This window comes from Desulforapulum autotrophicum HRM2 (assembly GCF_000020365.1).
In the GTDB taxonomy this organism is placed as follows: Bacteria; Desulfobacterota; Desulfobacteria; order Desulfobacterales; family Desulfobacteraceae; genus Desulforapulum; species Desulforapulum autotrophicum.
In genome coordinates this window covers 2,363,684-2,421,354 of record NC_012108.1, presented here as the reverse complement: position 1 = coordinate 2,421,354, position 57,671 = coordinate 2,363,684, and the positions used below count along the sequence as shown (strand labels likewise).

Genomic DNA, 57,671 nt, shown 5'->3' with positions numbered 1-57,671 from the left:
GGAACGTACTCTATTACGTGAAGATTTTAGTTTTGTGAAGCAACGCAGCAGGTGGGTGAGTTTTCGTTCAAACACAAACGAACTTTACTGGAAACCCTTACTGCCCGTTACCCAAACGGTCAAAGCCTGATACCTAAAAGTTAAGTATCATTATCATACATCAACAGAGGAATTTCCATGTGGTTACATGCTTCTTGTTTACTTGAATTCAACATCCCGGTTGACACTCCATTTTTACTCATGCTCCGCCCCAGGAGTGGTCGGCAACAGTGGATAGGTCGCGAGCAGTATGTAATGCTGCCTAGCGTAAGGGCGGTCGAGTTCACCGACCCGTTTGGTAACCTGTGCCAGCGTTTGGTGGCACCAGCCGGACCATTCTCAATTAAAACGTCAGTGGATGTCGAATGCGCTGATGCTTCAGATACGGCTCCAGGATCACCCTTTGTTGAAGTGCAGAATTTACCTGAGGAGACCCTACCCTTTCTGTTGCCAAGTCGGTTTTGCGAATCAGATCGTTTCACTCAGATGGTGGCAGCGCTTGTCAAGGGACGGTCATCAGGATACGACCAGTGTGCCGCAATCGTCGACTACATTTCCCAAACGTTACAATACACACCTGGGTCCGGCCAGCAGTGCAAAAGTGCTTGTGAAGTCAATGAGAGTTCACAGGTTGTCTGCAGAGATATGGCTCATTTAGGTATTGCATGTTGCCGGGCGCTTTCAATTCCCGCCCGTATGGTCGTAGGCTATCTTGAAACACTTGAACCCATGGATCTTCACGCTTGGTTTGAAGCCTTTGTGGGAGGGCGGTGGTATACTTTCGATCCAACACAAAAGAACCTTCAAGGTGGTCGTGTGGCGGTTGCCTATGGACGGGATGCAGCCGATGTAGCCATATATACGCAATTCGGCGAACCTGTAACTCTAACCCGCATGGATATAAGCGTCAAGCGGATGTCAGTGCCACTTTATTAATTAATCAACTTTCGGGATTGGCTGTTTACATGAATGGCCAGAGACGTACATCTATACACATTGTCCACTTAAATATTTAATGCAGGGAAAAATATGGCCGGCCAGGATTATTATGAAATTTTAGGGGTCTCAAAAAATACGGACACCGCGCAAATCAAAGCGGCATACAGGGATCTGGCGTTTAAGTTCCATCCTGACCGAAACCAAGGGGATCTTGATACTCAAGATAAAATGAAGGCCCTGAATGAAGCCTATGCCGTATTGTCCGATGCAAAAAAACGACAAGATTACGACGCGTTTCAGCAGCAGTATGGATCTACCGGAGCGTATACACATTTCCGGGAGACCTATTCGGAACAGGATATTTTCTCGGGAACCGATATTAACAAGGTGTTTGAAGAACTGGCCAAGTCTTTTGGGCTCAGAAATTTTGAAGAAATTTCCAAAGAATTCTACGGTAAAAACAACGCCTTTGAATTTAAAAACGCCAATGTCCATTTCAAAGGGTTTTTCTTTTCAGGGACAGTGAATCCGGGCAGGGCTTTTTCAAGAATGAAGACATCAGGACTCCTGGGCCAGGCCACCCGAACCCTGTTGAATAACATATCAGGGGGGCATATGGCTCAACACTGCAAAGATCTTCACGATACCATACGTATTGATCCTGATCTGGCAGAAAAAGGGGGTTCCCATGCATATTACCATAAACAGCGGACAAAGAAGCTGGTCGTAAAAATTCCGCCCGGTATCCGCCATGGGCAGCAAATCCGCCTCGGGGGTATGGGCGAGGAAGGCAGCACCGGGCCCGGAGACCTGTACCTGAAAGTTGAGGTAAAACAGTCCATACTAAACTATATCCGAAAGCACCTTCCATTTTAAAACGATATGACCCTGGCAAGGGATTCAGTGTTTGAAGGAAAACGTACCCATCTGCCGCCTTGCTGCATAAACCTGAAAATGGAGAAATCTTGTGAGAGAAACACATCGCTTTATTTTAAAAACCATCAACCTGGCAGGTGTTCTCATTCTCATTTTTGTATTGATACGACCTTGTTTTGCAAAAAGCACCGTGCAGGTTCCGGAACTTCTCCAACCCTGGGTCGAGTGGGTTCTGCATGACAAAGCAGAGCAATTGGAATGCATTCCGTACTATAACGACGCCGGCAGATATGAATGCGCCTGGCCTTCTGAACTATCGGTGACCCTGACGGATCAGGGCGGAACGTTCAAACAGTCCTGGCTGATACACCATGAAACCTGGGTACCGTTGCCGGGCAGCAGCACCCAGTGGCCAAAAGAAGTTATGGTGAATGGTGAGGCCGGTATCATCGTTGAGAAAAACACGATTCCCGGTGTCTTTCTTAAAACGGGGATGCATACGACAACCGGAGCGTTTTCCTGGCCCGGGCTGCCTGAAAACCTTCAGGTTCCCCAGGAATCAGCGCTGGTTTCCTTGACTGTTAACAATGAAAAGATCGCCTTCCCAAACCTTGATACCTCAGGCAGGCTCTGGCTGAAAAGTGTGCGGACCCAAGAAAAAGTTGAAGACCGTTTAAAAATCGAGAGTTTCAGGCTGATAACCGATTCAATTCCCTGTCAAGTGCTGCTTTATTTCACCCTGGATGTATCAGGATCTGCAAGGGAAATTACATTGGGACCTCTTTTCACACCGGAGAATTTCACCCCGCTTTCAATAAAAAGCCCCCTGCCGGCAAAGCTTGAACCGGATGGAAGACTCAAGATGCAGGTACGGCCCGGACAATATCATGTCCGCTTGAATCTGCGATATTCAGGGCCGTTGCAGTCACTTGTATTTAATCCCCGGAATGACGGATTATGGCCCGCACAGGAGATCTGGTCATTTAATGCTCAACCCGATTTAAGGCTTGTTGAAATCAATGGGGTGCCGTCAATTGATCCGGTCCGAACGTCCATGCCTTCGGACTGGTATGCCTATCCCGCATACAGAATATTACCCGGTGAATCCATGCAATTTACCCAAATCAAACGGGGGGACCCAGAACCGGCACCCGATCAGCTGACATTGAACCGAAGTCTCTGGCTGAAATTTGATGGCACAGGATATACGATTCAGGACACCATCAAAGGGCAGAAAAACACCAATTGGCGGCTGGAAATTGATCCGTCCATCGCCCTTGGAAGGGTTGATTTGGATGGTGTCGAACAATTGATTACCCAACAGAAAGGATCTGACAAGGCAGGCATTGAACTTCGCAACGGCCGGATAAATCTTGTGGCAGACAGTGTTTATCCGGGAAAAATTTCAAATCTTCCTGCCACAGGATGGGATCATGATTTTCAAGAGGTAAGGGGACGCCTTTTCCTTCCCCCGGGCTGGAAACTGCTGAATGCAACCGGCATTGATAATATTCCCCGCACCTGGATAAAAAAATGGACCCTATTGGATTTTTTTATTGTTTTAATTTTCACTATTGCACTTGCCCGGCTTTTTTCAAAACCCCTGGCCGGAATTGCCTTTTTAACCCTGGTCCTGATCTATCACGAACCCGGTGCTCCAGTCTATGTCTGGCTGGCGCTGTTAATCGGTCTGGCTTTGCTCAAATACCTGCCCGAAGGAAAATTTAGAAAAATAGTGAAATTTTACCAGGGAATGGCTGTTTTATCCCTTGTTGCCATTGCCATTCCCTACACTGTCCAGGCGCTGCGCATTGGGATGTATCCCCAGCTGGAAAACCCCCGGACATCAATGGTTGAATATGCGTCACAAAAACCATTGGCATCGCCCATGCGCACACAAATGGACAGTGTACAGGAAATGGCACCGCAAGAAATGTTTTCCAAGACTGAATCTGGAGCCAGAAAGGCCGTGGAGATGAAAGGCAAGTCAGCCACCGATTATGGTTCCCAGGTCATGCAGTATGATCCGAAATCCCTCACCCAGACAGGGCCGGGTATGCCCAGGTGGCTCCCTTTTGAAACCATTCATTTTAACTGGGCCGGACCAGTGACCCGTAATCAGGCCGTCTCGTTTACCCTCATCGGTCCACGCACAAATCTGGTTCTGAGCTTTGTGCGCGTCTTTCTGATACTGTTGCTCGCACTGGGCATGTTCGGGATCAGGTTTAAAAAAGGCTCTGGCATTCATTTTACCGGCATTAAGGCGTTAAAAATCTTCTCTTTTCTTGTGCTGTTTTGGCTGAGCCCGGCCCCTGTAAAAGCCGCTGAAATTCCCTCCCCGCAACTACTCGATGCCCTGCAGGCGAGGCTGCTTGAAAAAGACGAATGCTTTCCTTCCTGTTCGAACATTTCAGATGTTCATATTAATATCCTTGAAGATGAACTCACCATCAACGCCCGTATGGACTCAAAACTGTCAACCGTTATTCCCATCCCAGGGCACATAAAACATTGGTTGCCCCAAGGGGTAATGATCGACGGCATCCAGGCCAAAGGTCTTTTAAGAAAGGACAACGGGTTATGGATGATGGTTCCCCCGGGGAAACATATCGTGACCCTGGTGGGGCCAGTTCGAAAGCAGAATATCCTGCAGTTGCCCTTTCCCTTAAAACCCCATGCCGCTGTCATTACAGCGGAGGGGTGGTCTGTGGAAGGCGTGAACCCGGACGGTACGTTTGATGGCCAGCTGCAGTTCAAACGAATTGTGGAAAAGAACAACAAACACCAGGAAGTTTTGGAAACAGGGGTCCTTCCGCCTTTTGTCAAAGTAGAACGGACACTGCTTTTAGGCCTTGTCTGGAAAGTTCAAACCACACTCACCCGCCTGAGTCCCACCGGCACAGGAATCCTGCTTGACATTCCTTTGATACCAGGGGAATCAGTTACCACTGAAGGGGTCAGGGTAGCAAATGGCTTTGCCAGAATCAATTTGCATGCCGATCAGCAGTCAATCACCTGGGAATCTTTTTTAGAACCCGCGGATCAGATAATCCTGATACATCAACAAAACAGCACCTGGACTGAAATATGGAAAGTTGATGTGAGTCCGATCTTTCATCTCACCTATGACGGCATTCCTGTGATCCTGCATAAAACCGGAACCCGCTGGTATCCGACATGGCATCCATGGCCAGGGGAGACCGTCGGGCTGAATATTTCCCGTCCGGCCGGAATCAAAGGGCAGACATTGACTATTGAAAATAGCCATCTTGAATTGCGGCCCGGCCAGAAAACCACGGCTGCAAGCCTGAGGATGTCCATCAAAAGCAGCCAGGGAGGGCAGCATACCATCCGCCTGCCATCTTCTGCCACATTACAGGAAGTCAGAATCATGGGAAAACTTCAGCCAGTGCGCCAGGACGGCAGGAATGTTGCCCTTCCCATCACCCCGGGTCAACAGGATATTGCACTTAAATGGATTGAATCAAGGGGAATGATGACGCGATACACGAGCCCCCGTGTTGATCTTGGTGCCCCCAGTGTAAATTCAAGTATTGACATCCATATGCCCAGGGACCGATGGCCCTTGTTCGTCGGAGGAGACCCCCTGGTTGGACCGGCAGTGTTGTTCTGGTCGATTATCATCATTCTTGTGCTTGTGGCCGGGGGATTGTCCAGGACGGGTTGGGCACAACTGAAGTTTTATCACTGGCTTTTGCTGAGTATTGGTCTGTCCATGAGTCATCTGGCCGCTGGATTTATTGTCGTGGCCTGGCTCATTGCATTGGATCGCAAAAAGCGTTGTGAACACTTCACCGGGCACAGGTTTAATTTTATTCAGATCGGGATTATTACCCTGACACTGGCTGCAATAGGATCCATGGTCTATGCCATTTCCAACGGGCTGCTGGGGCATCCCGACATGAACATTGTCGGAAATGGCTCCAACAGTGGTTTGCTGCGATGGTACCAGGATATAAACCTTTCCACATTGCCCCAGGCATGGGTCTTGTCAATCCCCATGGTGTTTTACAGAATTTCAATGCTCATATGGTCCCTATGGTTCTCCTTCTGGCTCGTGGGAATTTTCAAATGGGGCTGGCAGCAATTTACCCGGCCAACCATCTGGTACCCTTTACCCCTTCGAATAGGAAAAAGAAGCAAAATCGATTCAACCCAGGAAAAAAGGGGATAATTTATATCTATCTATATTTCATCATGGTATATAATTTATTGCAAAATCAAGGTGTGCAAGGCGCACCATAAAATTACAAACCAATTCCAGTCAAGAAAATAACGGTAAGGCAAGGCCGGTCAAAATGAGAATTATAAAAATTTGTGGGATAGTACTGCTACTGTGTTTATGGTTGCCAGCTGTAGATGGCATCGCCAGCGAAGAAGATCTTGCCAGGGCCATGGCTGACCACCTTGAGTGCTATCCTGTGGAACTCCTCAGTTTCAAGGATCAAAAACCATCCATTGCCAGTGAGGATGTATGTCTTGCGACCATTTACCACGAACTGGGCGCTAAACCGTTATGGGTTTCGGTAGATGGACCAGGAATGCGTGCAGAAATTATAGCAAGATATCTAAAGTATGCAGACAAAGAGGGGCTGGATCCTGCTGATTATCAGGTGGAAAAGATAGAGGGTTTGTGGACGGATCCAAGCCTTGAATCCCTGGCAAAGCTTGATACGCTTCTGACCTATAACATGGTGAAGTATATCCACGATGTCAGCTATGGTCAGCTTAAATCCTACATGGTCAACCCGGAACTCTTTGCCGAAGCCGGAGAAAGGGGCTTTGACCCCCTGAAAATGGTTGAGACAATCCTTGCGACGGAAAATCTTGATGAATTTTTTCAATCGTTACCGCCCCAACACCATCAATACAGAGGTCTTAGAAAAGGCCTTCTTCATTATGGCCTGCTGAAGTACAGCGGGAAGTGGAAAGATCTATCCGGCACGGAGAGTATCAGACCGGGCGATGAAGATGAAAGAATAGTTGAAATCAGAAAAAGAATTGCCCTGCTGGAAAACGATAACAAGGAAATTTCAAAGAGTGCCGAACCTTCTGTCTATGACCATGAGCTCCTGAAAAAGGTGGTTCTCTTTCAGCAGACCCATGGCCTTGTCCAGGACGGCATTATTGGCAGAAATACCATTCAGGAGTTGAATAAGTCTCCAGAAGACCGGGTGGATCAGATAAAAATTAATATGGCAAGGTGGCGCTGGCAGGATCATGGGTTGGGGGATAAATATATTCTGGTTAATATTGCAAACTACAGTCTCTACGCCTGCAAGACAGGTGAGCTCAAATTCAGCATGCCTGTAATTGTCGGAAAATTTCAGCATCAGACCCCGGTTTTCAGTGACAAGATCAAATATCTTGAACTCAACCCATACTGGAATGTGCCATCCAGCATTGCCGTAAACGAAGACCTGCCGGGACTGAGAAAAAACCCCAGCTACCTTGTCGAAAAAAACATTCGACTTTTTTCCAACTGGCAGAAAGACGGAGTTGAGATTGATTCAACAGCCATCAACTGGAAACGGGTCACGCCCTCTGAGATGGCGAGGTTCAAGTTGCGCCAGGATCCAGGACCAACCAATGCTCTTGGCAGGGTAAAATTTGTCTTTCCCAACCACTACTCCGTCTACCTCCATGATTCCCCGGCAAAAAGATTGTTTTCAGAACAAAAACGATCATTCAGTCATGGATGCATCAGGGTTTCAGAACCGGAAAAACTGGCGGTATTTCTCCTTGATGAAGAGGGCAGTGAATGGAATATAGAACAGATTCATGATCTAATCAGTCAGGGCAAAAGAAAGGTGCTGAAGATTCGCCTGCCAGTCCCTGTGCACATCACATATCAAACAGCATGGGTTGACAAAGACGATGAAATTCTTTTTAATGGTGACGTTTATGGAAGGGATGAAAAGTTATATAAAGCATTAATTATAAAATAAGGAAACGTTTTTAATCTTGAAATCAATCTCAAGTTCTGGTGAAAACCACGGAAGAAAAATAAGCAGACGTTTTTTTTTACTGGCATCGGCCCAAATCGCGGCAGCTGTGTTAGTGCCTTCATCTGTTCTGGCCACACCTTCAGAACCCAAGACGTTAAGGTTCTATCACACCCATACCGGTGAAAGGATCTCGGTGGATTATTCACCCGAGACTTATAAGGGTTCAATGCGCAGGGAGCTTGAATACTTTCTCCGGGATTTTCGCACCGGGGAGGTTCACCGCATTGACCGGCGTCTTCTGGATGTTCTTACCACCATTCAGCACAACTGCGGCAGTCATTCATGCTACGAGATCATCTCCGGCTACAGGTCCGCCAAAACAAATGCGTTCCTGCGGAAAAAGAGCAGTGGCGTTGCAAAAAAAAGCTACCACATGCAGGGAAGAGCCATGGACATTCGACTGGCAGATCTCGATACAAAAGTTCTGCGCGACCTGGCCATCAAATTTAACAGGGGTGGCGTCGGCTTCTACCCTAAATCTGATTTTGTTCACATAGACACAGGCAGGAAAAGAAGGTGGTAGATGCCGACTCCGGCTGTTCAGGGCAGGCCGGATTCCCCGGTGAGAGAACCCGACTTCAGGCCTTAATCTTAGTTGTTCAATTCTTCGTCCCGTAGTACCCTTCGTAAGATCTTTCCCACATTGGACATGGGAATTTCATCCCTGAATTCAATCTGTCTGGGCCGTTTGTAACCGGCCATGTGTTCCCTGCAAAAGGCCATGATTTCCTCTTGGGTGGCAGTTTCACCTTCCTTGAGCTTGAGAAAGGCCTTGACCTGTTCCCCGCTTTTTTCGTGGGGGATACCAATGACGGCGACCAGCTCCACCTTGGGATGGGTAAAGAGGATGTCTTCCACATCCCTGGGATAGACGTTGAATCCACCTACCAGGATCATATCCTTTTTCCGGTCAGTGATGACCACATACCCGTCTTCGTCAATATGGCCGATATCTCCGGTGAGAAAATAGCGACACCCATCAATCTCAACAAAGCTGGTTTCATTGGCATCGGGCCGCTTCCAGTATCCCTTCATGACCTGGGGGCCGCAGCCGGCAAGTTCACCGTCTTCTCCCCGGGGCATTTCCTGGGTGGGGTCGTTGATATTCAAAATTTTCACATCGGTTTCAGGCAAGGGAAAGCCGATGGAACCAATTTTACGGGTCTCGGTGAATGTGGGATTGGCTGTCAGGGCCGGAGCGGTTTCTGTTAATCCGTATGCCTCAAAGATAATGGCGCCGGTCTTGTCTTCAAATTCCCGGCACACATCAGGGGGCAGCGGCGCACCGCCTGAAATACATCCCATGAACGACGACAGATCATATTTTTTCAAGTGGGGATGGTTGGCAAAGGCTACAAAAATGGTGGGGACAGCCGACATGAACGTTGTTTTATATTTTTGAACGGACTGGAGAACTTCGGTAAAGGGCGGGTTTCCGGCCCTGGGGTCAGGGATGCATACAATCCTGGCCCCCAGGGTGCAGGCCACCAGCATGGCACCGGTGAGCCCAAAACTGTGGTACCAGGGCAGCACGCCAAGGATGCAATGGGCGTCACCTTCCCGGAGTGTTTCAGGCTGTCCCCCGGGTTCCTGGACCAGCCGGCACCATTCAAGGGAGGCAAGGACATTGTAGGTGAAATTGGTATGAACCAGTTCGGCTCCCTTGGGCAGACCTGTGGTCCCACCGGTATAGAGCATGATGGCGGTATCGTTTTCAGGATCAATGGAAACCTCGGGGGGAACGGGCAAGGCATTGGCCACCACATCATCAAAGCGAAGATGGCCGGGTTCGATCCTGTCCGCCCCTGGGATTTTACCCAGAATCCCACCGATAAACCCCTTAAGTCTGGGCAGATAGGATTTAATATTGCAGACCACAACGGTTTCAACTCCCGTGCCTTTAACCGCAGTCACCGTGTTCTTATAAAATTCAGGATGATCCATGCAGAATACTATTTTGGATTCTGAATCGTTGAGCTGGTGGTTGAGTTCCGGGGCCGTGTAAGTGGGGTTGCAATTGACGGCGGTTGCACCGGCTTTGAGAATCCCAAATAAAATTTCAGGAAAATGGGGCAGGTTGGGAAGAAAGATCGCCACCTTATCCCCCTTTTTTATGCCTTGGTTGGCCAGAAAATTGGCAACCCGGTCGGCCGTGTCCTTGACCTGGGCATAGGTTTTGGTTGCCCCGGCAAAGAGGGTAAATACGTTGTCCGGATATTTCTGGGCGGATCGGTCCAGAAGGTGAAACAAAGGAAACTTATAATCTTTTACGGTGCGGGACACGCCTTGGGGCCAATAGGGGGTCTGCCAGTCCAGATGGGTCATTTTATCTCCTTTGCGCGTTATCGGGTTATACAACGCCTCTTTTTTGTGCCATGGTCATCATTTGCTCAAAACTGTTTTCCGGGGGAACCTGGTACAGGTCTGTGTCCTTTTGCTCAAGGGTGATGGCAGCCGTGGGGCAGGTGGTGACGCAGAGACCGCATCCGATACATCGATCCCTGTTAACCAGGGCATGCATATCTTGATCAAGTAAAATAGCATCCATCTGACATCTTTCCAGGCAGGTTTCACATCCTGTGCAAAGATCCGAATCAACCCTGGCAAAATGATTTGAAAAAACCATGTCTGCAGGTTTGGGATGGCCCTTGAGGGAGGTCAAAGGTCCGCAGCAGTCTCCGCAGCAATTGCACATGCCACTGGGATTCTTGGACGTGGCCGGCTGGGTGACCAGACCGGCGTCATGGGCCATGGCCAGGATTTCTCCGGCTTCCTTGATGTCAATCCTTCGTCCCATGTCATGGTCCAGATAGTACTGCCCCATGGATCCGAGCATGAAACAAACCTCAAGGGGCTTTCCGCAGGCCTTGTCAAGGAGAGTGGATGACTTCCGGCATGAACATTCAGAAATCACAATGGGATCTGCCTTTTCAAGAATTTTTATGGCATCGTCATAGGCTGCCACCCGGGTTCGGGATTCAAGGGACTTGTGCACGGGAATCACCCGCAGAAAACTGGACAGGGACGAGGACATGGCGTTCTTGAACTCTTCAACCATGTACTGGCGGACCATGGCGGCCAGCTCTTTGTCCATTTTGTTAATCTGGAATTCAAAGAGTCCGTGGACAAATGGGATGGCCCCGTACCGGATCGTATCTCCCCGTTTAAGGGAGAACAGCAGACCGCGGTCTGACATGTCAGCCAGGATACTGGCTGCCTTTTCTGGGGTTTCACCGATTCTTGGGGCAATGGCTTCGGGTGTTTCCAGTTTCGGGCTCAATGCCAGGAAGACCCCGGCATCTGCCACGGAAAACAGTTTTTCCAGGATTTTAATTTCAATGCCGGACGCGGTGGCCGGAAATCCCATGGAATAGTTATCCAGTCGTTGTTGCAATGTTCTGAAAACAGAGTCTGTCATTTTCATCCTCCTGTATAAAAAAAAATCATCATTCCAGGGCATGAACAGTTCCACCACGAATCATGCCCGTGATTTGTGTTCAGCCAGAGCCATACGTTCTTTTGCCATGCGAACACTCATCTCCATGGCATTATCCGGCACATCCGGAAACACGTCATTTTCCACCATGGAAATCGCATGCTCTGGGCAGCCCCCCACGCAAAGCCCGCATCCAATGCAACGGTCCCTGTCCACCTGGTGGACAAAGGTTTTCTTCTGGGCCGGGATATCCGTGGCAAGGATGGCATCGATCTGGCATTTTTTTGTGCATTTTTTACATCCGCTACAGGCGGTCCCATCAATGACCGCGTGAAAGGCTGCATGCACTTCTTGGGCGGGTTTGGGAAATTTTCCCAGGTTCTTGAACAACTGGCAGGATTCATTGTCACACATGCACATGTTGACAATTTCTTTTGAATTGGTACTGAAAGGCACCAGGCATGCGGCTTCGCACTCATCTATTTTTTCCATGAGCTGGTCCTGGGTCAGGGACCTGCCAATACCGTTTTCAACGTAGTATTGGGCCACAAGACCAAAAACCAGACAGGTTTCCATGGGCCGGGTCACGGGATTCTCCTTTTTTGTCTGTTCCACCCGGCAGATACAGGGAGCCACGGCATAGGGACCGTTGCCTGGACCTTTGACAAGATTCCGTATCATATCATAACTTTTTACGGTATCCTTGCCCGATACCGACGTTTCAACGGGCACCACCCGGAGCTGTTTGGTTTTACGTTTTTTCCAGTGGTGCTCAAAAAGCCCTTCGTAAATATCGTCTGCCAGTTCAGCCACTTCCCTGTCCACGGCATGGACATGCCATTCGTAGAGCCCCATGATAAAGTTGGGGTGCCGAAAAAATGCGCCCTTGGGGGTGGTGATCCTGAACAGGCTCCCCTGGGAGGCCATGGCATGGATTTCTTTAACCGCCTCAGCGTGTTCCATATCCAGGCGCTGGGCAATGGTTTCGGCTGTTTCCGGAACCAGACCTACGGCCATGGCAATCCGGGCCTGTAAAGGGGTATAAAATTTTTTGAGCATTTTGATTTCTGCCCCGGATGCCGTGGCCGGGTATCCCGCCGGCATACTGTCAATGTGTTCGCGTAGCCGGGTGTAAATCGTGTCATCCATATTTCTCTCCTCAGGTATTTTGTACGATCGTACAAAACTCCCATGGAACAAGATCTGTGTCAACTGAAATTTTGTACGATCGTACAAAAAAGTTGAACACATAAACACCCTGTGTTAGGTTGGACCATCCGAAACTGGAGAAAAAACAAGAAATGAAGAAAAAAGATTCAAACCAGACCCGGCAGGCCATTTTGAATGCTGCCATCCAGGTTTTTGCCCAGAAGTCATATACCGCCGCCTCAATCCGGATGATTGCAAACCAGGGGGGCGTGCCCCATGCCCTGATCCGGTATTATTTTTCCACCAAGGCCGACCTGTTTGATGCCGCTGCCCAAAGCATCTGTGCCGAACTTTGCCGGGCATCGGAACAAGCCATCCTTGAGGTGCGCACCATGAATCGGACCCAGGGTTTTTCCTGCTACGTCTGCCGTCTGATTGAATTCTCCCGAAAAAACCCATGGACCTTCAGAATCTTTCTACTGAATCTGTCCGCCGAAACCGTGGAAACCGTCCCTGGAAGAACCCGGTTCCTTGATACGGTTGAATCGGTGCGGAAACAATTGGTCCAATCCCTGAGATTCAAGGCCCCCCATGAAGATCTCTGCCGATTCTCGGACAGTTTTAATGCCCTGCTGTTTTATTATCTGGGAACCCCTGAAAGTGCGGCCTGGCTCCTGCAACTGGACCCGGACTCTGACACCTATTATCAATGGGTCCACCAGACCCTGGTGGGCATTTTTCTTCCTGCCCTGGAAGATTTATTCCAGGGGACCTGGAAAACGGAGAACACCTGTTATGATCTTGACCGGGACAAATAAGGAGTATTGAATTATGGCAGGCATTACAGAACTTGACACCTTGCTGAATTCCATGCGCCCCCGACTCATGGATGGTGAATTTGTTTTTTGTACGGTTCCTGGGGCTCTTTCCAACTATTTAGAATTGGAACCCCTGGCGACCGTTCAAGAGAGTGAAGGAGTGACATTGGTATTAAACAAGGACTCCGCGACAAAAGCAGGACTTGTGTTTGAAGGGGTTTACAGACAAATCACCTTGACTGTTCATTCCAGTTTAGACGCGGTCGGTTTAACAGCAGCAGTTTCATCCAGGTTAGCTTCAAGGGGCATCAGTGCCAATGTAATTGCAGCCTACTACCACGACCATATTTTTGTTCAAAAAGAAAAGGCCGATAGTGCCATGGCAGCTTTAGAAACCTTTGCCCAATAACCGGCACGGCCTGAGCAAGTTATGGCCCGGCCTCAACGAATTTTGAAACGCAGTCATTGACAATGCTTTGGCGAGAGTTTCATATAAAACCCACATGTCCTGCCGGACACAACGAAGCATGAAACTCGAGAATACAGGGAAAGCGATCGTACCACTGCGCCCCCCTTGGTTACCCTGAACGGAACGGTAAACGTCGGGGGTCTTTTTGCCCTTCCAGACTAAAGCGCAGGAACTGCGGGCTAAAGTCCTCAAACAGCCTGCGCTTCTTAACGCCTGAAAGGGCAAAAATCCGACCCCTTTGGTTTACAATGTTCCGGTCAGGGAAACCAAAGAGGGCTCTAAAGTCGAGACTTTCACAATGATGTTTCGACAAGAGTTTCATATAAACCCACATGTCCTGGCGGACACAACGAAGCATGAAACTCGATAGTAGTAGGCCGGTGGGAACGGGTGTTGCCCTGAACGGGTTAAATGGCAACGGTGGACACGAGGTCCAAGGAGTTGCCATTTCCCTCGGAGCAGGCCATGGACGGCCTGCGAGAATGAGTGAAGGGCAACACCCGTTTCCGCCGGCCGGTCGAAGCGAGTTTCATATAAAACCGGCACGGCCGGAGTAAGGTATGGCTCTCGGCCACAACGAACAATGAAACTCCATTGATTGCAATGCTTTGGTGGGTGTTTCATATAACCGGCACGGCCGGAGCGAGGTATGGCTCCGGCCTCAACGAATTTTGAAACACCTTCATTGACAATGCTTTGGCGAGTGTTTCATATAACCCACATGTCCTAGCGGACACAACGAAGCATGAAACACTTGCAAAAAATGAAAAATGGTCATAACTATCCAATTTTTTTTATCTTCCCAAACAAAAGCGAAAGGATAGTCATGACCAAGAGATCAAATAGCACATTAATCCAAATCGTTCACCCTATTTGTTGTGGTTTGGATGTTCATAAAGACAAAATTTCAGCTTGTTTAATCACTTTGAATAATGCAGGAGGTGAGCACCATGAGATTCGAGAGTTTTCAACATTCACTCACGATCTGCAAGAAATGAAAAAATGGCTGCTTGATAATAATTGCCCAATTATAGCAATGGAAAGTACCGGGGTATACTGGCATCCGGTTTATAATACCATTGAAGATAAAATTGAAGTCGTTTTGGTAAATGCCAGACATATTAAAAACGTTCCTGGCCGAAAAACTGATATATGTGACAGCAAGTGGCTTGCCGGACTGCTTCGACACGGTTTAGTAAGAGGTAGTTTCATCCCTCCGGGGAATGTCCGGGAATGGCGAGAATTAAGCCGATTGAGAAAAACATACACCGAATCCCTTGCCGATTATAAAAGACGTGTTCACAAGCTGTTCATTACTGCAAATATAAAAATTGATTCAATAGTTTCGGATTTGTTTGGTTTGACAGGCACGAACCTGATCAATTTATTATGCAATAATAGTGAACTAAGCTTGGAAAAGGTCCAGGAGTGCACCAAAGGCGGCCTTAAGAAAAAAACGCAGGAACTGCATAAAAGCCTTAATGGATATTTCAAAGATCACCATCGTTTTCAACTTGTTGAGATGATGGAAATTATCAATATTTTTAAAAAAATGATTGAACAAGTTAATACTCGATTGGAATCTCTTACACGTGAGCACAAAGATTTATTGGAGCGTTTAGACGAAATTCCAGGTGTTGATAAAAAATCGGCACAATCCATTATAGGAGAAGTCGGGGTTACGCTAAATGAATTCAAAACTATGTCAGCATTTGTTTCATGGGCAGGCCTGTGCCCCGGGAATAATGAAAGTGCAGGAAAACGGAAAAGTGGCAGAAATGCAGTTAGAAATCATCCATTCAAAACGATTTTAGTCCAGGTTGCATGGGCAGCAATCAAGAAAAAAGGCTCTTATTACAAGGCCAAATATTACAAACTGAAATCCAGGAGAGGTGCCAGAAAGGCCATTGTTGCTATAGCCCATAGAATTGCAAAAGCCATTTACAGCATCATTAAAAATGCAGACACGTATAAAGATCTTGGCGAAGAGTACCTGAGCAAGCCCAACAAGCAAAGAGTATTAAAAAATTTAGCAAAAAAGGCTGATGAATTAGGCATGAAACTTGTGCCTTGTGGAAATTAATCGAATTGACAGCACGCTTTTAACAGGTGTTGTTTAGAGAAGGACAGCAGACAAAGAAATTATTGATTCGGTAAACAAACGTCGGATGATCAAATGAAGCCTTAGAGCGCGAATATAACATGACGGGTCGGTTTTTTGCACAACAAACTGTTAGTCCTCCATCGGGGGAACTACGCATATAAAACTTATCTAAAATAAACCGACCACTACTGATGATTTAAAAACTTGTCTTCCGTGCCTGAATTATTAACCCGACAGGAAGAATTCTATCGATTTGATATTTTCAATCTGTAGCGTCAATCAAAGTGTTCTTGGGACAAGACCCAAAAACCAACAGGATACTATTCCCTTTTTCGAGGGGAGTGTTACATATAAAAAAAACCAGACAAAATAGCCAACCAATCCGTTGGAGCTGACATTCCGAACGGGGGAGGAATATATCCATGATAAAAATTGTCGAAGTCGGCCCAAGGGACGGGCTGCAGAACGAAACGGCATTAGTTCCGGCAGGTGCCAAGGTCGCCTTTGTGGATGCCCTTTCCGAAACCGGCGTCAGCGAAATCGAGGTCAGTGCCTTTGTCTCCCCAAGGATGATCCCCCAGCTCAGGGATGCAACTGCCGTCTTTCAAAGAATCCGCCGTAAAAAAGGAGTGATCTACTCGGCACTTGTACCCAACATAAAAGGATTTGAAAACGCCATTGCAGCGGACGTCGAAAAAATAGCTGTATTCACAGCGGCCAGCGAAACCTTTAACCAAAAAAATATCAATACCACAGTGGACGGTTCACTGGACCGATTCCGGCCCGTTGTCAAACAAGCCGGGAAACTGGGCCTGCCTGTCCGGGGGTATATCTCCACTGCGTTCTGGTGTGCATTTGAGGGCAAAATCGCCCCTGGCCCAGTTGTGGAACTGACCCAGCGGATGATGGATATGGGTATCGACGAAATATCTATTTCAGATACCATTGGCAAGGCAACCCCGGAAGATGTGGCCAGACTGCTGGATGCCCTGTTGCCCAAGGTACCTGCAGACCGACTTGCTGTCCACTTCCACGACACCTACGGCAGGGGAATCGCCAACGTTCTTAAATCAGTCTCCTACGGTATCGGGGTAGTCGATGCCAGCACCGGCGGGCTCGGCGGGTGCCCCTTTGCACCGGGTGCCACGGGCAATGTGTCCACAGAGGCGGTTGTGGCGGCTCTGACCCAGGCAGGCCAGACAGTGAACGTTGATATCAAGGGACTTGTCCGGGCCCTAAAATTCCTGGACCCATACCTGTTGGCCAAGCCCCCTGCCCTGCCGTCACCTGAATCCCTGGCCTGTTCAACCTGTGAATTTTTCGATGGTGAAAAATGCTGCGGCAGGGAACACAAAGGGATGGCATAAAGGCTTATGCAAGGATGCCGGACAGCAGAGGATAGCACCATTCCGCCCCCTTTGGTTTCCCTGACCGGAACGGTAAACGTCGGGGGGATTTTTGCCCTTCCAGACTAAAGCGCAGGAACTGCGGGCTAAAGTCCTCAAACAGCCTGCGCTTCTTAACGCCTGGAAGGGCAAAAATCCTAACCCCTTTGGTTTACAATGTTCCAGTCAGGGAAACCAAAGAGGGCTCTAAAGTCGAGACTTTCACAATGATGTTTCGACAAGAGTTTCTTATAAAAAAAAATGAAATCAGAGCTGTTTTAGTGTATACTGACTAAATTTTTATCAAACATTCAAGATACAAGGAATTAAAATGAAAGTTGATTTAGACAAGGTCAGTTATGTTCTGGGGCAAAGCGTGGGCGGCGATTTTAAGAGACAGGGTATTGAAATTAATCCTGAAATTTTTACGGATTCATTTATTGCAGCTTTTAACGGGAAAGAATCCAAAATGCCTGTTGGTGAAATGCAGCACATTATGCAGAATTTTCAAAGAGCAATGCAGGACAAAAAACAGGCAGAGCAGATGGAATCAGGGAAAAAAAATATTGAGGCAGGAAAGATTTTTCTTGAAGAAAACAGTAAAAAAGAGGACGTTAAAACAACTGAAAGCGGACTTCAATACAAAGTGATCACCCAAGGTAGCGGGAAAAAACCCGCGGTCTCAAATACCGTTGAAACCCACTATGAGGGCAAGACACTCGATGGTGTAATCTTTGACAGCTCATACAAACGTGGTCAGACAACAACCTTCCCGGTAAATGGCGTAATTAAAGGCTGGACAGAAGCGCTTCAGCTCATGGCTGAGGGTTCAAAATATGAGCTGTATATTCCATCTGAGCTTGCATATGGTGCAGCCGGCAGCGGGAGCACGATTGAACCCTATTCTACATTGATTTTCACGGTTGAACTCATTGCCGTAAAATAGCGATGCATTGATTGGGCTGTCGATCACATCCCCATATAAGCCTTTCTAACCTCGTGGGAATCCAGCAACTCCTGGGAAGTGCCCTGGAGCACAATTTTTCCAGTCTGGATCACATAGCCCCGGTGGGCGACCTCCAGGGCTTCTTGAACCATCTGTTCCACCAGGAGTACAGTGACGCCGGCCTCGTGGATGGTCTGGATGGTTTCCATCATCTTTTCAACCATGGAGGGCATCAGGCCCAGGGACATTTCATCCAGCATGAGCAGCACGGGCTTTGACATGAGCCCCCGGGCAATGGCCAGAACCTGCTGTTCTCCCCCGCTCATTGTCTCCGCCATCTGGTCGGCCCTTGACTTGAGGATGGGAAACAATTCAAACGCCTGATCCAGGCGGGCATTGATCTCTCCCCGGTCTTTGACGATGTAGGCCCCCAGCTCCAAATTTTCCCGGACAGAAAGTTTTGAAAAAAGGCGCCGGCCCTCGGGAACATAGGAGATGCCCCGCTGAACTGTTTCGTGGGCAGAAAGACCGGTAATATTTTCACCCCTGAATGACAGGGTACCCTGGGAAGGATGAATCAGGCCGGCAATGGTTTTCATTGTGGTGGTCTTCCCGGCACCGTTGGTGCCCACAATAGCGACCAGTTCTCCGGGAAACACTTTGATTGAAATGCCATGTATGACAGGCACCCCGTCATATCCGCAATGAATATTATTCACCTCAAGCAGGGGCTGGGCCATCTTGTCTCTCCTGTTGCAAGCGTTTACTGAATTTTGCACCGAAATAGGCCTTGATCACTTTTTCATCTTCGATAATTGTCCTGGGCGGGCCCTCGGCGATTTTTTCTCCACCATCCAGCACCACCACCTTGTCAGCAATGGGCATGATGGCCTCCATGATGTGCTCCACCACCAGAAGGGTGATCCCGCTTTCCCTTATTTTCAAAATCAGTTCAACCGCAGTCTTTATCTCGGTGACGGTGAGCCCTGCCATGGCCTCGTCCAGCATGAGGAGCCTTGGACGGGTGGCCAGGGTCCTAGCTATTTCAAGCCTTTTTTTCATGCCAATGGGCAATTCTCCAGCAGGGACATCCCTGTATGGGCCAAGATGGCAAAGGTCAATGCACTGGTTGGCTGCCTCCAGGGAACGAAGTGTGGATTTTTCCTTTAAAAAGGCCCCAATCAGAACATTTTCCAGAACTGACAACTCCTTGAGGGGCTGGACCACCTGAAAGGTCCTGACCGCGCCCAGCCGGGCGACCTTATAAGCCGGTGCACGGGTAATGTCCTGGCCGCCCAGGAAAATTTTCCCCGAGGTGGGGGGGTAATACCCTGAGATGCAGTTAAAAGTCGTTGTTTTCCCCGCTCCGTTGGGGCCTAGAAGTCCGACAATACTTCCTTCGTCCACATCAAAAGAGACATTGTTGTTGGCCACAAGAGAGCCGAATGTCATGGTGAGATTTTCAACACTGAGTAATGCCATGTCAACGCCTCCTTGTCCCTTCATTGCTGGCCGGTCTTTTTTTTGTCAAGTCCGACAGAATGCCCATGATTCCCCTGGGCTGTTTGATAATAACCAGAACAATGAGCAGCCCGAATATGATCAGATCCACACCCGAACCAAGACTTCCCAGATATGCCCTGGAATACTCCTGCAGGGGGATCAAAACCATGGCCCCCAGGAGGGGCCCGAAAAAAGTGCCAGTTCCCCCCAGGATGGTGATCAGGACAAATTTCATGGACATGTCCAGGGACATGACCATTGCCGGGTCAACCCTGTAATTGTACTGGACAAAAAAGGCCCCGCAAAGGCCTGCCAGAAAAGCCGAAATCCCCATGGCCAGAAGTTTGACCAGGGTTGAATTTACCCCCAGGGACTCGGCGGTTTTCTGACCTTCCCGGACCGCCTTTAGGTAATAGCCCAGGCGATTGCGTTCCAGCCACCGCACCGTACCAAATATGAAAATAAACAGGACCAGGGCCCCATAGTAGTAGGGAATCTTATTTTCAAACCAGATAAAATTCTTTATCCCTTCATCCACAAAGGGATAATCCAGCCCCAGGGCCCCACCCACCCAGTACCAGACCATGAAAAGCCGGTTGAAAATTTCCACCATGGCAAAGGTAGCAATGGCAAAATAATGGCCGGACAGGCGGAACACGGGCCAGCTGATGGCCACGGCGACCAGGGCCGCAGCCGCAGCCCCGACAAGTGCCCCGGGCCAGGGCGGAAGCCCATAGGTAACAACAGCCATGCCCGCCCCATAGGCCCCAATGCCAAAAAATACAGAATGACCAAAGGACACCTGACCACAGTATCCTCCGATAATGTTCCAGGACTGGGACATGCATGCAAAAAGCAGGATCAGGATAAACACATGCTGGGTAAAAGAGCTGTCAAAGACACCGGGTATGACCGGCAGCAGGGCAAATCCGATGATCAGAGCAAACCAGATCAGGTCCTTTTTTTCAAATCGTTTTGTTTTCATTGACATCACCATCCAAAAAAGCCCTTGGGGCGGATCATAACAACCACCAGGTAAAGGCCGAATACGGCAACATACTTAAACACCGGTGCAATATAAAATCCGCTCAACGCCTCCACCAACCCGATAAGAAGGGCGGCCAAAAGGGCTCCTGGAATGCTGCCGAACCCGCCCATGGCAACAATGACAAAAGCAATCAGACCAAACAAGGTTCCCACTTCCGGGTGGACTGCAAGATAGGAGGGCATGAGTCCACCTGCTATTCCCACACAGGCCCCGCCCATGCCAAACACCAGCAGATAAATTTTTTCCGTGTTGATTCCCATGAGTTCTGCAGCTTCCTTGTCCATTGCTGTGGCCTGTATGGTCCAACCCAGCCGGGTCCGATGGATGATCACATATACCATGGCCATGACCGCCAGGGAAAAAAGGGCAGTGATCAACTGGGGCATGGACACGATTACGTCTCCCATGTGAAGGACTTTGCCCCCCAGAACAGTGTCGGAAAGCAGGCGAAAATTTGGGGAAAACCGGTTCAGGCAAATATTTTTCAGCACCATTGCCAGTCCGAATGTGGCCAGCAAAGAAGATAAAGGCGGTTTACCCACGGTGTGTTTGATAATCAGCTGGTAGGTCAGGGCCGCCAGAAAAAAGACAAAGGCCCCGGAAGCCAGCCAGGAAAACAGGGGATCAATATGAAAGATAAAGCCAAGCCAGTAACTGACATACATGGCAATCATCAGAAATTCCCCATGGCCAAAGTTGATCACGTCCATGACGCCCCAGATGAGGCTCAACCCCACAGCCACCAGGGCGTAGAGCATGCCGTTCATCAGTCCGTCCAGAATGACTTGTAAGAATATGGTCATAGCTAAAATCCGGATAAATTGGGTTCAACACAGGATATCCCGGCACTTTGGCCATCAACACGATATGCAAAAAGGCCGGGACATCGTATCAGCCTAAGGTCTGTTCCAGGATGTCATGGGAACCACCGGCTTTGTATCGGCCAGGTCCAGGGGATATATCCGTTTGTAGGACCCGTTCTGAAGCTGGGTAATCAGGCTCTTGGCCATGATGTTCTGGCCACCGGGTGAAAACGCCACCTTTCCACCCAGGGACAGGGGCGATTCCCAGGTGTTGGCATAAAGGGTCTCTTTGACCTTTTCATAATCAAGGGTTCCGGCTTTTTCAATGGCCTGGGCCAGTATCAACATGGCCACGGCTTCCTGGATACTGTCACTGTCAAAGGGCACGCTTGGGTCGGTTTTCTGCATATAAATTTTTTCAACGGCTGCAACAGCTGGCATGAGTCCGGCAAATTCCGGGGAATACCCGGTACCGCCCATGAAGTAGTTGGCATCATCCCCCAGCTGTTTGGTGATCACGGGATCCTGGTATCCGGTACAATAGTTAAGGGCCACCTTGGGCAGCCAGTTCATCTGTTTCATGGTTTTTACCCACAGGGTATAATCCCCACCCAGGCAGGCCCCGAAAACCACGTCCGGATTCTTGGCCTTGAGGGTCTGAACCTCGGAATTCAGATTGGTGGCCCCGGGATTAAAGGGGATATCAACAACCACCTTAAATCCATTATCTTTGACCGCCTTTTTCCCCTCATCGGCGGCATGTTTTCCAAATTCCGAATTTTCGTAAATCAGACCGACTGTCACCAACCCTTTTTCGTGTTTTTCATTCAACCATTTCATGACCTCAACAAATTCAAGGGATTCTGTTTCATCAGTGGGGGCCATGCGGAAAAAATACTGGTATCCCCGCTTTGTCAGGGCGGCAGAACTGGAGCAGCCGCACATGAATATTTTTTTCTTGCGTTCTGCAACAAAGCTGGCCGGTTTAGTCACGGCACTGTTGTAGCTGCCGATGATGGCATATACCTTTTCCTGATTAAAAAGGCGTTCAGCCTCGGACTTACCCACATCGGGTTTACCCTGGTGATCTGCATGGACCACTTCAATGCGATACCCGTCCAGCAGGCCTTTTTGAGCAGCCAGGGGCACATCAATATCCGCATAAACATTGTTGATCACGTCCACTGCAGTGTCCACAGAGGCCTGGCACCGCTGCCCGGCCAGGGCACAGGACCCGGTAAGGGGAAACAGGGTTCCGATTTTAATAACCTTTTCTTCAGCAGAAGATGGCACTGCCATCAGTCCAAGGGTAAATATCAGTCCAACACCCAGAAAAACAATTCTTTTCAATACGATTTTCATAACATTTCCTCCTGAAATAATTAATCAAAGGTAAACCCCAGGCATTGCCGGGGAGACTCCCAAAGTTTGACATTCGCAGGAATTTAAGAACGTTTCCAAGACTGTGAACCACTCAAAGATCACAGAGAAGGAGACGATCAATGAATAACGATAAAAGAATTAAACCAAACGATCTATGATTACAAGTACCATTTTGTTTGAATTGCAAAATAATGGGAAAAAACAATTTACGGCCAGCTAAGAAAAGATCTCGATAGAACTAGGAGATTCGGAATGAACCTAAAAAAATTGATGGTCAAGAATAAATAAACTCAACTTTCGGGATTGGCTGTTTACATGGGGGTCTTGCATTATTGCACTTTTGTTCAGCTTAGAAGGGGGGACAATGTTTACATGGGGCCAGGGGTTGAATCTGCAGCACGCCCTTTTCTATTCTACAATTGTAAATTCGAGTTGGGCTATTTTCTCACCGTTTCCGGTCACCACTTCAACCCGCCATTTGCCGATTTGATCCTGTGAATTCAAGGTAATCGAACTCCATGTGCGCATGCGGGGAAACCGTATTTTAAGGGGGATCGAACAATACTTGCGCCCATTAGCATAGTAGACATGGGTCAAAGTAAACGGCGGGTTGTCGGACAGCACGGTCATCCAGACCATGGAGTTAGACTCTTTTTTGAGGGAAAATATAGTTTTAGCAGCGACATATTGTCTTTTGCTGACACTGCTGCAGGACACAATTTCTGAGATTTGAATATCCAGACGGGCAGAACCTTGTTCGATCGGCGTTGATGGCATTGGTACAGATGTTTCTGCTGAACGATTCGGCTTTATTAAAGGAGGGGCAACAGAATTTAAATGCCCTGCAATCGATTTGGGCTCCATCTTTCGGACAGCTGGCTGTTTGCCCGTTTGATCAGCTTCTCTGGTGGGAGGGGTTTTCTCTTGTTCAACAAGGGTTGCAGGTGGCTCAGACAGAATGGGCACAGGAGGGGCTGGCTGTTTTCTAAAAACCATGGAGCCCGCAACAATCACCCCTGCACAAACAAGCAGCAACCAAAACTTCCATGCCTGCCTGACTGGTTTTCTTACAGGCTCATTTTCCTTACTTTTAACAATGGATCTGAACTTTTCGATGAGGTGCAGATCCCTCTCTTCAATTTTATCTCTGTTATTCAAGACTTTCCCGGAGACATTATCCTGGTTCCAAAAAGGGGGAAGGGGGTCAGGGCCATGGAAATATTAAAATACGCCAATAGCTCACCTGACCCCAAAACTACAGGACCGATTAATTCCTTCCCGGCATAATTATACTGGATTTTTCTTTTTTCTGCTGGGCCTCCATGCGTTTAAAATTCTCAATCACCTTCTGGGTTTCAAGTTCCATGGCTTTGGGAAACTGATCCATTGCCTGTTCCAGGGTGGTTGCTTCTAATTTTGCCTGCATGGGGATGGGACCCTGGGGGGTACCCAGCTGGGTCGTACCGATAAAGAGCCTTTCACGGCTGGGGTCATCTTCTCCATCAACCGTCACTGGAATCAATTGACGAATACTGGCAATTTTAAGGTCTGTAACTGATATTTCCCGATAAAGATTCTTTTTGTCAACCTCAAAATTCAGTTTGGGTGCTCCGCCATTATCCACCATGGGTTTATCTCCATTTTTTTTTATCGTTAAAGAGATCCTGACCGTTTATCAGGATTTAGTCTCTTTATTAGCGTTTTCAAAGCAGAAGTTCAAGGGAAGAGTATAATTTTGCCCATTATCTCTGACCTGCCAGGGAATAAGGTTTGATTCCCCGGCGCTGTCGCGGTAAAGTGGGGGACAGTTTAGTGACTGACAGCCCCCCCCGTGTTTGGACGGCTCGAAGAGGAGTTATGCTCACAAAATTACCCATATGCAAGGCGCCATGATGTCCAGATCTGATCTATACAAGATAACCAAGTTTGACCCGTTTGAGAACCAGTTGTGCCGGCAGATCCGAAATGAATTATCCGCAAGCCTTATGGACTCAATTCACCGCCAGGATATCAGCATCCTGAAAGCTGTTGCACAGCGGTTTTCACCGGATCATGTTGAGCCTGTCCTGGCCCAGTACATCGATAATCGTATCACGCGGTACCGGGAAGTGATCGCTCAGATCCGGCCCACAACCATTCCCACGCATGACACCTATGCCATCAGCCTGCTGTTATGGGATCAGGAGTTATTTTTTGAGGTCCACGAATGGATTGAATCAAAATGGCTTGAATCCAGGGGGGCGGAAAAACAATTGTTGCAGGCATTGATCCGGGCCGCCGGGGTATATGTACATCTTGAAGCAGGCAACCCGAAAAGAGCAGAGAGGATGGCCATCAAGGCATTGCCCCCTTTGATTCAACACAAGTCCCTTGTTCCGGGTTATTTCAATGTTGACCGGTTGATCGCAAGCCTGGAACCACTGAATTCTGTCCCTCCGAAACTGGGGTCGGGGTCAGACCTGCTGGGGGCAAAATACCCTCCCTGGAACAACTCAGGGGCTCAGATGTAAATAATTCCACAAATATGGTGCAGGATTTCAGCTCGTATTCAAGGCGTATCAAAGGGAACTGAAATATGTGCCCGTTGATGCAACGCAGAAGACGAGCTGAAAGACAAGCAATTTCGTTCAAGTTATAAAATTTACGGTCCTAATCGGACACCCCGGAGCACCTTAACGAAACAGGGTCGCCTGATTTTCCGCAAGAAGCGTCATGTAAACCAGCTCCATCTCGATCATCTCCAGGTCATTATTTCTGAGCCATTCGCCAAGCCAGGCAAACCTCAGGGAAATGATGAATTCAGCCAGGTTCTCCCAGCCCATCCTGGAAATCAGACTGCTCTGGAAGAGCTTTTCAAGAAACCGTGTCACCAGGGGACCTCCCAGGGCGTTGGGATTCTCTATTCCGATGCAGCCGATCATGTTGGCAATATCATACACATCGGGACGAAGACCGCAAAACTCCCAGTCGATTACACCGGCAATCTTTGAAACGTCCCAGATCACATTCATCACATGAAAATCCCCATGGCAAAAGATTCGGGGCACCCTGTCATGATCCGCCATAAACCGGTCTGTCAGACATGCAGCCACTGGGCGAACCCGGCTTGAAATTTCAGGATTTTTCTGATCAATCTCTTTCAAAATTTTCTGCACATACCCGGCGATTGAAAACCCCTGACCGGCTTTTTCTTGCTGTCGGAGCATCGGGGTGTCACGGGTTTTTCCGTAAAGAGAAATGAGGAAATCAGCCATGGCCTCCCCCCGCCAGGCGTCCATGACATAGTCTGGCCGGGGCAGTACCACACCTGGAATAAATGGGGTGATCTGGAAAAAACGTCCGTCAAGTTCCGTCAGCACACATCCGTCTCGGTTTCTCAGGGGAGGATGCACATGGGGGACCGCCAAATCTTGTAAGGTGTGCTGGTATTCCCCAATCCGCTGCTTTTTGTCGGATTTCTCGGACACAAACTCTTCTACAATGTATCGCTCACCTGCCCGGTCTTCCGCCACGGTTCGGTTCAGGCTCCGTTCCGGGCTTCCAATGATTCCCCCATCCCCATAAAGACGGCTCAGTTCAAGTTTGTATCCCCGGACCACCCGGTTTAAATATTCAAGATCAGTTAAGTCTTTCAAAGCAGGCCTTCAAACCTTGATTTTAAAATTTTACTCAGGTGAGTCACCACGCACCAGCAGAGTTCCACTGCTGTTCTGGTGATTTTTTTCCTCCACCAATAGAAGCCGTGATTGTACAGTTGCCCTGAACTGTTCAAGTTTCTTGGGAGAAAGGGGTTTGCCCTTGAAATTTTTTACGGTCATTGGATCAACGGGTTTGCCCTTGATACGCACCTCATAATGGACATGGGGGCCTGTGGCAACGCCGGTCATCCCCACCTTTGCAATGGTCTGACCCTGATCCACAAACTGACCTTTTTTTGCAATGAGTTTGCTGCAATGGGCATAATAAGTCTGATATCCGTTGGAATGTTTTAGGATAACAACCTTGCCATAACCGGTTTTCCAGCCAGAATAGGTCACCTTCCCCTGGGCTGTGGCAAAAATAGGGGTTCCCATCCTGGCACCATAATCAATGCCGGTATGGGGTTTGTATTTTTTTTGCACTGGGTGAAACCGTTTAATGGAATAGCCAGAAGTTTTGACACCAAATTCAACCGGTATCCGCAGAAACCTTTTTTTCAATGGATCGCCCTGGGCATCATAGTATCCACCATTGAAGGAAAAACAGGAAAATGTGCCATTTTGTCCGGCATATTTCGCAGCCAGGATCTTGCCATAGTTGATGAACGTATCATCTATAAAATATTTCTCATAGAGAATCGTTATCCTGTCACCCTTTCTTGGAAAAAGATAAAAATCTATGTCCCAGGAAAAGATCTTCACAAATTGATCAACCAGGCACTGTTGTTCCCCGTTGTCTAAAATGGCCTGGCAAAGGGACGAGTTAAGGATAACATCCATTGCTTCAACCCTTTTTTCCGGAATGGCATCCTGCCGGGAAACTGTAAAACCACCCGTTTCATTTCGCTTTGCAATATATTCACGCAAGGGATCAGGGTTGTATATAAATTTATCAAGTTGATTCTCTGCACCAAAAAAAATCTGGAATTGATCATCTGGCCCAGCTGATCTGAAATCAAAAGTTTTTTCAAAGGCCTGGGTCAGGTTTAAAATTTGAGTGGGAGATAATCCACAAGAGATCAATTTTCCATATACAGTGTTATTTCTGCCGATTTCCCCCTGAATATCAGGGGTCACAGTCATTGACTTCTGCCCCATGGATTTATCACAACCCAGAAGATTATTCCCTTTGGAATCAGAGGGAAATGCACCCATGCCAGACCCTGATTCTCCAGATTCGGACAAACTGTCATTTCCCCTGTTTATAAGGGTATTGTTCTGTTCTGAAATGGGGGGAATATTGCTGATACCGACGCTCGATGATAGGAAAATGACCGACGCAGCCAGCAAAAGCACGATGCATATCAGGTGAAAATATTTATTAATCAAAATCAATCCGTTTAACCTCTTCCAGAACACAAGTAAAAATCAATTTCGTCCATTATCATCAAAGGATCTATTTCAGCTGAGCCAGTTCATTCATGCATGAAAGCCACACCATGCATATCAAAATGGCGTTAATAAATCAACCGATTGAGGAATTCCACATTCAATCTCTATTTTTTTCCTCCCCCCAGCTACCCAGGGGCCTTTTTTTCAAGACAAAATATGCTTTTGGGGCACAACCAGACCACTGGCGATGACTTTAAAAGTCAATGGTTACGTTGTAATTGCCCTTGTTGAGTTTTACGTTGACCTGCCAATCAACCTTTTCAATCACTTTTAGTATCTTTTTATTGCTGGATAAAATAACACCTTTGAATCCCTTGAGATTTCTTTCCTGTCCCAGTCGCATCAGCATTGTGAGCATAAAAGTAGCAAGGCCCAGGTTCTGATAATTTTCATCCACTATAATAGCGATTTCTGGATAGGTTTCCTCGGCTTCAAGACATACAAATCGAGCCTCGGCAATCAGCTGTCCATTCTTGGTTTCAGCGACAATGGATAAGCATTTTCCATAGTCAATATTCACATATTCCTGCATTTTCACATGGGGCATGGTTCTTATACAGCTAAAATAACGGTAATAAACGGATTCATCGGAAAAACGATAAAACAACCGCCGCATGGTTTCTTCATCCGAAGGCTTGATGGCCCTGAAACTGACTTGCAAACCATTTTCAAAGATATGCTTTGTCTTGATTTCAGATGGATACAGGTAGCCCCCGTGACTAATATAAATTTGATCCGGGTAGATGATTTTTTTTTCCCTGGCAGCTTTAACCAGTTGCAAACGATCGCCGGGATGGGCTATATCAATCAATGCTTGGGCCCGCTCCCGCACAGTCCGACCACTGATGCTGGCTATACCGTATTCTGTTACGATCATGGAGACAGATTCCCACTGGCTGAATTGATTGGGATACTGGAGAATAGAGGCCATGAGGTTTGACTCATTGTGGCGATTCCGGCTTGGCAGGGCAAAGATTGCAGACCCGCCTTGGGAAAGAAGGGCACCGTTAAAAAAATCAACCACCTCACCCGGTCCGGTTCCAACATTGCCTCTGCCCGTATGAAGGGCAATCCTGCCATACAAATCAACCTTACGGGCCGACAATACGGCTGTAAATTTAGGGTTTCTACTGATCTGAAAAGGGTTGAACACCTGATCTATGGATTGAAATTCAACCATGGGGTTGTTATCGAGCCACGCCATGAGATCGGGCGTTCCAATGGCATAGGAGGTTAAGGATTTACCCCTGCATTTTTGTTTGTACTGGTTTGAGACAGCACCGCTTTTGACCAGATCCATCAGACTGTCAAAGAAAAAGGGGGTATGGATCCCGAGATCTTTTTTATGGACCAGATGACGGGCCAATGCTTCGTAAAGCGGGCCGATGGAAAAGGCTATGCAGGTTTCATCTTCAATGCGTGAACTCACATTCTCGGCAATTTTATTGTATACATGGTCAACTGGCCACCGGTTAAAATAAATAGGCGGTTCTTCCGCTTCAACCAGCATATCAAAATCAGAAATATGAACAAAGGTATCGCCAAATGTTCGCGGCATCCATTTATTTATTTCACCAACCACAAGTGATGCCTGCTGCATCGCCAGACGGGCGACGTCGACACAAACGCCCAGGCTGCAGAAACCGGCTTCATTGGGCGGGGTGATCTGAACAAAAACCGTATCAATATGTATCTGCCGGGATCTGAAGAATTCAGGAATCTGAAAGTAGCGGCTGGGAATAAAGTCAGCTAACCCTTTTATAATAGCTTCATCGGCATCCCATCCTGAGAAAAACGTTTTAAGACGATATCGTGAAGAATGCTTTTCGTTCACGGATATGGCATTGCCAAGACTGACCAGTTGAAAGACCTCCAGGTCCTGGATATTGGAAGTTTCAGACGCTTTTAGATGTTTAAACAAGGTCAACGGTTCAGCAACACCTGTTCCGATGAAAATCGTCATCCCCGGGGTTATCTTTCGAATAACCTTTTCAGGTCTGACAACTCGATCTATCCATTGAATGGGATTTCGGGTTTCCATGGCTTTTCCCAATTATTTACATCTTGTCCGCTTTCTAAGCGGAACAAAAGTGCAATAATACAAGCCTGACCATAGGTAAACAGCCAATCTTGAAAGTTGAGTTATATCACTCAGCATGGTTTAAACTAATTTTAAGCTTAGGACCGCAGACAGAATAAGTCAAACAGAAATATCGCCGAATTTCAATTCAGACACAGGGGAATTAACGATCCCATTCCAGGCCTTTTGGGCCTGGGATCAAACACGATAGATGGACCAAAAGGCAGACAATTCTGTTCAATGTATAAAACCTGCGGTCTTACCCTGTTTCGAATAGAAAAAATCAGCGACCGCCTGGATGCAGCCGGTCGCTGATTTTATGATAAACCCATTAAAGGAACAGTTTCAGACGCCTGGGGAAGGTCCAAACCCTGGTATTCTCTCGTCATCAATATCAGGCTCACCTGTTGTGGTGGTATTGCTTTCAATTACTGAGGTACTGTTTTCGTTTATATAATCGCCCAGGAAATCAACGGCAATGCCTCCGCCTCCGGTGACGGCCGAGTTGGCTTTGATTATTGAGTCATTGATAATAACCATACCTTCATAAACTGCAAAGGCTCCGCCCCGAAGGCCTGTGGTATTTTCCGTCACTATGCAGGAGTTGAATCTTGCCTTGATCCCGTCAAGCTGGGAAGAGTTGTTGTCCACATAAACACCGCCCCCGTTTCCGCTGCTGGTATTGCTTGATATGGTGCATCCGGTGAAGGTGGGGCAGGCGCCGTAGTCAATATAAACAGCCCCTCCGCGGTCTTCGGCAGTATTGTTCAGAAAATAGGTCCCGCTTATTTTAGCCCCGAGATCTTGTCTATCCGGACCTGTCTCAAAAAGAATCCCTGCCCCGGATTGGGCCATGTTTCCTGTGATAAAACAATTGGTCATTATGGGTGCACTGAATTCATTACAGGCAATGGCTCCGCCTTCCATGGCCTTATTGTCTTTAAATATGCAGTTAAGGATGCTGGGAGAGGCCCCTCCTTCGCAGAGAAGTCCACCGCCCCTGCTGTTGTAAAAATCACCATCCGCCTGGCCATCCTGGACGACAAAGCCATCCAAAACACTGTCTGGGGCGCCAAAAACAACATGAAAAACATTGTCAGATCGTAAATCGGTTTCACCGATATTTCCGGAAAGAACAGTGACATTGGCTTGCCAGTCCCGTTGACCAAGGTTGGATTCGGTCCCTTTAAAACCACCATATATGGACACCCCCTTTTTCATGACAAAGGCAGCTGAGCGATCCGTTCCGCCTGTGGGCAGATATCGGCCCTGGGCCACCCACACCTGTGAACCGGAAACAGCATGCTCAAGGGCCTGATTTAAATCGCCATAGGCGGTGCCCCAGGATGTACCATCCCCACCTTCTAGGGCATCGCCATCCACATATATGGTGCCCGGGGTGCCGGCCACAGCCTCTGTGTCATAGTCGTATGCCGTATACAAACGGTTTTCATCACAATCAAAAACTTCTGTCCAGTATTCGATATCCACCTTTCGATGGGGGTGAAACCCGAATTCCTGGGACTTAGTGATGTAAGTTTTTTCATCCAGATAATCGGCAATGGCAAGGGTGCCGTCGGTATATTCCACAATGGATTCTTTGTCGCAGGTTACACGGGAATCGTGCCAGTTACTGATGGAAGATGGAGAGGATATGCTGATATTTGAAAGCAGAACAGATCGATAGAGATGGACCTCGTTGCCGATGAAAGACCTTTGGTCCCCCTGTTCCCCCATATAAGTCCCCTGGTAAAGTGCTGCGCCGATATCATAGGCCATATTACCAATAAATGTCGTAAACACCATCCTGTGTGAAGAGGATCCGTCGGCCACCAGCGCCCCTCCCCGTTCCGCTTCGTTGTGGCAGAAAAGGACATTCATGAGATAAACGGGACTGCCCATGTCCGCATACAATGCACCACCCTTTGCACTACAGCTGTTATTGGCAAAAACACAACTCACAAAAGTCGAAGACGTCATAAAATCATTGTTCACAGCCCCACCCCGCTCCGTGGCATGGTTGTTTTCAAATATACAATTTTGAAAAAAAGGCATCTCACCCGTAACTTCGGCGTCCATGTCGCCGGGATCCCAGTACCGGGTGACCATATTATAGACAGCTCCACCCTTGCCTGCATAGTTGTTATAAAATTTACAGTTACGGGTAAGGGTTCCAGCATGAACATTTAACAGCCCTCCCCCTGCAGATAATTTTATATTTGTCACAATACGAAGATTTTCCAAACTTCCAGCAGCTTCTGGAACCTCCACGAGACAGCCACTGTCATCAATATCATCGGGGCCTAGTACCGCATACCCGTCCTGAATGGTAAATCCGTCCATGACGGCATCGTCTGCCCCGGTAACCACATGATACACATTGTCGGCCATATCCGTGGGATCTCCGATTTCCCCGGACAGCACCGTGGGATTTTTGTTCCAGTTCCGTTGGGCCCGAAGGACTTCACTGCCCTGGAATCCGCCAAAAATACTGATTCCAGGAACCAGGGTAAAACTTGCATTCCGATCCTTTTCCCTGGTGGGATAATAGGTTCCTTTTGCCACCCATATCTCTTTTTTACCCGTAAGATCACAGCTTAAGGCTTCAGCCAGGGACGCATAGGCTGTGGACCAGGATGATCCGTCTTGCGAACCCGCCTGGATGGTCTGATTCACATAGACAACGGCAGGGTTCACCTTGTGGATCTGTTCCCGTCTTATCTTAGCCGTTGAAAAGGAATCGGCAAACAAAGGGGATACGTTAAAAACGATAGAAAGGATTAGTGGAATAGCGGCTTTCTTCAAACGATTCATTTTAAGGATTTCTTGGGTCATCATTTTTTAAATTTTCCTTGTTTATGGACATTTGCCTCAATGTTCAAATTTAAATAAATGATAACACTCAATTGTGTGGTTCAAACAGGCAAAATATGTGGACAAATGGAGAATTGACAGGGTGCATTATCCAATGGAAACGAATTTGTCCGGGCAAGGCCCCCACCTGACAACCTGGAGGTGGAATACTCTTCTTTTCCACACAAAGTCATCCCAATTACCACACGATTATTGGATATAGCTGGAATCTAACCGGGTAAACAATGTTTAATCACGATATCGGCTAACGCAACTTTGATCATTATTTGAGGAGAAAAATTCATGCAGATGAAACGAACAATAGGCTCCATTGGGATTTTATTGATCTGTCTGTCCATGTTACTGGGGGCCTGTAAAAGTAATGGCACTTCAAGCAGCAGTGGCACAACTGACAGCTCTGATGCCACAGAAACCACAGCCAGTGAAGATGAAACCTCCCGGCCCGAGGGCTGGACAGCCCAAACCCATGGCGATGATGCATCCGCAAATTATGGGATAGTATTTAATGAAGAGACAGTGGGACGTATTGACCTCACCCTGACAGCCTCCGACTGGGAAGCGATGATGACCGATGAAAATCTTGTATCTGCCTACGGTTCGTTTGGGTCACAAACAGATACTGCCATGGGAACGACACCCCAGGATGGAATAGCCCTTCCAGATGGGATGACTCCCCCAGATGGTATAGACCCCCCAGATGGTATAGACCCCCCAGATGGTATAGACCCCACAGATGGTATAGACCCCACAGATGGTATGGTCCCCCCGGACGAAATGGTCCCCGCAGATGAAATGAACCAAGAAATTGTGGAACTGACTGAAAATCCCATCTGGGTTCCCTGTACACTCAAATTCAACGGAATCACATGGAATTATGTGGGGGTGCGTTTTAAAGGCAACTCCTCTTTAAAGGATGCCTGGACAGCCGGCACATATAAGATGCCGTTCCGGTTTGATTTTGATGAATTTGAGGATACCTACCCGGAAATTGATGATCAACGATTTTATGGATTTAAAAAACTCACCCTTTCCAGCGGGTATAAAGATGACAGCCTCATCAGGGAAAAAGTTGTGGCAGATATATTCAGGGGGCTTGGTGTTCCTGCGCCAAGAACCGCCTTTTATCGACTCTTTATCGATTGTGGAGATGGAGAAGGGGCCAAATATTTCGGACTCTATACAATGGTTGAAGTCCCTGCCGAACCCATGCTGGAGGCACAGTTTTCAACTTCAGACGGAAACCTTTATAAACCCGATGGTACCTCGGCAAGTTTCGGAGGCGGGACCCTTTCAGAAGAAGAATTTGACAAGGAGACCAATAAGGGTGATGCCGATTACAGTGATGTCAACGCATTGTACGATGCCATCAACGATACCGTTACTGACAGTGAAACCTGGAAAACCAACCTTGAGTCTGTTTTTGATGTGGATGGTTTTCTCAACTGGCTTGCGGTGAATACGGTTATCCAGAACTGGGACACCTATGGCAAAATGGCCCATAACTACTACCTATACAACGATGGTGGTGTGCTGAAATGGATTCCCTGGGATAACAATGAAGCACTCAAAGATTCGGACCTTGCCGGCCAGCCTCCCCTTGCCCTTGAACTGGATGAAGACACATTGGACGCCTGGCCCCTGATCAGCCGGATGCTTGAACAGACCCAATACCATAACCTATATCAGAATTACTGTGAAACCACAGTCGCAGATTACTTTAATACAGAAAATATGCAGGCCATTTATGAAGATGCCCATAACCTCATTTATAATTATGTGGTGGGCGAGGACGGTGAGCAGGTGGGATACACCCTTCTCAAAACTCCCGATGACTTTATTAACAGCCTCGTCTATCTCAAATCCCATGTTGAAAAAAGGAATAATGCAGTGGACGACTATCTTATCCCTGATTGACGGGTTGGCATCCAGGCCAGATTCAGCAAACAAGATAAACATTCAGGAGAGATGAAATTGCGCAGACAAAACAAGGGAAACGGGGGGCTTTATGCCGTATGGTTCATTATCCTGGTTGCAACCGTTGCCATCACCCGTTTCTATGGCCTAGAGAGTTCAAATTTTTATGGCATTGCAGAGACCCGTGAAATTGTCGTTAATTTTGAAGGTGCAGTTGAAATCAAAAAAATCAATGTTACTGAAGGTCAATCCGTTGAACAGGGAATGTTGCTGGTTGAGCTCAGCAGCCCGGATCTGATGTTAAAGATCAATCAGATCTCCCACCAGCTGGATCAATTAAAGGCCCAGAAAGGGGTGGACAAATCAGAAATTCAATCACGACTGAGGCAGTTAAAGGCAGAAAAAGCCGCCAAAGAGAGTGAGCTTAGAAACCAGATCGCGCAACTTGAGAACCAGTATAAAATTAACAAGTCACTGCTTTCAGGTTTAAAAAGTATTTCCGGTAACGGCGGCTATGGCAACGCTGAAGGCAGCAGTCCCATGGAATTGAAGATCAAAAGTTTAAAAGAAGAACTCAGCCTTTGCGTCAATCCCCTTGCAATCCAGATTGAACTTTTTGAAAAAATCCTGGCCAACTCAAAAAACCCCGTCAAAATTCAGGTTGAACGGCTTGAACAAGAGTTGACCCTGCTCGCTAATGAAAACAACAAATTAAATATTTATGCGCAAATTTCAGGCATCATTGGCTCGGTGAACTTCAAGCCCGGGGCAAAGGTGTCCCCTTTTGCTCCGATTTTAACCCTCCATACAAGGACACCCTCGTTTATAAAAGGTTACATCTATGAAAATGCATACGCAGACATCGCCATGGACGAGCATGTTAACGTGGCATCCCTTGCCATTGCAGACAGAAATATTACCGGTGTTGTGATTGGCATCGGAGCACGAATCGTGGCCTATCCGGAACGGTTGAGAAAACATCCCGACCTGCAGATGTGGGGTCGGGAAGTGGTCATCCAGATACCTGAAAACAATCATTTCATTCTGGGAGAAAAGGTGTTGATCACCTCATCTGTAAAAAAACCGGGGGGTGTTGAGCAGTTGAAACGGTTATTTACCCCTTCAGAAAGCGTTGCAGATGTTCTGCTGGCCTGTAAGAACTTTTTGTTTGAGGAAGATATCCTGCCGATCATCCCCCTTGAAACCCAGGGGATTGAAGCGTCAGCACTCTTGTACCTTAAAGATATTGACAGATACATGGTGTTGAGTGATGACACACCCGGTAATGCCCCGCTTGTGATGCTCATGGATTCCCATGGCAGGATCACCAGGGAAACGGCCATTGCTGGATTAGAGAAAATTGATGATATGGAATCTGTGGCCGAAGCAGATCAAGGAATTCTCTATATCTCATCATCCCTTAGCACCGCCAAAAACGGCAAAGTCAAGGAGACAAGAAAAAACCTCGTCTCTGTCCAGCGACAGGGAAATCATTTCACACTTGTTAAAACAATAGATCTTTATTCCCAGCTCATGACCCATGCCCAGCGAGAGGCAGGTCAACCATGGGCAGACTTTATCCTTGGTGCCATTTCGAAAAAAAACCTTGATATGGAAGGTATGATGTACAGGGAGGGATCTCTTTTCCTGGGCTTCAAAGCACCTCTGATGAACAAAGAATCGGTTATTCTCAAGATCGATGAAATTGACTGCGCCATGGAAACCCAAACCTTCAAGCCCCATCAAATTTCCATATGGCGAAGTTTCAGCCTGATACCTGGGAAGGGACAATTGCAGGAGGGAATCTCAGACCTGCTTTATTTTAAAGGGATCCTTTATCTCACAGGGACCCCCTTGATGAAAGACAAAGGATCCCGGTCTGGAACGCTCTGGAAGCTTGATGAAGCCACCGGGACACCAGTCTGCCTCGCCCATTTTAATGATCTCCAGCCAGAGGGTGTTGCCTCAGGAAAAGAAAAAAACAGTCTGATCATCTGTTTTGATCAGGGTCACAAAACCAAATCAAAAACATGCAAGATAAAGGTGAATTAATGAAAAATCTGTGTATCATACTGGCAGTTCTTTTTTCAATTCTCACGGGTTACGGCAGCGCCCATGCCCTTGAGGACATGAACAAATTGACCATTGACAGCTTCGTCCTCACAGCCGAAAAGGACCTTAAGCTTCAAAATCAGCAGGAGCTTACCCGATATCTGAACGAGGCACCTTCCAGCACCCCCTACATTGATCGCATGGAGTTCAGGACAGAGACCCAGGAGTTCGACCTGGAAAAACAGAAGTATTCACTTCGACTTTATCCCAAGGGGTGGGGCGAAACCCGGTATACAAGACAGGTAACCGAACTTGCCAGCCAATCCTGCCGAACCGAGGAGAGGGACTACTACAACACGGCCCTGAAGTTGCGCTATGAACTGGTTCTGGATTATCTTGAATCAAGAACCATGGTCGACCTGAAGCAACAGTTGGCAGCCGTGTGTGAGGACAGAATCCATGTGCTCAAAAAAAAGAGTGCCGGAAGTGTTTCATTTGATATCAGTGACCTGATTTCGGCAGAGGAACTGCTGACTGATCTCAGGCTGGAACTTGTGGGACTTGAAAATAAAATTACCGGAATCGAGCATGAGATAGCTGTTGCAGCAGATTCACAAAGGCCTGTTGCTTTTGACAAGACTCCCCTTATCCCGATCAGTGTAATTGAAAAGAAAATTCACGAATTGCCCCAGGAAGCTAAAGTCAACAACGTCAAATTAGAAGACCAGAAAAATAAAATGGACCTCGCAGACAGCAAGTACAGGCTGGAGCAGGCAAAGAACCGAAATTATTTAAACTTTTTTCAAGTCGCCTACGACAGCGATGATAACGATGATATGGAAAAGGCCTGTTCCATTGAATTGGCCGTCAAATTGCCGTTTATTAATTCCGACCAGGATGGGGTAAACCTAAAGAAAATAAACTTCATGAAAGAGCGCCTGCAGTACAATGAGGAAGTGAGGGCCCTTGCTGAAAAGAAAATCTCCCAGACCCGTTCACTGGATCGGTTGATCAGACAATACACCCTGCTTGAAGCAAACAGACAAAACGGTAATGCCAAAGTTTCCTTGAAAACCTATTTAAAGATAGATGGCATGGATCCCCTGAACCTTCTGAAAATAAGGGAATCCATCATCAAAAGTGATCTCCAGCTTGAAAAAACAGCGTTTAATATTCGCAACAGATTCATCGAATTAATGGACATAATGGGAAAACTTCCGGAAAAGCCCTTTAAAAATTACATTCTCTGATAAGGAACTATTTTCTTGGGTAATCCTAAACAAAAAGCCATTCCTGCTCTGCTTGAGCGGTATGAACTGAAATATTTAATTCCCATTGAAATGATGGATCCCATCGCAAAATTTGCATCGGTTTATTGTTCCCTGGATAAATACGCCGGCAATTCGGCCAATGGCTATTACAGGGTGAACAGCATCTATCTTGATTCACCCGACTATCTGTTCCTGCGAAGGCGCCTTGAGGGTGTGCAGAACCGGTTCAACTTGCGTGTTCGTTCCTACGGAGATCATCCGAAACCGCCATATTTTCTTGAAATCAAGCAGAAAACAGGCGGGGTGGCCAGAAAATACCGGGCCCCGGTGATGGATAAGGAGTGGTACAAGGTGTACACCGAACCTGGTTTTGAACCTAAAAATGATGGGCAAAGCCTGGAAGAACAGCGCAATAAAAAACTGTTTGAACGGATGGTTTACACCTACAATGCCGCCCCTAAAATCCTGACGCAATATCTCAGGAATGCATGGATCAGCGATGTGGACGATTATGCACGGATCACATTTGACATTGACCTGAGATTCCGGCAGGAGGCAGAATACCGACCTGTTCCGGGACATGGTGAGATGGTTTCATGTGATCATACCCTGGCATTTGATCCAGGATGTGCCGTGGTTCTGGAACTAAAATGCTATACCTCCCGGGTTCCCCTCTGGATGGTTGACCTTATTCGGTTTTTCAACCTGGAACGGCGCAGTTTTTCAAAGTACCTTACCGGGGCATCCGAACTCATGGTCCTCCATCGCCATGATGACGATTCAAGGGTTTCGGCAATTTTATAAACAACAAATCTGGGATAAGATCTCTTTCCCATTGGACGGTTCATCTGTCTGACTATGAAATACGGAGAATAAAATGTTAGATACACTGACACTTCAAACGGCGACATCCCATTCCGGACTGCTGATTATCATCTATACCATGTTTGTGGCATTCCTCCTGTCGGTAACCATAGGGATAACCTATATTAAAACCTTCAGGGGACTTTCCTATTCAAGAACCTATGTCCAGGCCGTAATCCTGAGCTCCATCGTGGCGGCCACCGTTGTTCATGCCATTGGTGACAGTCTTGCACGTGGGCTTGGAATGATCGGCGCCCTTGCCATCATAAGATTCAGGACAAGCTTCAAGGACCCCAGGGACATCCTGTTCATGTTTTCCGCCCTGGCCGCCGGAATCGGATGCGGGGTCGGCGCATACAACGTTGCTGTTGTCGGAACCCTGGGATTCGTGCTCACGGCACTTTTACTCCACGTAACACCCCTTGGACAACCCAGCACCTTTGACGGTATGCTGCGTTTCAACATTAACAGCAATGATGAAAACAGGCACGAGCTTGAAGCACTGCTGAGAAAATATTGCAAAACCTTTGTCCTGATTACATTAAGGGATATGCAGCAGGGAGAGCGCCTGGATTATGCCTACCATGTAAAAATACGAAAGAACCGTGAGACTGCCCGCCTGCTCAAGGAAATGCCGGAAAAAATCCCTTCTGTCCGGGGGGTCGGACTCATGCTCCAGGAGACCACGGTGGAGTTGTAATCCCATTTAACAAAAAAAATGTATACACCCGAATCGGCCAGGGATATTGACGACAGGAATGCCTATTTTAATTTTTCAAGCTTTGGCCGACCACTGATCAACACCCTGCCCTTTTCTGTGTAAATATTTGTAATATCCATATCAATATTAAACTGGTCGCTGCCAATCTGGGTTAAAACAGGCTGAAGTTTCTTAATTTCAATGGGGTATTCCACGCCGTTGGCAAGGGACATTAACTGCAGCAGGTTCGCCGCTATTTTGTTTTCTTTTTTGTCACTGTTTTTTTGCAATACATGGGGCGTAACATGGAGTACTCGTTTGGAGGCATCATAACGCAAAGAAAAACTGGAGTCGAAATCGGCATTAAAGTTACCTATCTCCATCCACAAAGCCTGGTTGCCCAGGTGGGTTTCTAATTTAATGTTTCTACCCTGGATATTCATCTCAAACGCCACCTTGTCAGAGCCAATTGTTATGTTATCAATGGCGTGAATCCACAGGCGTCCTTTTAAATAGTCTGCTTTTTCAAGGTTCAGCGGCAAGGTGGATTTGATCATATTGGCAATCACATTACGAGGAACGATAATTGTAATCTCATCCGACGGAGCCGCCTGGGCATAGCCATCACAAATTGTCATAAAACCCATTAAACAGATAAAAATCAAACCTATACATTTTTTTCCCATAAACCACTAAGCCCCTTATCAACAGATTTTAAAATCCATGTTTAAGGCCCATGATCGCAATAAAATCTTCCAAAACATGGTGTAGAATTTTAAGTCGTATTCAAGGCGCGTTAATGGGAGCATATTGAAATATGCGCCCATTAAGGCAACGAAGAGGACGGCTTAAAAGACACGCCATGTGGGAGGTTTTATTTTGATAATGGGCCTAACCTCTTTGTTCGGATGGAAATGACATGAGGATATCTGTAATATAGAAATAAGTCTGTATAAAAAAAATCAGGAGTCTTCTAAGAAGTTAATGGAGATATTTTCTTCATCTGTCTCTGATAACGTGTAATGGCCCTGTTTTGATAAGGTGATGCCCTTGTCTTCTGCTGCCACAAGCAATGTTTTCATAAGCCTTTGTTCGGCATCGGCTTCACAATCTTTGTTGAAAAATATATCCACCTTTCTACCGGTTTCTGTGAATTTGTAAATAAAAAGGTTGTGAGAAACAAATACAAGGTCGTCATACTGATAGGTGACTTCAAGCCCGGCAGCATTTGTTATTTCCATCATCAGGGACAAGGGACTTAAGGGAATAACAAGTTCCTGGTCATCACAACCAGTTTCCTTTCCCAGGTTCGGACAGAGGGTAAGATCCTCCTTCTCCAGCTGTGTCACAATCGCCTCCTTATTTTATTATTCAGTACTTGCTGTAGTTCTTACGGATACAATATTTTCCCAGTCATAGTAGGTGTTAATGGTCTGTCCTTTTTCTTTTTCCGTAATGCGTACAAACTCTTCGCCAAGGAAAAAAGTCGCGGCAGTATAAACTTTACCCTCATTGATCTGGCAGTGGACATCTTTTCGTAATTTTCGAGATAAGGTGCCTTGAACCGGCATGGATGCATATTCAAAAATTTTTTCCAGCGTTGTTTTTTTCATGTTTTCTCCTTTGAAAGAACAAAGTTGTTGGGTAACTGAATAAACGGTTACAGGCTCGCAAAAATAAGCAAGCAAATTAAATGCCAGACAGACAGAAAGGTCGACATAATGTCATTTTATTTTATAACATTTTTATATTATAAGCATATTATATTTATGAACTGCTATTTTTAAATTAAGTTAAAAATAGCAGTTTTCCATTTTTATTACATTTATGTCTACTTTAACCACTTTTTTGTATGTTTTTAAAGACAAGCTAAATTTCAGAGAACCCAGGGTCACACGCAAAACAGGCATAGGATTTTAAGTCGTATTCAAGGTGCGTCAATGGGATCATATTGAAATATTTGCCCATTAACACAACAAAGAAGACAGCTTAAAAGATACCCACCGGTAAATTGTAAATATTATTTTAAAAAAATATTGAAACCAGGCTTTTTATTCGTTATATTCAAAGTTTTTTTTACAAATCAAGATGACAAATATGCCAGACCTAAGGTGTTGCTGAAAAATGGAAAAATATATTGGATGGATTATCGTTGGCACACTTGCCGTATACCTTTTAAATATCGTGATGCCGGTTGCATGGATGATACCGGCATTACTGGCCTGGCTTGTGCCGGTTTTAATGTGGCCGACCCTTGGCCGGGGTATCCGCACCCAGTCACTGGTGCTCGGTGCCCTGGGCATCATCACCCAGGTTTTCTCGGCCCTCCACGGCGTCTTCCTTGGCTGGACGATGGTTCTTACCCTTAATCTGCCCCTTCTGGCCATGTTTGTAGCAGTTTCCTTTCTTTCCCTGACCAGTTCCGAGATTGAAAAGAATTCCCTGCCCACAGGAAAAAGGGCTGCAATTAAAACGGCGATTGGGACCCACCTGCTGGCATCGGTCATCAATATGTCCGTGCTGTTTGTTTTTGGAGACCGAATTCAGCAAAACGGGACCTTGAACAGGAGTCAGCAGATTATTCTCGCCCGCTCCTTTTGCTCCGCTGCCTGGTGGTCTCCTTTTTTTGTGGCCACGGGTGTCGCACTGACCTATGCCCCAGGAATGTCCTGGCAGAGAACATTGCTGCCCGGCGCCCTCATGAGTCTTCTGGCCATTGGCTATTCTATTATCGAAGTTTGCTATTTCAGTAAGGATGAATTCTCCGGGTACCCCTTTAAGGTAAACACATTGACCATGCCAGTTCACCTTGCAGCACTGGTCATCTGTGTGCATTATTTCAAGCCTGAAATGAATATCTTGAATATCATCTGTATACTCTCGCCTGCCGGTGCCCTTATTTTTATGAAATGCCGGCCAAGGGTGAAAACATTGCACTCTTTTATTGATAACAAGCTCAAAGCTGTCGGCAGCCAATTTGTTCTTTTTCTTGCGGCAGGGATTTTCGCTGCCGGCGTTAAATCGGTTATCCTTGTGTACCCGGAGCTTTTCAGCCTGGGCAATTCAACCTTTACACCGGTGTTATTTTCCATCATCCTGGGGCTGGTCATTATTGCCGGGATTATGGGCGTCCATCCGATTGTCAGCATATCGATCATCAGTCCGCTGCTGTTACCCCTCAAGATGGACCCGTCCCAACTGGGTTTTCTTTTCCTCAGCAGTTGGGCGATTTCAACTGGCAGCAGTCCGCTGTCAGGCGTCGGCCTGGCCCTGGTGAGCCGATATCAGGTCTCAGCCAGCGGAATTGTTCAAAGCAACTGGCACTATGCCGTGATGATGTGGGCATCTGCCTCCCTGATGAACATTTGTTTCTTTGTCAGGTAAACATCTGCCGGCTCTGCATTCCTGGTAGGCACGAAACTCAAGGCGGCAGTGGTGGCTCCACACCCAGGAGGCCGAAACAGTAATCAAGACCTTATTTGTCTGTGCTGAGTATCTCACTTAGCAGGTGTGCCGCGTTTTCGCATTTGGCCATTGCGTCGGGTTGTTTATCAAATTCCGGCGGCAGCATATCCGGAGTCAACTTATCCACAAAACCGTTGTTCTTTACAACATTACCATCCGCACACGTCAGACCGAATTTACAGGTATAACACTGGGAAAAAGCACCCACCAGGAACCTGGACACCACTTTTGCCTTGTTCATCAAGACAAAATGATCCAGAATCTTTAAAACCTGGCTGTTTTCTTCATCAGCAGAATACCCTGTGGAAAAAACGATAAAAGGTTTATCCCTTAAGGGAAAGGCCCCTTGATGACGAAGGCAGAAACAGCGCTCCAGCAAGCAGTGGGACAGCCCGTTGGGCACATCGTAATAGTTGGGCACCCCCAGGACGATGGCATCTGCTTTCACCATGGCCTCTACTATTTCCTGAAAATCGTCTTTGACCACACATCTGTTGTCCTTTGTACAACCCAGACAGGCAATACAACCGCCTATATGCTTGTGAAAAAGCGAAATGTATTGGGTTTCTCCTTCACAGTGAGCTAATACATGCTTCACGGCATGTGCCGTTATTCTGTCTTTTCGGGGGCTGCCGGAAATTCCTAAAATCATAATCACTGTCTCCTTGGCTCTTTATTTTTCAGTCCCTCCATGGGGTTGTGCATGATATCCACAATCCCGGGCGGGGCCGGGCAGGGGGCCAACGGCCTGTCTGGGGGAAAGTTAATGAGAATTCTTTTGTTCATATGGTTTCCGTTCGCTCCCTATGGGTCAAACACTCATATTTTTCCGGGAGTATCTGTTGAATTGAATCGATTTATTTTGGGTGGTTGAGTCAAGCATCTTTTTGCAGTAGTCGCACTGGCTGCACTCTTTTGTGCAATTGGATAATTTATTTACATCTTTTTTTGAAATCTTTTTGTTGTCCACAAAATAATGGCCTGCCATCCACCTCATGGCATCTAAAATATCCAGGAGGTTTCCCCCATAGGATCCCTGAATATAAGCTGTAACGGTGTTTTCAAGGAAATCTTTGCCAAGGGTTCTGCCCGAAATTTTGATGGTATCAACCAGGTGGGAATAGTCGTCAATATCCTCGGGCCTGATAAACGGAGACTTGAACAGGCGCTCTGGATTGTTGAACAACACCTTCATGCACCCCATCTCCCGGTTGAACTCATATCCCCGTTCCCGGACAAGCCCGGTATTTGTCAGCGAAATCTGAGCATCGTGGGCAAGCTTGAACGGGCAATGGTAGAGGCACCCCTCGTTGGCAAGGAGTTCAAGCCTCAAACCCGGATATTCCTTCTTCAGCTGGGCCACAAGGATTTCAAGGGCTTTGGGGTTCCGGTTCAAAGATCTGTCCAGGACAAGTTTTGACGGGCGTTTGAACACGGTCTGGTCAACGAGTTCCAGAAAGGCCCGGGCTTTGTCCATGGAGTCTATCATGCAGTTGATGCCAGGAACCGCTTCAAGCTCACGAAGGGCTTCTCCGCCATGGATTGACAGGGCATTGAGAAGATAGGCATCACAAAAGATGATTCCGTCAAGGATAGAGCGATCCATGAGTATCTCAAGATTTTCCATGAGCCCGTTCAAAAACAAAGGGTCAAAGTAGAGATCAGGCGCCACGAACCGTGAGTTCAACAGACAATAGGTATGGGGAACCAAAAGCCCATTGAGCTGTACGGCAAGACTTTCCGTGTCAACTTGCTTGAACCTTAACCTTGAGTCGAGCACATGCCCCTGGTGGAGTCCAAAGTAAACCGAATCGATCCGGTCCCTGTGACGTTGTATAAAATGGGTGTAATCCCTGTCCGGAATGTAGGGAATATCAAATTTCATAATAGCTTCCAGTACCTGTTGAGTTGATTTCTTCCTGAGTCCCTTACATCAAAGGCGACAAGATTCACAGTTACACTTATTTTGAATGTTCGTTCAATGTAGACCATGCAGAATCTTTTGTCAACATTTCTGAATACCCATTCAAATCGAGCCTTGCAATGAAAAACTGGCCAATATTTCCTATATTAATGCCCTGAAGAGAATAGTGCAACTGGCCATGATTCCATGAGTTGTTTTAGAAGGTCATAACCGTCATGTTTGACGTGATCATGGGGCAAACTGTTGCATGTTTCCCACTATCTGATGACAAAAACCACAATTGGTGGGCGTTTTGAGATAGATTCACCTCTCAGAAAGTTGAGATGTCTTAGTTCAAAAACAAAATCCAGGAATGCAACTTTTAGGTTGAATTCAACAAATCTGTTGCATCCCATGCCCCATTAAAGTAACAGATTACCGTATCTATGGTATTTCAGTGTTGATATATGCAAAGGGCCTTTTTAAAAATTCAGGCACTATACTTTTTAAAAAGGTTCTAAACAAGCACGGCTAATTAACAGGAGAAAATCAATGGAACAGGGCTATACTATTCGTAATGTTGCTGATATTAAGAAAATAGAAACCACACCTGTCTCAGAACTCGTCATTGAAAAAAACACCTATGAGCTGATAAGAAAGGGTGCAGAGATCAATCCTGATGCCACAGCTATAAGTTTTCTGCTCAATGGAGATGGATACAATAAGCCCCTGGAGATAAGCTACAAAGAGTTTATGGGTAAAATACGGCAGACGGCAAATATGCTCCACGATTTAGGGGTTGGGCCGGATGATGTTGTAACTTACCTTCTTCCAGCTCTTCCCCAGACACATTATATCTTGTGGGGAGCCGAGGCTGTGGGTATTGCAAATCCCATCAATCCTTTACTTGAGCCTGAAACCATAAGAGATATCTGCATAGCAGCTGGAACAAAGGTTCTTGTGGGCCTGGGAGATTTTCCAGGCTCGGATATCTGGAAAAAAGTCGACGCTATCAGGGGGCAAATTCCCACTCTTACGAGCGTTATACGGGTTTTTGGCCCTTCAGACGAAGCAGAGGGGATATACGGGTATGATGAAAAAGTTGAAACATACCCTGGTGATCAGTTGATTTTTGAAAGAAACATAGACCCGGACGATATTGCCTCCCTTTATCATACAGGGGGAACAACGGGCAGACCAAAACTTGCGAGGCGATCTCATTTTAACGAGGTTTTCCTTATGTGGGATCTAAAGACCGTCACAAACTTTCAACCTGGTGAAACGGTAATGGTGGGCCTGCCGTTATTCCACTGTAACGGAACGTGCATAACCGGACTGCTCCCCTTTTCCGTGGGAGGGCATGTAGTAATTCTCTCTCCCACAGGATTCCGTGATGTTTCAATCTTGAAGAATTTTTATAAAATAGTGGATCATTTCAAGCCGTCATTTTTTTCCTGTGTTCCCACGGTCCTATCCGGCCTTATTGAAATCCCGGTGGAAGATTCAGACATTTCATCACTCAAATACCTCATTTGCGGTGCCGCACCACTGAGTGTAGAGCTTTTCAATCGTTTTGAGGAGCATACAGGCATGAAAATACTTGAGGGATACGGGCTTACCGAATCCACCTGTGCATGTGCCGTCAATCCCAAGGATGGAGAAAGGAAAATAGGAAGTATAGGGTTCCCCCTGCCCTATCAGAAAATGAAAGTTGTTGTCACCGATGATGATGGCAATTTTCTGAGGGATGCTGAAACAGGAGAAATCGGATCTGTATGCATCTCAGGCCCCTGTGTTTTCAAGGGATATGTTGAAGAGGAACACAACAGGGGAATCTGGGTGCAGGACGGATGGTTCAACTCCGGTGACCTTGGTCGTCAGGATGAGGATGGTTTTTTCTTTTTGACCGGAAGAAAAAAAGAACTGATCATTCGAGGTGGCCACAACATCGATCCTGCAATGATCGAAGAACCTCTTTATAGAATGAAAGAAGTTAAAATGGTTGCCGCAATAGGGCGTCCGGATGCCCATGCCGGTGAAGTTCCGGTGGCATATGTGGAAGTTGCAGAAAATTCAAAGATCAGTAGCGAAGACATAATGGAGTGGGCCAAAAAGAACATTGGCGAGCGGGCAGCCATACCTAAAGAGATCATTGTGATAGAACAAATTCCTCTGACAGCAGTTGGCAAGGTCTTTAAACCCGCCTTGAAATGGGATGCAACCAGAAGGGTATATGAAAAAGAACTTGCCGGACTTGAGGGCCTGGCAGACTCATTTTCCGTAAAAGTGAATGAAGACAAAGTTTATGGCACCTGTGCAAAAATAACAATAAAACCGGCAAAAGGCGTGGATAAGAAAACAATAAGCCAGAAGGTAAGTGAGCTTTTGACCAAATATACGATCCATTATGATGTTGATATCGTATAGAAAAGTCATAATGACCTGTTTGTCACTGCCCTATAGAATGGAAGGGGATGAATTTTATCTCGTTGTCCTGGCTGCCAGATCCCAGAGGGCCCGGATCATGGGCCTGGATAGATTTTTTTCAATGGTGCAGAGTCCAATTTCATAGGGTGGCAGTTCCGGCAGGTCATTCAGAATCATCATATCGTCCATGAGCGGGCTTTTTTCAAGGACCAGTTCCGGTACAAGCCCAATGCCGCATCCCAGATTGACCAAGGCGATGATGCCCTCATGACCGGCCACCCGGGAATAGATGTTGGGCACCTGCTGGTGCCTGGCAAACCACAGGTCCATGCGTTCCCGACTTAAGCCGACATCGGGAAGGATCATGGGGGTTTTTTCCCAGTCGATCCTGCCATTCCGATATTGAATAATACTGGGGAAGCGCTTGGGGGCTATGAATACAAGGGGACTTGTGATCATTTTCAAAAAACTCAGGTTATGGGGTATCTTTTCCGGCAGGGCCGCAATGACCACATCCACGTCCCGGTTGACAATCAGGGCTATGGATTTAGCAGGATCACCGGTTTCAAGCTTGATCTGTACCTTGGGATGAATCACCCGGTATCGGGCGATGATATCGGGCAGGATGCTATAGGCCGCTGTGACCGAGCAATATAGGGAAATTTCACCCCGGAGGACGTCATCCTCTGACCATTCCATCTGCAGGCGGTCCCAACGCTGGATCACATCCTCGGCGTATTTCTTAAAGGCCTGGCCGGCAAAGGTCAATTCAACGGACCGGTTGTCCCGAACAAAAAGGGATTGCCCCACCTCAGCCTCCAGGCGCTGGATCATCCGGGTCAAGGCAGAAGGGGTAATGTTGCAGGCCATGCTTGTCCGGGCAAAATGAAGGGAGCCGGAAAGATGTCTGAAAATCTGTAAGGTCCGAATATCCATATGGGGACTCTGCGGGTCAAAGTTAATGTTTCTTCTGTGTATACCACTTTGTTTCACTCTTCGCAATGCAGCGTTGCAAACAATTCATTTGACGCAACATATAAAATAAGCCATTTAAAGAACACAAGAGTTTAACAATCATTTTTTTGATGAAACCATATAAAGTAAGGAGCAGGGAAATGGGTAAAAATTATTTTAACGGATTGCCACTGCGGCTGCAACTTGAAGAATTATCCCAGTGCCGGTTCATGGACGCTTCTGAGTTCAATGGCGTGGAAGCTCTGAAGGGGAAAAAAATAGTCATCGTAGGATGCGGCGCCCAGGGCCTTCACCAGGGTCTTAACCTGAGGGACAGCGGCCTGGATGTATCCTATACCTTGCGGGAATCTGCCATCAGTGAAAAAAGGCAGTCCTGGAAAAATGCCACGGAAAACGGATTCAGTGTGGGGACCTATGAAACCATGCTGCCCAGTGCCGATCTGGTCATCAACCTGACCCCTGACAAACAGCACACCAATGTGATTGAGAAAGTCATGCCCCTGATGAAAAAAAATGCCTGTCTCTCCTATTCCCATGGATTTAACATCGTCGAAGAAGGCATGCAGATCCGAAAAGATCTTACCGTGATCATGGTGGCGCCCAAATCCCCTGGCACAGAGGTCAGGGAAGAATACAAACGTGGTTTTGGTGTGCCCACCCTCATTGCCGTACACCGGGAAAACGATCCCCGGGGAGAAGGGTTTGAGCTGGCAAAGGCCTATGCTGCGGGCACCGGCGGCCACCGGGCAGGGGTTCTTGCTTCCTCTTTTGTGGCAGAGGTAAAATCCGACCTCATGGGCGAGCAGACTATCCTCTGCGGTGTTCTCCAGATGGGATCGATCCTCTGTTACGACAAAATGATTGAACAGGGTGTGGATGCGGGCTATGCCTCTAAGCTGATCCAATACGGCTGGGAAACAATTACCGAAGCCCTGAAACATGGTGGCATCACCAATATGATGGACCGCCTTTCCAACCCGGCCAAAATAATGGCCTTTGACCTGAGTGAACAGCTCAAGGAAATCCTGGCCCCCCTGTTCAACAAGCACATGGACGACATCATGGGCGGTGAGTTTTCCAGAACCATGATGGAAGACTGGGCCAATGACGATGTCAACCTGCTCAAATGGCGGGCAGAGACAGCTGAAACCGCCTTTGAAAAATCAACCTGTACCAACGCCGATATCCCTGAACAGGAATATTTCGACAAGGGTATTCTCATGATCGCCATGGTCAAGGCAGGTGTTGAACTGGCCTATGACACCATGGTTTCAGCCGGCATCATCGAAGAATCAGCCTATTATGAGTCCCTCCACGAAGTGCCGCTTATCGCCAACCTCATTGCCCGGAAAAAACTCTATGAAATGAATGTGGTTATTTCCGATACCGCCGAGTATGGCTGCTATCTCTTTGCCCATAAAGCCGTGCCAATGCTTGAGGACTTTATGCGAACAATTGATACACAAGCCATTGGCAAGGGCCTTGATCCGGCCGACAACAGCGTGGACAATATCCGCCTGATCCAGGTCAATGAGGCCATCCGCGACACCTCTGTGGAAGAGGTGGGCAAAGAATTAAGGTATTATATGAGCGCCATGAAACCGATTATATAGTGTTTGAACAAAAACTCACCCATCTGCAGCGTTGCTTCAAGATTCTGGAATCCTCATGTACAGCAGTACACTCCGGTTTCAGAATCTTTTGCTCCTTGGACATGGGCAATTTCTCGCCCAAACACAGGTTTTTGATCACCGATATATAGATTCGCAAAAGACGCCTTGAATCGCCGCCTGCCATCCTTTGGCCGACGGCGATTCGGCCCCCGGCAGGTATTTTTTCCTGCCAAACCCCTAGAAAAGCGACTCAAATACACACCATGAGAATTATAAATGCCAGCGCCCATGACCTTTTTGTTGACCGGTTTGAGGCCGGGCCCGGGGAAGCCTGGTGTCTGGTGGGAACCAACCGGTCCGGGATTAATACTTTTTTTAAGCTGCTCGCAGGAGAGCTTTCGGATGTAAAAGCGGACCTGCTGGAACTGCCGAAAAATCCTGGGGTTGTCTCGTTCAAACGCCAGCAGGCATTGTTCGAGGAAGAGTTAAAAAAAGACGACACCGATTATCTGGACAGGATCGACCCCGGCACCCGGGCCGCCGCTTTTCTGAACAACCCGGAAGACCATGGCGATCTGATCCGGGCATTTGCCATGGCAGATTCCATGGACAAGGGATACCGCCAGCTGAGTACCGGTCAATCAAGAAAACTCATGCTCCTCGCCCAAATCACCCGGGGGGTTGAAAGCCTGGTGGTTCAGGCTCCCTATGAAGGGCTGGACCGGACAAGTCGTGACGAGCTTGACAAGGCCCTGGCCGTTTGTCATCAATGGGGGCTTCAACTTTTCATTACAATCCACAACCGGGGAGATCTCCCGGACTGGTGCACACATGTGGGGGGCATAGTCAACGGCCGAATGACCCATGCAGGTCCCCGGGCAGAAATTATGGATCAGGTTGAAGCCATTCTCCGGACAGGCCCTCCGGATTTCAAGGCCTCAATAGCAGACCTGGTTCAGAATGGAAAGTCATCGGGCAGGGACTGTGCCGATGATGTCCCATCAATGGAACTTGTCCGGCTTCAAAAGGGGTCTGCCGGGTATGACGGCAAGCCGGTATTTTCCGACCTGGACCTTTGTATCCACGCCCATGAGCACACCCTGGTCACAGGGCCTAACGGATGTGGAAAATCCACCCTGCTCCAAATGATCATGGGGGATCACCCGGCCTGCTACCGGAACGACCTTCGCATCTTCGGCATCCAGCGGGGAACTGGGGAATCCATCTGGGAACTAAAGCAGCACATGGGTATTGTCAGCCCGGACCTGCACAGAAATTACCACGTTCCAGGCAATACCCTGCACTGTATTATTTCTGGTCTATTTGACTCCATCGGCCTTTACAGGCGCTACACCCCCGAAGAGGAAAAAAAAGCAATGAAATGGCTGGAGAGAACAGGTCTTGCCCAGGAGGCCCTCACCCCTTTTCGCCAGCTTTCCTATGCCGATCAGCGCCTGGTCCTCATTGCCAGGGCCCTGATCAAGACTCCCAGGTTGCTCATACTGGATGAAGCCACCCAGGGGCTGGATGAACCAAACCGCCTGGCCGTACTTGATTTCCTGGAACAGGTGGCACGGGAACGACTGAGCACCATACTCTATGTCAGCCACCGGGAGGACGAGTATCGAACCTTTTTCACCTCCCATCTCCAGATGTCCCCCCTGACACCATGATCAAGGCCGTAAAGGATGCAACCTAAAAAGTGTTTAGGTGTAAAGCCCTGTAAAATTCAGTCCCAGGATTGAATTGTGTGGAAAATATGTTGATTCAGCCCTGACCTTGTTTTTTGAAATGCGCCTGTTACCATTAGATTACAACTAGGACTTTTTGAGTCTGAACAGGCAAAATTTACCGTGCAATGAACCAGGTCGTCATTTGGGTTTTACTGTACAGCAATTAATTTTCCCCAACCAGTCCCACAGGATTGTTTGAAGCGTTCGAAAAAGGAAGCATCCCGTATATGAGAATTAACCTGCATAAAAATGCCAGGACCACCCCTGCCCAGCGTGCTTTTATCCAGAAAGCCTCCCAGACGAGTATTTCAGACCTTGCCGATAAATTTGGCGTAAGTGAAACCACCATCCGACGATGGAAAAAACGCAAATCTGTAATAGACAACCCCCATACCCCGAAAACAATCAAGACCGCAATGACGCGGGAACAGGAGATTGTAGTAGTCCTGCTTAGAATCTGCCTTCACCTTGGTCTTGATGATCTCCTGCAGGTGGTTCAAAGATTTGTTTTTCCAGGGTGTTCAAGGTCCAGCCTGAACCGTCTTTTAAAAAGATACCATATTTCCAGACTCATCTCTTTTAAAGAAGCCCTGTCAAAGGAACACTCAAAAACTTCATCCCAAAAGATGGTCGCCAGCCTGGATGACTACCGGGGTACATATTTTTATTACAACAGAATAACCGTTCCGCAGCTGCCCGGCACCCAAGGCCCTTTCCAGGTGCAGACCCTGCTGGATAATTCTTTCCGATACGTTTATGCAGACATTAACATATCAGTAAATCAGCCGTCCCTGTCTTTTATTGAACAGGCAATTCTTCATTTTCCCCTGTCTGTTCTGGGAATCATCTTTACGGATCCCATTGCTTTCTTTGATTCTGATATGAATATGGCGGAATCTGCCCTGGACCATGTCCAGCTTATCAGAGACTACTGCCGCGTACAAAATTTAACCCCACTGCATCTTGAGACCGTTCCAAAGCAGACCACAGACCGGCTTAAACAGGAAATAAAGACCATTATTCAAAATCACCCCCAACAGATAAATCTGCATGGCTTTGATAATGAAAAGCTTTTGAAGAGTGTCTGGTTATACAATACCCGGTTAAATCTGGGATCCCTGAAACAGAACACACCCAGTCAGGCAATCCAGGACTATTATATCCATTTCCCAAACAGTTTTAGAAAAAAACCGAACCAATCCTTTGGGACATCCCCTTCCGCCAGAGGGGATGAATAAAAAGCAGGTATCTTTTTTGTATGTCCATTAACAGAATGTCAGGCTTTTGCCTGGCCATGAATATTTAAATACAAAAGATGAAAGCAGGTGATGCCTATGAATACGTGAAATCAAACATTTGAGGACACACTTTTATTAACAACGTAATTTAAATTTTAAGGAACTAAAAATGAATATTCAAGGAATTGGACAGTCATTTTCAGCCTATCAGTCGACGAGTACGCGCAGTTCCCAGGAAGCCAGTGGTGGTTTTGAACTCCCCAGTGCAGACAGCATCATGGGAAGTGATGATGACAATGGGGACGGTGTACTGAGTCTCGAAGAAACACCGATGGATGAAAATATGTTCTCTGATGTCGATTCAGATTCAGACGGCCTGTTGAGCAGTCAGGAGCTTGAAGATATGCTCTCCAATGGGCCGCCACCAATGATGGGCGGCGGTATGGGCGGCATGATGGCCGGTGGAATGGGCGGTGCTGAATCAGGGATTCAATCGATCCTGGATGCGGAAGATACTGACGAAGACGGCAGTATCAGTGAAGCAGAATCCAGTCTGTCCAGCGAGATTTTTTCAACTCTGGACACAAACCAGGATGGTGTAATCTCCCAGGATGAAATGGAAGCAGCCCAGGCTGACAGTCAAGAAAACATGAACTCGATGCAGGGAATGCCTTCCACCCAGACGTCCGGACAGAGTCAGGCAGTAAATGCCTACCGCCAGGTCATGGAATCTTTGATGACCAATTTATCAGACACAGGTTATGCTGACGCCAATCTGAGCAGCTTCATTCAGACCATGGCGTAATCATATCAAAAGGAGCGGTTTTTTGAACCGCTCCTTTTTCAACGGTTCCAGACACTTTTGGAGCCCTGAACTCAGGCTGTAGATCTTCTGCATTTGCAGGAAAAAGAATGAAACCATTCCGTTAAAAGACCTGTTCCATGGGAACGCTTCCCTTTGCCTGCCGGGCAAAGCATTCCCCCTCCCTATCAGGACCTTGCCGGTGATGGCGTCATCGTATCTGGCAAGGATCTCCCAAATCAGCAACCAGATGCCATGGACAAAGCCCCAGGCACGAAAAACAGACACGACAAAGTTTTGATCAAACCAGAATGGGATGGTTGACGAGCAACCCACGATAATGGTATGAATTCGGCCAGACAATCTTATTGGAACAAGACGGGGGGACACTTCACAGGAGGAAGATCATGGAAGTTGTTGGAATTGACGTCGGTTTTGGATTTACAAAAGCATTTAACGGCAAAAACTCCGTTGTTTTTAAATCTGTTCTGGGAGATTCCACCCAGATCCAGTTCAGATCTTCCCTTGGCGATGACCAGGATAACTCAAACCTCCACGTCACCCTGGACGGCAAATCCTACTTTATCGGCAGCTATGCTGAACAACAGTCCAATGTCAAGGAATTTACCCTGGACCAGGATAAACTGCTGACAGACTTTGTAAAGGTACTTGCCTTAACAGCCATTGGTGTGTGCTGTGAAAACAACGCCTCGCTCAATGTGGTGTCCGGGCTGCCCGTAGGATTTTTAACAAGGGATTACAAACGCTTTGCCGACCTCCTCACCGGTCGCCACGAAATCATTTTTCACTATGAAAACAAAGACGATATCACCCGAAGAATTCATATTAATAAGATCCAAATGATCCCCCAGCCCATTGGTAGCATATTTAATCTGCTCATGGACGACAGGGGTAAAATCACCGACCGGAAACTCTCCGGTCAGAAGATCGGGGTGGTTGACATTGGGTTCAAGACAACCGATTTCAGCATATTTGACCATCTTCAATATATTGAACGAAGCTCCACCACCATGGATACGGGGATTTCCAAATGCTTTTCCTTAATTGCCAACAAACTTCGCCAGGAAAGCGGCGTAAACATAGAACTATACCGCATGTTCTCATTCATCGAATCGGGTGCAATAAAGATCAGGGGAAGGGAGTATAACATCGCAAACCTTAAAAAAAGGGTTTACGCCCATGCCGCTGCCGCCATCGCAGCCGATGTGAACCGGCTCTGGGAAGAGGACTGGGATATGGACTCCATCATTCTTTCAGGCGGAGGAAGCATGGAACTTGCTCCCTTTCTCCGATCCCTGATTCAAGGCAACGTCATCCCCATTGCCAACGACGTTGATACAAGGCTCAACAACGTCCAGGGATACCTGAAATTCGGCAGGCACAAATGGGGATACACCGAGACGCCCGTCTCTGACCTGCCGGACAACAAAGAGACCACTACTGAAACGAACAAGGACACAGCACTGGAAAGCGACCAGAATTCCGGGGAAACCAAGGGCCGAGGATGGCTCAAGGGCAGTCGAACCTGACATGAATCAACAACGACTCAAAGAAATGCTCGACCAAGTGGCAAAGGGAGTTCTGTCCCCGGAACAAGCCGAAACTGCGCTCAAGGACTTGGCCTTTGAAAGCATAGACTACGCCCACATCGACCACCACAGGTCCTTGCGTAAGGGGTTTCCAGAGGTGATCTTTGGCCAGGGCAAAACCGCCGAACAGATCATCGGCATCATGCAGGCCATGGCAAAAAACGAAGAAATCATCCTGATCACACGCATGGACCGGCAAAAAGCAGACCAGGTCAGAGCCATTTTCCAGGAAGCCGAGTATGATGAAGCTGCAAGGATACTACTGTTAAAAACACGGGAACCCCAGATCAGGTCAAAGGGTGAAATCCTGGTCATCACGGCCGGGACTTCAGACATTCCCGTCGCAAAAGAGGCCATGATCACTGCAAAAGCCATGGGCAACCGGGTTAACTCCATCTTTGACGTGGGGGTTGCGGGAATCCACCGGCTCTTTGCCCATGGACGCCAGATACAGGCGGCTTCAGTTCTGGTTGTTGTGGCCGGAATGGAAGGCGCCCTTCCAAGTGTTGTGGCAGGCATGGTCCGTGCCCCGGTGATAGCCGTTCCCACAAGCGTGGGTTATGGAACAAGTTTTGGGGGCATGACAGCTCTCTTGGGCATGCTCAACTCCTGTTCGTCCAACGTTGCCGTGGTTAATATCGACAATGGATTTGGCGCTGGATTCATGGCTGCGACCATCAACCAGATGCCAGACAAGGGGGAATAATTTGTTATCAACGATTTTCTCCTTGACAACCTGAAAGACTATCGTTAAGATTTGCAGATTATTAAATTTAACAAAATTTTAAGATTAGGATTTAGCGACAAGAGATGAAGAAAAACCTTATTATTAGCGTGCTACTATCAGTCGTCGTGGAGGTGATTATTATCACCTTCCAGAGGAAGGGCTGAGGCTGGCATAGTTAAAATAAGATATTTAAAAGCCGTTATCAGCCCAGAGCTGATAACGGCTTTTTTCATTTAACGGAGACGGGATATGAGAAGCGATACAGCCAAAAAAGGAATTGCACGGGCACCCCACCGAAGCCTCATGAAGGCCGTGGGATTTACTGACGAAGAGATCCAACGCCCCCTGGTGGGCATTGCCAACTCAGCCAATGAACTTATCCCCGGCCACATGCACCTTGACACCATTGTAAAGGCCGTGAAGGCCGGCATCACCATGGCAGGCGGAACCCCCATGGAATTTTCCACCATTGGGGTGTGCGACGGCATTGCCATGAACCACAAGGGCATGCACTACTCCCTTGCCAGCAGGGAACTCATTGCAGACTCCATAGAGGTCACGGCAATGGCCCATCCATTTGACGCCATTGTCATGGTACCTAATTGTGACAAAATTGTTCCAGGAATGATCATGGCAGCAGCACGGCTCAACATTCCGGCCATTATCATGAGCGGCGGCCCCATGCTGCCAGGCATCACCCCCGGAGGCGGTTCCAAGAAAATCGACCTCATCTCGGTATTTGAGGCAGTGGGTGCCGTGAACAAAGGCACCATGACCGAATCTGAACTCACCCGGATCGAGGATGCCGCCTGCCCCACCTGCGGATCATGCGCCGGGATGTTCACGGCCAACTCCATGAACTGCCTGACCGAGGCCATCGGTATTGGCCTTCCAGGCAATGGAACCATTCCTGCCCCCATGTCCGAAAGAATCCGCCTTGCCAAACAGGCAGGCATGCGTGTGATGGAACTATATAATAAGGATATCACCCCCCTGAATATCCTCACTCCAGAGGCATTCAGAAACGCACTGGCCGTTGACATGGCCCTTGGCTGTTCAACGAACACGGTGCTCCATCTCAAGGCCATTGCCCATGAGGCAGGCGTTGACATCGACCTTGATCTCATCAACGAAATCAGCAGAAAAACCCCCCATCTATGCTCGCTGAGTCCTGGAGGAAAAGACCACCTTGTGGATCTCAACCGGGCCGGCGGAATTCCAGCCGTAATGCGTCAACTGCTGGATGCAGGGCTTTTAAACGGCGAATGCCTCACGGTAACGGGACACCGAGTAAAGGATAATCTTGCCGCCACACCAGTTAAGGACCGAGAGGTTATACGCCCCATGGACAACCCCTACCATACCCAGGGAGGACTTGCCGTTCTTTTCGGGAATATCGCCCCTGA

The 57,671-nt window shown here is 47.5% G+C and carries 48 protein-coding genes (1 of these 48 cut by a window edge); 26 read left to right on the top strand and 22 right to left on the bottom strand.

Going from position 1 to position 57,671, the window contains the following annotated elements; genetic code table 11:
- Window positions 1-177: 177 nt before the first annotated feature.
- From HRM2_RS10615 to HRM2_RS10595, 5 genes are all read left to right on the top strand, one after another.
- The gene (locus HRM2_RS10615; protein ID WP_015904013.1) at window positions 178-975 is read left to right on the top strand and encodes a transglutaminase domain-containing protein; all 798 of its coding nucleotides are present in this window, start codon (window positions 178-180) and stop codon (window positions 973-975) included.
- A gap of 93 nt (window positions 976-1,068) precedes the next feature.
- The gene (locus HRM2_RS10610) at window positions 1,069-1,854 is read left to right on the top strand and encodes a DnaJ domain-containing protein (protein WP_015904012.1); all 786 of its coding nucleotides are present in this window, start codon (window positions 1,069-1,071) and stop codon (window positions 1,852-1,854) included.
- Window positions 1,855-1,945: 91 nt separating this feature from the next.
- The gene (locus tag HRM2_RS10605; protein ID WP_015904011.1) at window positions 1,946-6,049 is read left to right on the top strand and encodes a hypothetical protein; all 4,104 of its coding nucleotides are present in this window, start codon (window positions 1,946-1,948) and stop codon (window positions 6,047-6,049) included.
- Window positions 6,050-6,221: 172 nt separating this feature from the next.
- Complete coding sequence (locus tag HRM2_RS10600) at window positions 6,222-7,823, top strand: L,D-transpeptidase family protein (protein ID WP_187149360.1); 1,602 nt, start codon at window positions 6,222-6,224, stop codon at window positions 7,821-7,823.
- A gap of 16 nt (window positions 7,824-7,839) precedes the next feature.
- Window positions 7,840-8,406 carry a YcbK family protein gene (locus tag HRM2_RS10595; RefSeq protein WP_015904009.1) on the top strand — a complete coding sequence of 189 codons (567 nt, stop codon included), beginning with the start codon at window positions 7,840-7,842 and terminating at the stop codon, window positions 8,404-8,406.
- Window positions 8,407-8,474: 68 nt separating this feature from the next.
- Here HRM2_RS10595 and HRM2_RS10590 read toward each other — a convergent pair whose 3' ends face one another.
- The 3 genes from HRM2_RS10590 to HRM2_RS10580 are packed head-to-tail and all read right to left on the bottom strand — an operon-like array spanning window position 8,475 to window position 12,468.
- On the bottom strand, window positions 8,475-10,208 hold the full coding sequence (locus tag HRM2_RS10590) for a long-chain-fatty-acid--CoA ligase (RefSeq protein WP_015904008.1): 1,734 nt from the start codon (window positions 10,206-10,208) through the stop codon (window positions 8,475-8,477).
- 25 nt (window positions 10,209-10,233) lie between these two features.
- Window positions 10,234-11,301, bottom strand: a complete 1,068-nt coding sequence (locus tag HRM2_RS10585) for a 4Fe-4S dicluster-binding protein (RefSeq protein ID WP_015904007.1) — start codon at window positions 11,299-11,301, stop codon at window positions 10,234-10,236.
- A 60-nt stretch (window positions 11,302-11,361) separates the two neighbouring features.
- On the bottom strand, window positions 11,362-12,468 hold the full coding sequence (locus HRM2_RS10580) for a 4Fe-4S dicluster-binding protein (RefSeq protein ID WP_041273201.1): 1,107 nt from the start codon (window positions 12,466-12,468) through the stop codon (window positions 11,362-11,364).
- Window positions 12,469-12,620: 152 nt separating this feature from the next.
- On the opposite strand from HRM2_RS10580, the gene HRM2_RS25180 reads away from it, so the two are divergent.
- From HRM2_RS25180 to HRM2_RS10555, 6 genes are all read left to right on the top strand, one after another.
- A complete protein-coding gene (locus HRM2_RS25180) occupies window positions 12,621-13,286 on the top strand; it encodes a TetR/AcrR family transcriptional regulator (protein WP_015904005.1) in 666 nt (221 codons plus the stop codon).
- Between the two features lie 13 nt (window positions 13,287-13,299).
- On the top strand, window positions 13,300-13,695 hold the full coding sequence (locus HRM2_RS10570; protein WP_015904004.1) for an ACT domain-containing protein: 396 nt from the start codon (window positions 13,300-13,302) through the stop codon (window positions 13,693-13,695).
- 416 nt (window positions 13,696-14,111) lie between these two features.
- Complete coding sequence (locus HRM2_RS26600) at window positions 14,112-14,312, top strand: hypothetical protein (RefSeq protein ID WP_148214604.1); 201 nt, start codon at window positions 14,112-14,114, stop codon at window positions 14,310-14,312.
- A 269-nt stretch (window positions 14,313-14,581) separates the two neighbouring features.
- Window positions 14,582-15,838 carry an IS110 family RNA-guided transposase gene (locus HRM2_RS10565; RefSeq protein ID WP_015903451.1) on the top strand — a complete coding sequence of 419 codons (1,257 nt, stop codon included), beginning with the start codon at window positions 14,582-14,584 and terminating at the stop codon, window positions 15,836-15,838.
- Between the two features lie 443 nt (window positions 15,839-16,281).
- Window positions 16,282-17,226: a hydroxymethylglutaryl-CoA lyase gene (locus HRM2_RS10560; protein ID WP_015904003.1), complete on the top strand. Its 945-nt coding sequence runs from the start codon at window positions 16,282-16,284 to the stop codon at window positions 17,224-17,226.
- Between the two features lie 349 nt (window positions 17,227-17,575).
- Complete coding sequence (locus HRM2_RS10555; RefSeq protein WP_015904002.1) at window positions 17,576-18,190, top strand: FKBP-type peptidyl-prolyl cis-trans isomerase; 615 nt, start codon at window positions 17,576-17,578, stop codon at window positions 18,188-18,190.
- Window positions 18,191-18,213: 23 nt separating this feature from the next.
- Here HRM2_RS10555 and HRM2_RS10550 read toward each other — a convergent pair whose 3' ends face one another.
- The 7 genes from HRM2_RS10550 to HRM2_RS10520 form a co-directional block, all read right to left on the bottom strand.
- Window positions 18,214-18,930 (bottom strand): ABC transporter ATP-binding protein, encoded by a 717-nt coding sequence (locus HRM2_RS10550; protein WP_015904001.1) that lies wholly within the window; start codon window positions 18,928-18,930, stop codon window positions 18,214-18,216.
- Window positions 18,911-19,672, bottom strand: coding sequence for an ABC transporter ATP-binding protein (locus HRM2_RS10545; protein WP_015904000.1), 762 nt, complete (start codon window positions 19,670-19,672; stop codon window positions 18,911-18,913). Before HRM2_RS10545 ends, HRM2_RS10550 begins: the two co-directional genes overlap by 20 nt.
- Before the next feature lies 1 nt (window position 19,673).
- Window positions 19,674-20,678, bottom strand: coding sequence for a branched-chain amino acid ABC transporter permease (locus HRM2_RS10540; protein WP_015903999.1), 1,005 nt, complete (start codon window positions 20,676-20,678; stop codon window positions 19,674-19,676).
- A gap of 5 nt (window positions 20,679-20,683) precedes the next feature.
- A complete protein-coding gene (locus HRM2_RS10535; protein WP_015903998.1) occupies window positions 20,684-21,544 on the bottom strand; it encodes a branched-chain amino acid ABC transporter permease in 861 nt (286 codons plus the stop codon).
- A 93-nt stretch (window positions 21,545-21,637) separates the two neighbouring features.
- Window positions 21,638-22,906 (bottom strand): ABC transporter substrate-binding protein, encoded by a 1,269-nt coding sequence (locus HRM2_RS10530; RefSeq protein ID WP_015903997.1) that lies wholly within the window; start codon window positions 22,904-22,906, stop codon window positions 21,638-21,640.
- Between the two features lie 429 nt (window positions 22,907-23,335).
- Complete coding sequence (locus HRM2_RS10525) at window positions 23,336-24,085, bottom strand: DUF2914 domain-containing protein (RefSeq protein ID WP_041273200.1); 750 nt, start codon at window positions 24,083-24,085, stop codon at window positions 23,336-23,338.
- A 109-nt stretch (window positions 24,086-24,194) separates the two neighbouring features.
- Window positions 24,195-24,554, bottom strand: coding sequence for a hypothetical protein (locus HRM2_RS10520; protein ID WP_015903995.1), 360 nt, complete (start codon window positions 24,552-24,554; stop codon window positions 24,195-24,197).
- A 262-nt stretch (window positions 24,555-24,816) separates the two neighbouring features.
- On the opposite strand from HRM2_RS10520, the gene HRM2_RS10515 reads away from it, so the two are divergent.
- Window positions 24,817-25,437 (top strand): DUF309 domain-containing protein, encoded by a 621-nt coding sequence (locus HRM2_RS10515; RefSeq protein WP_187149359.1) that lies wholly within the window; start codon window positions 24,817-24,819, stop codon window positions 25,435-25,437.
- Window positions 25,438-25,599: 162 nt separating this feature from the next.
- Here HRM2_RS10515 and HRM2_RS10510 read toward each other — a convergent pair whose 3' ends face one another.
- The 4 genes from HRM2_RS10510 to HRM2_RS10495 all read right to left on the bottom strand — a co-directional run bounded on the left by HRM2_RS10510 (window position 25,600) and on the right by HRM2_RS10495 (window position 32,935).
- Window positions 25,600-26,562: a phosphotransferase enzyme family protein gene (locus tag HRM2_RS10510; RefSeq protein WP_015903993.1), complete on the bottom strand. Its 963-nt coding sequence runs from the start codon at window positions 26,560-26,562 to the stop codon at window positions 25,600-25,602.
- A 30-nt stretch (window positions 26,563-26,592) separates the two neighbouring features.
- Window positions 26,593-27,960, bottom strand: a complete 1,368-nt coding sequence (locus tag HRM2_RS25175; protein ID WP_232364250.1) for a M23 family metallopeptidase — start codon at window positions 27,958-27,960, stop codon at window positions 26,593-26,595.
- Between the two features lie 250 nt (window positions 27,961-28,210).
- Window positions 28,211-30,058 (bottom strand): acetyl-CoA hydrolase/transferase C-terminal domain-containing protein, encoded by a 1,848-nt coding sequence (locus HRM2_RS10500; protein ID WP_015903991.1) that lies wholly within the window; start codon window positions 30,056-30,058, stop codon window positions 28,211-28,213.
- Window positions 30,059-30,442: 384 nt separating this feature from the next.
- Window positions 30,443-32,935: a right-handed parallel beta-helix repeat-containing protein gene (locus HRM2_RS10495; protein WP_015903990.1), complete on the bottom strand. Its 2,493-nt coding sequence runs from the start codon at window positions 32,933-32,935 to the stop codon at window positions 30,443-30,445.
- Window positions 32,936-33,259: 324 nt separating this feature from the next.
- On the opposite strand from HRM2_RS10495, the gene HRM2_RS10490 reads away from it, so the two are divergent.
- The 5 genes from HRM2_RS10490 to HRM2_RS10470 all read left to right on the top strand — a co-directional run bounded on the left by HRM2_RS10490 (window position 33,260) and on the right by HRM2_RS10470 (window position 39,772).
- The gene (locus tag HRM2_RS10490; RefSeq protein ID WP_148214602.1) at window positions 33,260-34,885 is read left to right on the top strand and encodes a CotH kinase family protein; all 1,626 of its coding nucleotides are present in this window, start codon (window positions 33,260-33,262) and stop codon (window positions 34,883-34,885) included.
- Between the two features lie 51 nt (window positions 34,886-34,936).
- Window positions 34,937-36,937 carry a biotin/lipoyl-binding protein gene (locus HRM2_RS10485; protein ID WP_041273198.1) on the top strand — a complete coding sequence of 667 codons (2,001 nt, stop codon included), beginning with the start codon at window positions 34,937-34,939 and terminating at the stop codon, window positions 36,935-36,937.
- A complete protein-coding gene (locus HRM2_RS10480; RefSeq protein ID WP_015903987.1) occupies window positions 36,937-38,187 on the top strand; it encodes a TolC family protein in 1,251 nt (416 codons plus the stop codon). Before HRM2_RS10485 ends, HRM2_RS10480 begins: the two co-directional genes overlap by 1 nt.
- A gap of 15 nt (window positions 38,188-38,202) precedes the next feature.
- Window positions 38,203-39,012 (top strand): polyphosphate polymerase domain-containing protein, encoded by an 810-nt coding sequence (locus HRM2_RS10475; protein ID WP_015903986.1) that lies wholly within the window; start codon window positions 38,203-38,205, stop codon window positions 39,010-39,012.
- Window positions 39,013-39,085: 73 nt separating this feature from the next.
- Window positions 39,086-39,772, top strand: a complete 687-nt coding sequence (locus tag HRM2_RS10470) for a DUF4956 domain-containing protein (protein WP_015903985.1) — start codon at window positions 39,086-39,088, stop codon at window positions 39,770-39,772.
- 62 nt (window positions 39,773-39,834) lie between these two features.
- Here HRM2_RS10470 and HRM2_RS10465 read toward each other — a convergent pair whose 3' ends face one another.
- The 3 genes from HRM2_RS10465 to HRM2_RS10455 form a co-directional block, all read right to left on the bottom strand.
- Entirely contained in the window at window positions 39,835-40,419 is a 585-nt protein-coding gene (locus tag HRM2_RS10465) for a hypothetical protein (RefSeq protein WP_232364249.1), read from the bottom strand.
- Window positions 40,420-40,734: 315 nt separating this feature from the next.
- The gene (locus tag HRM2_RS10460) at window positions 40,735-41,121 is read right to left on the bottom strand and encodes a hypothetical protein (RefSeq protein ID WP_015903983.1); all 387 of its coding nucleotides are present in this window, start codon (window positions 41,119-41,121) and stop codon (window positions 40,735-40,737) included.
- 18 nt (window positions 41,122-41,139) lie between these two features.
- Window positions 41,140-41,385, bottom strand: coding sequence for a hypothetical protein (locus HRM2_RS10455; protein WP_015903982.1), 246 nt, complete (start codon window positions 41,383-41,385; stop codon window positions 41,140-41,142).
- 511 nt (window positions 41,386-41,896) lie between these two features.
- On the opposite strand from HRM2_RS10455, the gene HRM2_RS10450 reads away from it, so the two are divergent.
- Window positions 41,897-43,156, top strand: coding sequence for a hypothetical protein (locus HRM2_RS10450; RefSeq protein ID WP_015903981.1), 1,260 nt, complete (start codon window positions 41,897-41,899; stop codon window positions 43,154-43,156).
- A 91-nt stretch (window positions 43,157-43,247) separates the two neighbouring features.
- Here HRM2_RS10450 and HRM2_RS10445 read toward each other — a convergent pair whose 3' ends face one another.
- From HRM2_RS10445 to HRM2_RS10440, 3 genes are read right to left on the bottom strand one after another with little or no spacing between them, the layout of a single operon-like run.
- On the bottom strand, window positions 43,248-43,889 hold the full coding sequence (locus tag HRM2_RS10445) for a flavodoxin family protein (RefSeq protein ID WP_015903980.1): 642 nt from the start codon (window positions 43,887-43,889) through the stop codon (window positions 43,248-43,250).
- A 2-nt stretch (window positions 43,890-43,891) separates the two neighbouring features.
- Window positions 43,892-44,023, bottom strand: coding sequence for a hypothetical protein (locus HRM2_RS28065; RefSeq protein WP_269719613.1), 132 nt, complete (start codon window positions 44,021-44,023; stop codon window positions 43,892-43,894).
- A 25-nt stretch (window positions 44,024-44,048) separates the two neighbouring features.
- Window positions 44,049-45,122 (bottom strand): putative protease, encoded by a 1,074-nt coding sequence (locus tag HRM2_RS10440; protein WP_015903979.1) that lies wholly within the window; start codon window positions 45,120-45,122, stop codon window positions 44,049-44,051.
- A 570-nt stretch (window positions 45,123-45,692) separates the two neighbouring features.
- Here HRM2_RS10440 and HRM2_RS10435 point away from each other — a divergent pair.
- Window positions 45,693-47,567: an acyl-CoA synthetase gene (locus tag HRM2_RS10435; protein ID WP_015903978.1), complete on the top strand. Its 1,875-nt coding sequence runs from the start codon at window positions 45,693-45,695 to the stop codon at window positions 47,565-47,567.
- Window positions 47,568-47,621: 54 nt separating this feature from the next.
- On the opposite strand, the gene ilvY is transcribed toward HRM2_RS10435, so the two are convergent.
- On the bottom strand, window positions 47,622-48,503 hold the full coding sequence (ilvY, locus tag HRM2_RS10430) for an HTH-type transcriptional activator IlvY (RefSeq protein WP_015903977.1): 882 nt from the start codon (window positions 48,501-48,503) through the stop codon (window positions 47,622-47,624).
- Window positions 48,504-48,682: 179 nt separating this feature from the next.
- Between ilvY and ilvC the strand changes: the two genes are divergently transcribed.
- The 4 genes from ilvC to HRM2_RS10410 all read left to right on the top strand — a co-directional run bounded on the left by ilvC (window position 48,683) and on the right by HRM2_RS10410 (window position 53,931).
- Complete coding sequence (gene ilvC, locus HRM2_RS10425) at window positions 48,683-50,155, top strand: ketol-acid reductoisomerase (protein WP_015903976.1); 1,473 nt, start codon at window positions 48,683-48,685, stop codon at window positions 50,153-50,155.
- A 263-nt stretch (window positions 50,156-50,418) separates the two neighbouring features.
- Window positions 50,419-51,828: an ATP-binding cassette domain-containing protein gene (locus HRM2_RS10420; protein ID WP_015903975.1), complete on the top strand. Its 1,410-nt coding sequence runs from the start codon at window positions 50,419-50,421 to the stop codon at window positions 51,826-51,828.
- A gap of 287 nt (window positions 51,829-52,115) precedes the next feature.
- Complete coding sequence (locus HRM2_RS10415; protein ID WP_015903974.1) at window positions 52,116-53,126, top strand: helix-turn-helix domain-containing protein; 1,011 nt, start codon at window positions 52,116-52,118, stop codon at window positions 53,124-53,126.
- A gap of 169 nt (window positions 53,127-53,295) precedes the next feature.
- A complete protein-coding gene (locus HRM2_RS10410) occupies window positions 53,296-53,931 on the top strand; it encodes an EF-hand domain-containing protein (protein ID WP_015903973.1) in 636 nt (211 codons plus the stop codon).
- Here the strand turns inward: HRM2_RS10410 and HRM2_RS27630 are convergent, their stop codons facing one another.
- On the bottom strand, window positions 53,932-54,216 hold the full coding sequence (locus HRM2_RS27630) for a hypothetical protein (RefSeq protein WP_015903972.1): 285 nt from the start codon (window positions 54,214-54,216) through the stop codon (window positions 53,932-53,934).
- 119 nt (window positions 54,217-54,335) lie between these two features.
- Between HRM2_RS27630 and HRM2_RS10405 the strand changes: the two genes are divergently transcribed.
- From HRM2_RS10405 to ilvD, 3 genes are all read left to right on the top strand, one after another.
- Window positions 54,336-55,478 carry a ParM/StbA family protein gene (locus tag HRM2_RS10405; RefSeq protein WP_015903971.1) on the top strand — a complete coding sequence of 381 codons (1,143 nt, stop codon included), beginning with the start codon at window positions 54,336-54,338 and terminating at the stop codon, window positions 55,476-55,478.
- 1 nt (window position 55,479) lies between these two features.
- The gene (larB, locus tag HRM2_RS10400; RefSeq protein WP_015903970.1) at window positions 55,480-56,244 is read left to right on the top strand and encodes a nickel pincer cofactor biosynthesis protein LarB; all 765 of its coding nucleotides are present in this window, start codon (window positions 55,480-55,482) and stop codon (window positions 56,242-56,244) included.
- A 270-nt stretch (window positions 56,245-56,514) separates the two neighbouring features.
- On the top strand, window positions 56,515-57,671 hold the 5' portion of the coding sequence (gene ilvD / locus HRM2_RS10395; RefSeq protein WP_015903969.1) for a dihydroxy-acid dehydratase. It continues 514 nt past the right edge of the window; 1,157 of the gene's 1,671 nt are visible here — the first part of the coding sequence; it begins with the start codon at window positions 56,515-56,517; the stop codon falls past the right edge of the window.

Bases quoted from the DNA above. Each gene is read 5' to 3' on its own strand.
- HRM2_RS10465 (WP_232364249.1), bottom strand. From the start codon at position 40,419: ATGGGTTTTATGACAATTTGTGATGGCTATGCCCAGGCGGCTCCGTCG.
- HRM2_RS26600 (WP_148214604.1), top strand. From the start codon at position 14,112: ATGAAACTCGATAGTAGTAGGCCGGTGGGAACGGGTGTTGCCCTGAAC.
- HRM2_RS10610 (WP_015904012.1), top strand. From the start codon at position 1,069: ATGGCCGGCCAGGATTATTATGAAATTTTAGGGGTCTCAAAAAATACG.
- HRM2_RS10520 (WP_015903995.1), bottom strand. From the start codon at position 24,554: ATGGTGGATAATGGCGGAGCACCCAAACTGAATTTTGAGGTTGACAAA.
- HRM2_RS10420 (WP_015903975.1), top strand. From the start codon at position 50,419: ATGAGAATTATAAATGCCAGCGCCCATGACCTTTTTGTTGACCGGTTT.
- HRM2_RS10450 (WP_015903981.1), top strand. From the start codon at position 41,897: ATGGAAAAATATATTGGATGGATTATCGTTGGCACACTTGCCGTATAC.
- HRM2_RS10580 (WP_041273201.1), bottom strand. From the start codon at position 12,468: ATGGATGACACGATTTACACCCGGCTACGCGAACACATTGACAGTATG.
- HRM2_RS10495 (WP_015903990.1), bottom strand. From the start codon at position 32,935: ATGATGACCCAAGAAATCCTTAAAATGAATCGTTTGAAGAAAGCCGCT.
- ilvY (WP_015903977.1), bottom strand. From the start codon at position 48,503: ATGGATATTCGGACCTTACAGATTTTCAGACATCTTTCCGGCTCCCTT.
- HRM2_RS10415 (WP_015903974.1), top strand. From the start codon at position 52,116: ATGAGAATTAACCTGCATAAAAATGCCAGGACCACCCCTGCCCAGCGT.
- HRM2_RS10455 (WP_015903982.1), bottom strand. From the start codon at position 41,385: ATGAAAAAAACAACGCTGGAAAAAATTTTTGAATATGCATCCATGCCG.
- HRM2_RS25180 (WP_015904005.1), top strand. From the start codon at position 12,621: ATGAAGAAAAAAGATTCAAACCAGACCCGGCAGGCCATTTTGAATGCT.
- HRM2_RS10560 (WP_015904003.1), top strand. From the start codon at position 16,282: ATGATAAAAATTGTCGAAGTCGGCCCAAGGGACGGGCTGCAGAACGAA.
- larB (WP_015903970.1), top strand. From the start codon at position 55,480: ATGAATCAACAACGACTCAAAGAAATGCTCGACCAAGTGGCAAAGGGA.
- HRM2_RS10435 (WP_015903978.1), top strand. From the start codon at position 45,693: ATGGAACAGGGCTATACTATTCGTAATGTTGCTGATATTAAGAAAATA.
- HRM2_RS10535 (WP_015903998.1), bottom strand. From the start codon at position 21,544: ATGACCATATTCTTACAAGTCATTCTGGACGGACTGATGAACGGCATG.
- HRM2_RS10410 (WP_015903973.1), top strand. From the start codon at position 53,296: ATGAATATTCAAGGAATTGGACAGTCATTTTCAGCCTATCAGTCGACG.
- ilvC (WP_015903976.1), top strand. From the start codon at position 48,683: ATGGGTAAAAATTATTTTAACGGATTGCCACTGCGGCTGCAACTTGAA.
- HRM2_RS10440 (WP_015903979.1), bottom strand. From the start codon at position 45,122: ATGAAATTTGATATTCCCTACATTCCGGACAGGGATTACACCCATTTT.
- HRM2_RS10470 (WP_015903985.1), top strand. From the start codon at position 39,086: ATGTTAGATACACTGACACTTCAAACGGCGACATCCCATTCCGGACTG.
- HRM2_RS10550 (WP_015904001.1), bottom strand. From the start codon at position 18,930: ATGGCCCAGCCCCTGCTTGAGGTGAATAATATTCATTGCGGATATGAC.
- HRM2_RS10555 (WP_015904002.1), top strand. From the start codon at position 17,576: ATGAAAGTTGATTTAGACAAGGTCAGTTATGTTCTGGGGCAAAGCGTG.
- HRM2_RS28065 (WP_269719613.1), bottom strand. From the start codon at position 44,023: ATGAACAAAAGAATTCTCATTAACTTTCCCCCAGACAGGCCGTTGGCC.
- HRM2_RS10540 (WP_015903999.1), bottom strand. From the start codon at position 20,678: ATGAAAACAAAACGATTTGAAAAAAAGGACCTGATCTGGTTTGCTCTG.
- HRM2_RS10545 (WP_015904000.1), bottom strand. From the start codon at position 19,672: ATGGCATTACTCAGTGTTGAAAATCTCACCATGACATTCGGCTCTCTT.
- HRM2_RS10500 (WP_015903991.1), bottom strand. From the start codon at position 30,058: ATGGAAACCCGAAATCCCATTCAATGGATAGATCGAGTTGTCAGACCT.
- HRM2_RS10445 (WP_015903980.1), bottom strand. From the start codon at position 43,889: ATGATTTTAGGAATTTCCGGCAGCCCCCGAAAAGACAGAATAACGGCA.
- HRM2_RS10615 (WP_015904013.1), top strand. From the start codon at position 178: ATGTGGTTACATGCTTCTTGTTTACTTGAATTCAACATCCCGGTTGAC.
- HRM2_RS10565 (WP_015903451.1), top strand. From the start codon at position 14,582: ATGACCAAGAGATCAAATAGCACATTAATCCAAATCGTTCACCCTATT.
- HRM2_RS10585 (WP_015904007.1), bottom strand. From the start codon at position 11,301: ATGACAGACTCTGTTTTCAGAACATTGCAACAACGACTGGATAACTAT.
- HRM2_RS10515 (WP_187149359.1), top strand. From the start codon at position 24,817: ATGATGTCCAGATCTGATCTATACAAGATAACCAAGTTTGACCCGTTT.
- HRM2_RS10480 (WP_015903987.1), top strand. From the start codon at position 36,937: ATGAAAAATCTGTGTATCATACTGGCAGTTCTTTTTTCAATTCTCACG.
- HRM2_RS10490 (WP_148214602.1), top strand. From the start codon at position 33,260: ATGAAACGAACAATAGGCTCCATTGGGATTTTATTGATCTGTCTGTCC.
- HRM2_RS10590 (WP_015904008.1), bottom strand. From the start codon at position 10,208: ATGACCCATCTGGACTGGCAGACCCCCTATTGGCCCCAAGGCGTGTCC.
- HRM2_RS10405 (WP_015903971.1), top strand. From the start codon at position 54,336: ATGGAAGTTGTTGGAATTGACGTCGGTTTTGGATTTACAAAAGCATTT.
- HRM2_RS10570 (WP_015904004.1), top strand. From the start codon at position 13,300: ATGGCAGGCATTACAGAACTTGACACCTTGCTGAATTCCATGCGCCCC.
- HRM2_RS10530 (WP_015903997.1), bottom strand. From the start codon at position 22,906: ATGAAAATCGTATTGAAAAGAATTGTTTTTCTGGGTGTTGGACTGATA.
- HRM2_RS10485 (WP_041273198.1), top strand. From the start codon at position 34,937: ATGAAATTGCGCAGACAAAACAAGGGAAACGGGGGGCTTTATGCCGTA.